Genomic DNA, 57,671 nt, shown 5'->3' on the forward strand with positions numbered 1-57,671 from the left:
GAAAAGACAGACTGCATCATACTCATCATAAACAGCTATGCAGTCCGTTCTGGCATTCAAGGTCTAACAGGCCCTAGTCTATGGTCTGGCTGGTGCATTCTGGCATGCCAATTATGGACTTTGTTCTGTTCCCTCCCCAGATGCTTTTATGGCCATAAAACAGGGAAATATCTGCAAACTCGTTCTTGGTTTTGCTGTTATACCCGTTAGTAAAATTCAATGTCGCCTTATAACCGAAACACGCGTCCTGTGCCTTAGCAAAGCGGCCAGACAGCACTTCACGCCATACTGGTTTCTTATCCGCCCTGTCAGCGGGCTGCTGCGTCGTCGTATGCTTTGGAGTATCCGTAAAAAAGTAGAGGGAAAAACATAAAGTTATGCATGTGATTTTCTAAAATTAATTTCACACCTCCCAGAAAATTCTCTTTTAAAGCCATATCTCCATCTCACACATCAGATACGGGCTGTTAAAAATCAACACCAGATCGCACCAGTGAACGATACTGTCTTGCGTGAGCCAACAGAGTCAGGATCTAAAAGCAAACATCAAAAAACTTCTCTTATATAAGTTTTCATCAAACAGATGATAATTACGATAGAGAACAGAACATTCTCATGAAACTGCTTTCGATCCTTCGGGCATGAGACGGAAAAAAGTGTTTGATCTCTTAATCATGTAACATGCCTTCACTGAGCATTTCACCGTCAGCTTTAATCTGAAAATCGGCCGCTCCTTCTGTTACAAGTAGTCGGCTATACTCACATATACCCTGCCCTTTGCAGGCCGTAACACGTTTGATCTTCAGCAGTACAGATCCTCTTGCAATATTCAGCCACTCACTCACATCATCAGCAGCCTGTGTCAGACCGATAGATATATCGGCATGGCTTATCTGAAATTTGAAGATATCCTTTAAAATAGTAGATGACGTTTTGCTGCCCGCAAGTTCGGGTGTCACCATTTTGGCAAGATGGCCCGGATAAAAAACCTCCGTTACGCCGAGGGGGCCTTCTGCAGAACGATATCCGCGCCGAATAAACAGTACGTCTCCTTGTTCACCGAACCCTCTTGCCACGTCCTCTGGTGCGGGCTGCAGCCGATAATCCAGAAGCGTCATCCGGGGGCGCAGCCCTTTATCTGCCAGAATTTCAAAAAAGGAATGAATGGTCTTCTGGCGCCCCGGCCGATGCACCGCCCCGACAAATGTTCCTCGCCCGTGCTGCCTTACAATCACGTCTCTTTTTGCCAGATATGACAGCGCCTGACGCACTGTAATACGACTGACGCCATAAAGCCGACATAGCTCGGCCTCGGACGGCAGTCTGTCCATGAACCGCTCATCTTTACCGATCAAGCCAGAAATATGGTGGCCAACCTGCAGATAGAGCGGGGTTGGGTCATTCGGTTCCAGATAGGCGGAGAAGAGAGCGTCCGGCATAAAAAATCCCATAAATATTTCGATTTTGTATTGAAAAGGATCGGAAAACGATTTAGCTAAGACGTCTTATAACAACACAATACGTCTTTGTTGATCCTTCTCTCGCTTTTTTGTCTCAATCTGCAAGGTTGCCCGGCTTTCCGGGTTCTTCCGTATCGTTCGAGAGTTTCTTTCATGCGCGCTTTAACCTTTCTGAGTACAGCCCTTGTTGGCAACCTCTTCTGGGTGGCAGCGTATGCTGCGCCGGATACACCCACAAACCACAGCAGAGAGAAACGCCATTCTCACTCCGCTAGCAAGAGCGCAAAACCGCAAATCTCTAAGGCCGAAGATATTCTTGTATCTGCAAGAACAGTGGCAGGCGGCCGCATGGTGCCTCAAAATGGCACGAAATCGCGCAGTGAGATTACACAAGCGTACATTGCCAAGCAGGCTCCAACGCCAAACGTATTCAAGCTTTTAGGCAATCTCCCTGGCGCCAATGTCGCCAGCGCCGACCCGTTTGGGATGGTCAGTGGTAATATGACAATCCGCGGTATGAACAGTGATCAGATAGGCTTTACCGTGGAAGGGGCTCCGCTGAATGATATCGGTTCCTATATGGCGTTTCCCACCGAATGGGTTGATTCAGAGAACCTGAACGAAGTCACCATGCAGCAGGGGTCCGCCAATCTGGACTCTCCGGTTATCGGAGCATCTGGCGGCATTGTGACAATGAAGCTGATTGAACCATCCCACAAAATGGGCGCCACGATTGCCGGTTCCTTTGGTTCTTACAATACCCATCGGGAATATGTCCGGCTGCAAAGCGGCGATATCGGAAATACCGGAATGCGGGCGTTTGTCGCATGGTCTCACCTGGAAGAACCGCATTTTCGCGGCGCTGGTGATGACCATAAGCAGCATGTGGACGCCAAGCTGGTTAAAGACTGGGACAATGGCAGTCGCAGCACTGTGGCTGTCACGTTCGATGATTCCATGAAAGTGGCCTATCTCAACCCGAGCCTGTCAGCATGGCAGGAATACGGAAGGCACGCCAACTACACCGAAAAATTTTCTCCCACCGATACAAAATACTGGAAGCTGCATCAGAGCCCTTATCGGGTTCTGATCCTGAGCGCACCTCAGAATATTGTCATTAATGATAAGCTGGGCTTTGACTTCACACCGTATTTCTATTGGAATTCCGGAACAATTGCCTCCGCCTCTCTCATGTCGGAAAATGCGATTTATTCCGGTACCCAGAAATACAGCATGGATCTGAACGGAAACGGGACCACGACCGATAAGGTCATGATGTATACACCGTTCGGCACACCATATGTCTATCGCCCCGGCCTGGTATCCAAAGTGCATTATAATCTGGGCAGGCATACTCTTGTGTTTGGATACTGGTTTGACTGGTCACGTGAGCGAATGGTCAATCCTTACAGTGAAGTTGGTGCGAATGGTGGCCCGGCGAATGTCTGGGGTTATCTGGGGAACGTGAAGCTTTCTGACGGCACCCGTCTGGCGAGTTATGACAATCTGACCATTACCCGCGTCAATACATTGTTTTTTGGAGATACCTTTAACGCCCTCAATAATCGCCTCCGCGTTGAGGCCGGTATCAAGGAATCCATGGTCAGCCGTATTGGCTACAACTATTTGCCGGGAGCACAATATCGCACCGGCATGAATGTCGCAGTTGCAACGCCTAACCTCGGCGCACGCTACCGTATAGACGATCACAGTCAGATTTTTGCCGATGTCGCCACCAACTTCCGCACCCCCACACTTAATGCGCTTTATAATACATACAGCGCAACCACGGGGAAAATCGCCACACAGGCTAACCCAGGCCAGAAAACGGAGTACTCGATTTCGGAAGAAATCGGCTATCGCTATCAGGGTGGCCTTGTGAATGGATCTATCACGTTCTTCAACTATAATTTCACAAACCGTCAGGTGGCCACACAGGTTACTGTGAACAATGCCCAGATCACGCAGAACATTAACGCAGGCGGGCAGACATCCCGCGGCGTGGATATTGAAATCGGCCTGCGCCCCTGGCACCATCTCCACCCCTATATCTCTGCCGAATATCTGCATGCCACAATCGATAATAATTACCGGGTGGGCTCCGACTATCTGCCCACTGCTGGGAAAATGGCTGTGCGCAGTCCGCAGGCACAGGCTTCTGTCGGGCTGGATTATGATGATGGCACGTATTTTGCCGGATTTTCTGTCAAATATGTTGGTCGCCAGTTTTCAACCTTCATGAATGATCAGGCGATGCCCGGCTATGTGAGTGCTGATATGAATATTGGCTACCGCGCCCCGAAAATCCTGAACACACGGCCGGAAATCCGCCTGAACTTCATGAATGTGGGGGATAACAAATATCTCTCCGGGGTTGCAGGTATTGCTGCGTCCTCCAGAGCTACCCGCGGCATTTACGGCAGCACTATCGCCTCGCAAGGGTCGCCCACCTATTATGTTGCTGGCAGCTTTGCTGCTCTTGCCACCGCCAAGATAGACCTCTGACTCTTATGCGATATCCCAGATTAGATCGTTTTTTTGGACTCACGACCAGCGGAACAACCGTTGGTCGTGAAATTGTGGCTGGTCTGACCACATTTGCAGCCATGGTTTATTGCGTCGCCGTTAACCCGATGATTATGGCAGAAGCTGGCATGGACCGCGCAAGCGTTCTAAGCGCGACATGCCTCATTGCCATTTTCAGTACCACCCTGATGGGCCTGCTGGCCAACCTCCCGCTTGGCGTTGCGCCTGCAATGGGGTCAAACGTCGTCTTTGCCATCATTCTGGTCAAGCAAATGGGTGTGCCGTGGCAGGCGGCGCTGGCACTCGTCTGCCTGACGGGTGTGATCTTCATGATCATGAGTCTGACGCGCATCCGCGAGCGCATTGCTCATGATATTCCAGACACCTTACGTATTGGCATTCAGGTCGCCGTGGGGTTGGTCATCATGTTTATCGGCATGCGTAATTCCGGCTTTGTGGTTGCCAGTCCGTCCACATTTGTCACCATGGGGTCGATCAGCAGTCCGAAAGTCCTCATGACGCTGGCGGGTTTTATTCTTACACCTATTCTGGTGGTCAGGCGTATTCCCGGCGCGTTAATCCTTTCAATTATAGCACTCACCGTTGCCGGACTTTTTTTGCCTGATGGAAAAGGCGGCACTCTCACACACTGGCCTGCGCATATTGTTGCCCTGCCGCAGTGGCCCTATGCCACGGCCTTCCACCTGGAACCGCTCTATCTTATCCATAACTTCCTCTATGTGCTGCCCATGCTGTTCTTTTTCCTGTGTACAGAACTGTTTGGGACACTCGCTAATCTTCTCGGCGTCGTCACTGCAACGGGCATGGTTTCAAAAAACGGACAGATCCCTCGTGCACGCGAGGCATTTGTAACGGATGCTGCCGGCAGTATTCTGGCCCCTCTTCTCGGCACATCCATTGTCACCGTTTATTCTGAATCTATCACAGGTGTACATGCAGGCGGGCGTACCGGTTTGACGGCTCTGGTAATTGCGGGGGGCTTTTTTGCAGCCCTGTTTTTATGGCCCCTTTTCATGATTATCCCACCACAGGCAACGGCTCCGTCTCTGTTGATGGTTGGTATGATGATGTTTCAGGGCGTGCGCCATCTTGATCTGTCAGATATGAAGGAAAGTGCTCCAGCCGCCCTCACCTTTCTAACGGCTCTTCTGACAGGCAACCTCATCAACGGCATGGCAATTGGTACTTTGTCCTATACAACAATGGCTCTTGCCACGGGCCGCGTCCGCACTATCTCTCCCGTTGTGTGGGGCCTTTGCGTCATTTTCATCATGTTCTTTATTGTTTCTGCCCACATGCACGGCCACCACGCCTGAAGGGAATTCAGCCATGTTTTCAAAATTACGGTTTTCAACTTTTTTGGCTGGTCTGTTCGTTCTGTTTCCCCTTCACGGCCACGCGCAGACACCCGGGGACCCTAATTACATTATTATTGATAATGATTTTGCCGGTCCCGGTGGGACCAACATCCAGTCCGTTATTCCGCTTCTTGGGCAACCAGATAAGGCAACCGTGCTGGGCTTTACTGTTGTGGTCGGAGATGGGTGGGAAAATGAGGCCGCAGCACATCTGTCCCGTTTTCTGGAAATTGCCGGAAGTCCAGAGACACTCCCAGTCGTTCCCGGTGCCACTCAGCCTCTGGTCAACTCCCGCGCCCGGCTTCTGGCATGGGAAAAATCCAACGGCAAAATGCCATGGAAAGGGGCATGGCGCGGTGATGCCCCGGATTTTCAGCCGCCGGTCAAACCTCTGAAAGAAGGCATGCCAGACCGAAAGCTTTCTTCCGAAACAGCCGCCCTGTTTCTGATACGGCAGGTCCATGCGCACCCACACCAGATCACGCTTCTGGCAGCCGGTCCACTGACAAATATTGCTCTTGCTATCAAGCTGGATCCGGAATTTGCTTCTTTGTGTCGCCGCCTTGTTTTTATGGGGGCCATTGTAGACGGTAACCTTTCACAGGTTACGCAAAGTGCAGACTACTACACAGACTTCAACTTCATGTTTGACCCGGAGGCCGCCAGCATTACTCTGGAAGCGCCCTTCCCTGAGGTTGTTTCCGTGGGGGGCGTTGCTAACGCCATTCGCATGACAGCGGAAATCCGTGATCAGGCAACACGCACAGCTGGTCCTGTTGCCGACTATCTGCGTCAGTATTTCCATCCACAACCCATGTGGGATGAACTGGCTGCAGCTATTTCTGTTGATCCAGCTCTGGTGACCGACAAGGTTGTGGCTTACATGGATGTTGATCTGACCCATGGACCAAACTACGGCTACGCTCATGTCTGGCCGGAAAGCACGCGCCCCCATATCGGGGAACGTCCAGTTACAATCGTCACCGCAGTTGACAAGGCCCGCTTTCTCAAAACCTTTGTTAAAGCAGCCAACCGGATGAACACGCATGGTTGATGTCACCTGCTCACTCGCAGAACCAGAACTCCGCCGGCGCGCAGTGGATGCTGCCTGCGGGCGCGCACCGTTTGACATTCTCCTCTGCAATGGGCGTGTGGCAGATGTTGCAACCGGAGAGCTTCGCTACGCAGATGTCGGACTGGTTGGTCCTCTTATAGCCAGTATGCACCCGACAGGTGAGCGTCAGGATGCAACAAAGCAGTTTGACCTGAAAGGCGCCATTCTTGCTCCGGGGCTTATTGACTCTCACGTACACATTGAAAGCTCCATGGTGACGCCGCGTATCTATGCGCAGACCGTGGTGCCACAAGGCACGACGACCATATGCTGGGATCCGCACGAAATTGGGAATGTTAGCGGTTTGCCGGGAGTCAGATGGGCAATTGAGGCCTCAAAAGGTCTCCCGTTGCGTATTCTGGTGGAAGCACCTTCCTGCGTACCGTCCGCGCCTGGTCTCGAACGATCCGGTGCGGATTTTGACGCAACCGCAATGGCTGAGATGTTGTCCTGGCCAGAAATTATTGGCGTTGCAGAAGTTATGGACATGCGGGGCGTCGTAAATAACGCTCCGCGCATGACGACCATTGTCAATGCGGGCCTTAAAAGCGGCAAACTCGTTTGTGGCCATGCCCGCAATCTTGCAGGAAAAAACCTTCAGGCCTTCATGGCGGCTGGCATTGAATCTGACCACGAACTGACCAGCAAAACCGATATTCTGGAAAAACTCCGGTCTGGTATGACATTGGAGCTCAGAGTCTCACACGAGAACATTCTCCCTGAAGCTGTAGCCGCGTTTAAAGAGCTCGGTATTGTTCCTCAGACTGTGACACTCTGTACAGATGATGTCTTTCCCGATGATCTGCTGCGACGTGGTGGAATGGTGCATCATCTCAGATGCCTGGTCGCTTTGGGTATGAACCCGCTGGACGTCCTGAGATGCGCGACGTTGAATACAGCTCAGCGTCTGGAACGCCGTGACCTCGGCCTTGTTGCTGCCGGTCGTCGTGCTGATCTGGTCGTCTTTGATAATCTGACTGATTTTACACCGCTGGAGGTCTTTGCTTCTGGTGTTCATGTCGCGTCGCGTGGAACGCTGATCACCACGCTGCCACCGGAATTGCCCGGTATGCCAGTGAATACCGTCAAGCGCACACCTGTCACGAGTTCTGACTTTAAAATTCCTCATACAGAGAAATCGAAGGTTAAAATCAGAACCGTGAGCACACCCCGTACAACTCACTGGGGCGAACGGGAGATAGATTTAAAAGACGGGTATCTCATTCTCCCCCCTGATACCGCCCTCATGGCTGTTTTCAATCGCTATGGTGATAATTCGCCTCCGGGGCTTGGTGTTCTCGAAGGATGGGGAGACTGGTCAGCCACGATTGGCACAACCATTCTCCATGACAGTCATAACCTGGCCGTATTCGGGCGGGACCCGGAAGAGATGGCGCGTGTCGCCAACACTCTTATTGCCAGCGGCGGGGGTATGGCCGTGGCAAAAGCCGACAAGCACCTCGTGCACGTCGCGCTCCCCGTATGTGGACTTCTGTCCCCTGAAAATCTCGAAATAGTCAGTAAACATTTTGCTGACGTGCGGGATGCCGCAGCGACCGCTACCACATGGAATGGGCCAACCAGCATGATAAAGCTTGTCACGGGAGCTTCTCTGGCCTGCAATCCGGGCCCGCATGTTACAGATCTGGGCATTGCTGATGGCATGACAGGAGACGTTTTTTCCACGATGGTTCTGGGCGACGCCTGATGGATTTTCCTCGTGACGTTACTGCAATGCGCCGTGAATTCCATCGCTTTCCAGAAACAGCATTTCTTGAATACCGAACGGCGGCAATTGTCGCAAAACGCCTGTCTGAACTGGGTTACACCGTAAAAGCCGGACCACAAATCATGCACATGGATGGTGTGCGTGGTTTGCCCTCAGATCAGGCGTTCACTGCAGCAAAAGAGGCTGCGCTACAGGCCGGAGCGGATGAAAGATGGCTGAACAGAATGCCGGGCGGACAAACCGCTATCTGTGGTGAACTCCAGAGGGGGCCGGGCCCTGTTCTGGCTTTACGCTTTGATATGGATGCGCTGCCAGTTCATGAATCACAATCTGAGCAGCATCCTCCAAACACCCAGGGTTTTTCTTCCATTCATCTGGGGCGTATGCATGCCTGCGGCCATGATGGGCACACAGCTATCGGGCTTGCTGTTGCAGAAAAACTAGCGCAACCCGATGCCAGATGGAACGGCACAGTACGCCTTATCTTCCAACCAGCCGAGGAAGGGGGACGCGGCGCACAGCCGATTGTCGCGAGTGGCTTGCTAGATGATGTCGATATTTTTCTGGCCAGCCATCTGGGGTGCCAACTCCCCAGCGGGCAGATTGCATTAACGGCCGATGGATTTCTTTGGGCCGAAAAGTGGAATGTCACTTTCACTGGTCGGGCAGCGCATGCTGCCATGTGCCCTGAAGAGGGACGAAACGCCCTTCTCGCAGCAGCTCTAGCAGTTGCTGGGCTGTATGCTTTGCCTCGTGACGGTCAATCCGATACACGGATTAATGTAGGACTGCTACAGGCGGGTCGAACCCGCAATGTTATTGCAGACCGGGCTTATCTGGAGCTTGAAGTACGTGCAGCCAGCCGTGAAGGGCTCAAGCGCCTGACAGAAGGAGCAAGACGCACACTTGAAGGCGCCGCTCTGACACAGGATGTTAATGTGGAGATTGATCTCTACGGCAACGCCATCAGTGCACAATCAGATCCCGCGATTATGACACGGCTGGAAAAAGCGGTTCTTACTACGAAGACAGGCACTATTGTCTCTAACTGGCCGATTGGTGGTGGAGATGATGCAACCTTTATGATGCAGCGTGTGCAGCAATGCGGCGGCCACGCTGGCTACTGCCTTATCGGAGCCGATATTGCAGCTCCGCACCACTCCAGTCTTTTTGATATTGACGAAAATGCTCTTGAACGCGCAGTCAGATTATTAGCTGCGTTTGTTGAAGACGCCGCATGAGCACCCTGTCCTTCTGGCAGACTTTTGCGCCTGACATTGATCTTAAGACTCCCTATACGGACCGTTACAGAGTTTCTCTGGGGCAGCATAGGCTGGACCTGCCACTTCGCCCTCTTCCTTCCGGTGAACTGGCAGTTGCATCGCTTCTAGTCAACCAGACATCCTTTCAGGTGGCAGATGCGATATGTGCTGGTCTGGGGCGTCTGGCGGCAGAAATCAAGCCTGATCTGGTTGTCGGCATGCCTACTCTTGGTTTGGGGCTGGCTGCCTATGTTGCGAGACACAGCGGACTGGAACGCTATGTGCCACTCAGCACCTCCCGCAAATTCTGGTACGAAGAGAAACTTTCTGCTCCCATTTCTTCCATAACCAGCCCAGGCACAGCAAAAAGACTGTATCTGGACCCCAATCTTCTTCCTCTGGTTCAGGCTGCAAAACGGATCATCATCGTTGATGATGTTATCAGCACAGGAACTTCTCTCTCCGCTGGGACGGATGTTCTCACAGCGGCTGGCGTCACGCCGCATGCGGCTCTATGTGTTATGACGCAAAGCAACCGCTGGAAAAATCGTTTTCCGTTTCCAATCCTGAGTTGCTTTTCATCACCAATTTTCAGACGTGTTAAGAATGGATGGATTATTGATTCTTATGAGAATTAATTTCTATATTTTAAGAAAATAATTTTTTTATTATAAATATTACCGAAAACACCCTGAATATATTATTTTGAGATTTCAACTGACGGCGCGCCTTAGTCCATTGGATGTTGGAGCAATTGAAATTTTTCAATTGCTCGATTATTCACCAAAGGACGTTTTCTCTCATCGCTCTCTGTTCGTTCCCATTCAAGCGCCACGAAGAGCCAGTACAGCAAATGTAGCGAGCCAGTGCTCACCCATGTAATCACCAACGATATGCGGCAAACTCGCATCAAGATGTGCCTTACAGGCCCGTTCAATCAGTGCCTTGAAAGCCTCATCAGGACGAAGAACAGCCAGAATCTCACGCCAACACCAGACACGGCTCAGATTAAGTCCATCAAGATGCGCGATCTTGCCGTCAGTACGCGTGCTGACCATCGCGGGTGTGAAAAGTGTTGCGGGCTTTCCCTCCATAATTCGCGGAAGAAAACGACCAAACCAGTCCTGAAATGCAGTGCTATCCAGCACTCGTGCCATTAAAGCGGCTTCCATCAACGCGGACGACAGGAATTCATCTCCGCATGGTTCCCATGCCTGACATGCTTCATCGTTCCCAAACCAGTCATTGGCACGATCACGTGCCAGTCGCGCCAGCTCTTCATCTTGAAAAGTCTCAGCATAATCAAGTGTAAGCCGCAGACTGAAAGCACTATTAAAATGCGTACCCACGCGGATGGGATAGGCCGCCAATGGCAGAAAATCCCGATAAAGAGCTGCTATTTTTTCTGCTAATGGGGCTAGAACATCCGCGAATTCGGAAAGATAAGGATGCGCATGGAGTTCCGTGACGAGCTTAAGCAGCCAGCCCCACCCGTAGGGACGTTCGAAGCTACGGCGCAAAGGATTTTCAAAATAAGACTGTTCAATCTCAACATTTTTGATGGTAACATGTTTTCGAAACAAAGCGATAATATCGTCTTTCGTCTCAAGATCTGGAAAACTTTTTATAAGGGTTGCAAGCATCCAATAACCATGAACACAGGAATGCCAGTCAAAACTGCCATAAAATATAGGATGGCTCTCCTGCGGTAATGGCCGATCTTCCTCATTCAGTATGCAATGGCCAGGAAAATAAGGAAATTGACGGCTAACATGGCCCAGTGCGATCCGTGCAAAACGGTCAGCTGTCGTTTGGTCGAACGTCATAGCGATGAATGTCCTTCAAAGAATGTGAGCACATAAAGCAGCAAAGTATTCCCTGAGAACACGAAAAGTGCTGCCGGAATTTGAGCGCGGATCACGGCAAAACGATCCTGAAGCCCAAGCAGAGAAACTGGAACGATATTGAAATTGACCGCCATGGGGGTCAGAAGCGTACCACTAAAACCGCATAACATGCCAATGGCAGCAACAGGCGCCGGAGACAGACCAAAACTCTGGACAAGAACCGGTAGGCCCAGCGCACCAAAAAGAATAGGGAACGCTGCGAAAGCGTTTCCAACCAGCGCTGACACCAGCATCATGCCTGTTGTATATCCCAGCACCGCCGCCAGCTCGTTGCCGGCTGGCAGAATGATTGTTAGTAAAGCCCCAAGCTGTTGATTAACGCCAGCAGCCATATAAACGCCTCCAAGCGTCGCTAGAATCTGTGGCAGAACCAGTGGCCAGCCCACCCGACAGACCAGCGCACTTCCCGATGCAAAAGGAAGTCCGGCAGGAGGGCGCAATCGCCACCATGCAACCACGAGGCCTGCCAACGTTGCCAGCACATAACCGATCTGGTTAGCCCGCTTGGGGTCAATTAACGGACGTCCGTGCCAGTGCATCCATGGAGCGGCAAGAACAAAGAGCACCGCCACAAGTGGAACAACCAGCAAAGGCAGCAGAAGGCGCACCATACTATTATTTTTTGCCCCATCTTCTCCTGCAAGCACGGAACCGCTCAATGGTAGCGCCTCAACACCCGCAGGCATCAAGGAGCGGCTGCGCATGCACAGCGCCAGAAAAGTCATGCCAATAATGATCAGGCCGTTGGAAAAATCATTAAAGGCCGAACCCGCAATAAAGTGCAGGCCGTACAGTCCCCAAAAACCAGCCAGTGCAGCACCCTGCCCTGCTCCACGCCGGAGCGCGCTGTATGCCGTGTAAAAAAAGAACAGCCCCAGCGCCGCATAGATTATTTCCATCCCTATCATGCTGTCAGCGCCTCAGACTACGATCAATCTTTCGGAAACATAGCCATGAAACAGCCAGAGCCATGACGGCGGAAGGGATAGCCCAAACAGAAAGCTGCCAGGGCAAGACCTGAACATTATTTGCCTCAAGCACGGCCTGCATTAGCAGAATTGAGGCGACAGCCAGAAAAATATCCTCGCCGAAAAAGCCCGCAACATTGTCCGTAGCGGCCGCCGCAGCGCGCAGTCGCTCTCTCTCTTCTTCCGTCAGGGTCTCGTTTGTTATATGCCGTCCGGCCTCCTCTGCCATTGGAGCGATCAGTGGTCGCACCATCTGAACCTGCCCTCCGAGAGACGTCAGTCCTAACGCCGCGGAAATCTGACGTAGTATAAAATATCCCCGTAAAACATGCCCCGGCGTCTTAAGGTTCAGGCGGGAAACCAGCCCCCGGGCAGCATCCGCAAGACCCGCCCATTCCAACAACCCGATAAGCGGAAGAATTGTCCACATAACGCTGATATAGCGGGCTGAGGTTGCATAATGCCCTAGCATCGCAACTGCCTCATAGGGTGTTTTACCAGCTAGAAGCGGCGTTATCAGTGAACTCGCCACCACGACAAACAGGATATTCATGCGTAAGATCACGCCGCCGATGATCACTCCAAGACCCAGCAGTGTCATCCAGGAACCGTGATCAACCATAATGCCCGTTTCCCTTTTGTCTAATGTCCGAAAAGAACGTCCAGAAGCTCAGAAGACTGAGCCGACCTGAACAAAAACATATCGCCCCATCATTTCTTCACCATAAAGAGCCGCTGCCGTATTAAAATAGGAATCCAGAACAAAAGGCGGTTTTTTATCAAGCAGGTTGTTGACGCCGACCTCGATCGTCCAGTGTGGCAGTGTGTATGTCAGGGTCAGGTCATGAGCAAATATGCCCGGCGTGCGATATTGTCCGGCAGTTTTCGCTGTCAGATCCGTCGTGCCGTTGTTCCACACCATGCCGCTCGTGTAACTCATCATATAGGTAAGAGCGACATTACCATGGCTCCAGGTTGCGGTCGCATAGTCACGAATACGCGGGATACCGGAACCAGTCTGGTTGAACATACGGCCTGTATAATTATAAAACTTTCCATTCGGCTCGTTCTGCTGATTGTAACCAAAAACCTGCTGATAATTATTTGACAGAGAAAGGTAGTTTTTCCCGAAGAGATGAATATTATAACTCAGATCAAAATCCAGACCGTCTTCTCGGAGTGTTCCGAGGTTTTGATAAAGCGTTTGCACGGTCGAGATCTGATTCCCTGTCGTACGCTGGGAGACGTCGCTGCAATAGGATGGATCAGCACCTGTATAACACTCGTCAAGCACGTATTGCGGCAACAGAGCACTGATTGTGTGGTTGATTGTATAATGCCAGTATTCTACGGAAACGTTGAGATGAGGGGCAAAACGGGGAGTAATGACGGTTCCTACCGTCCATGTGCGCCCTGTTTCCGGCTGCAAATTTGGGTTGCCACCTGAAATCGTAGGAATTTTACCCGCATTAGCATCCACAAAGCTAGCCGTATTGATCCCCTGCAGAGCACAATTCGCTGCGACACTCCCGCTCAGAGCACCATAGGACGATACCTGCGCACAGGGATCATGCGCTGACTGGTAGGATAACGTTCGGCCACCATAAAGTTCATAAACATTAGGCTGCCGGAATGATGTCCCTAGCGTAGCCCGAAAGCGGATGTCATCAACAGGAGCCCAGTTGATACCTGTTTTCCATATCTGCGTACTTCCAAATGTATTGTAGCGCGACCACCGCCCTTGGGCATCAACAGAGAGATCTTTCGCCATAAACGCATTACGCAGGAACGGAACGTTCAGTTCACCATAGACTTCTGTTGTATTAAAGCCGCCACCCGTCGCTGAGGCACTTCCGTTTGCCGCAGCAATATCACCAGCGTTGCTCAAGGGATCAGGTGTGAAGCTGAGTTGCTCACTCCGGTGCTCGACACCAAATGCCAGCCCCACATCCCCACCATGCGCGTATGGCATATGCACCAGATGGTTATTATGCACGCGAAAATTAAAATCACGCAACTGATAGGATGTGTGATTGGAAATGGTCGCAGATGCGTAATCAACAGCCTTTTGTGACCATGGCGCAAACGGGTTTTGCAACACGCAGCCGCTGGATGCTGCACAGACTGACGGATCATAAACCACTGCACTATGTGCATCGCCGGGCGTAAGCTGGCGCACACCCATTTCCTGCATCATGTGACTATAATTCACAACATTCTGCGCCCGCAGGGTCATATCGCTGGCTCCGTAAGCCATGGAGGCATCATAATTCCAGCCTCCAAAAATATGCCCCTTTGCACCAGCATTCACCTGCCATGTGTCACTGGCCTGCCCGAACTGACGGTCCCCAAAAGCATCCATGCGCTTATACATATTCACATCTTGCCCCCACATATTGTAAGGGTTTCCGGACGGCAGAATAAAGCTACTCGGCAATGTGGATGGATAAATACTCCCGGTCACAGGTGAAGGTGCCTGAGTCTGCTGCGTTGTCTTATGAGAATAGAAAATCGACGCATAAGGCTTGAACCAGTCCGTCACATCATAATGCGCCTGACCATGAAGCGTGGCTGTCTGAAGATAATTCGTCAAATTACCATCACGCCCATAATTATAGTTGTCGGCAGATGAAAACGGAGTGAAATCACCATTCGGAGACTGCACGAGATTAAAACGCCCAGCCGGGTCCATAACGCGCGTTGCTGTGGAAATTGATGAACCATAAGCAGGTTTGCCACTAACAGGATTAGTCACCTGAGGGTCCCGTGCCCATGCCCGATTACGCTGCATGATCGGACTAACCGTTTCATAGGACCCAAACAGCGTGATATTGCCGCGGCCCTGATCAAAATTAAAGCCCTTGTGACCGGAGATTTTACCAGTCTGGCCGTCTCCCTGATCCGTGATTCCACCCCGAACGGTGAAACCTCCTGTCGTCAGATTATGCTTCAGTTTGATATTGATAACGCCGGAAACCGCATCTGCTCCATACAGTTCCGAGCCGCCATCTTTAAGAATTTCAATACTATCAACCAGATCAACGGGGATTGTATTCAAGTCAACACAGCTCTGGGAGGAACTGGCAGACTGAACCTGTCGTTTGCCATCAATCAGCACAAGTACGCGGCTGGCACCGAGATTACGGATATCAGTGCAGGACATACCTAATCCGCCACTTGTCTGGGTATTGGTTGTACCAGAGGAGCCAATGCTTGGTAAACGTTGAAGATATTCGCCAATAGTTGTGGAAGCCGTCCTCTGTATTTGCCGGGATGTAATGGTCTGAACAGGGTTCGCGCTGGCATTATTGCGCTGAGACAGCGCAGAGCCGACTACCGTCAACGTTTCCGCGGTTGTAGTCGTTTTGTCTGCCGCATGTGCTTCGACGGAAGTCGCCAATCCAGCCAGCGCTGCAGAAAAAGTTCCCCAGGAACGAATGGAAATACGTTTGCGGCGTTTGGGCCGACTATATGCGTCAGACACGTTCCGTTTCCCCCAGATTGTTGCCGCCTGCGTGGTTCAGGCATTGCGACGCTGCCACGATAGTGTTCGATTCGAATAGAAATTACACATGATTCGAAAACGTAATCAATGAAAACATGAGAAACTCGCTTAATTTCGAATTTTGCGCGTTTCTCCCTTGCAAATAGACGTGTATAATTTCAACATGAAGACAGTTGGCGAGACACTGAACAGAGTTTCGATAAGCTGTTTCCGTACTAACGTCTTGAAAGTGAAACGTGCCAAATATGCGAATCAGCTACGCAGGAGAGAATGCCCTCCTGCTGGACGCTTCTTCTACTGTATTCGAGGCCGGTATTCAGGCACGCGTCATTAATGCCGCACATGCTCTCGCTCGCCATACAGGCGTAAGGCAGGCTATTCCGGGCGTGAACAACCTTTTGATGGTGTTTGACTCCGTGATGCATGATCATCATGAAGCCCGGATATGGCTGGAAGATGCATGGTATCAGGCCTCTTCAGATGAACCTGATGGACGCATGATCAGTATTCCTGTCACGTACGATTCGGAGTCAAGTGAAGATCTGAAAGCCATTGCTCACTACTGCAATCTTACGATAACTGATGTTATTTCTCTTCATAGTAACACATCCTATCGGGTCGCTGCCGTAGGAGCTATGCCGGGTTTTGTCTATCTCTCGGGCCTTGACCCAAGGCTTGCCATTCCGCGCCGTCAGGTGCCGCGCATGGCGGTTGAGAAAGGTTCCGTCATTATCGGTGGCGGCAATGCAGGGGTTATGCCATGCACCGCACCGTCAGGTTGGTACCAACTCGGACACACCGATATTGCGTTATTCGATCATAACAGAAACCCACCCTGTTATCTCGAGATCGGGGACCGTGTACGCTTTGTGAATGCCCGATGATAGAAATTCTTACGAGCACCGCTCTTAATACCGTGCAGGATTTTGGGCGTCCTCAGGCAATGTCCTTAGGCGTTTCTTGGGGCGGCGCAATGGATCGCTCTGCACTGGCCTGGGGAAACATCCTACTTGGCAATCCTGCTGATGCAGCAGGAATCGAAGTCGCTTTCTTTCCTTTCCGAATACGCTTTCTGGAAGAGCGAAGCTTCTCGATCACCGGGGCGCAGTGCAATGCGTCTCTGGACAACCTTTCCCTACCAGCCAATTGGGCAATCACAGCGAAAGCAGGGCAAATCCTGACGTGCGGTGCTCTGGAAAAGGGTTGCCGTGTTTATATTTGCGTTGAAGGAGGGCTTGATGTGCCAATCGTATTCGGCGCACGGGCTACCGACCTCAAGGCCGCACTTGGCGGGTACCATGGTCGTGGGCTTCAACGGAATGACCATATACCCTGCGGCCCACGCACACTCTCCCTGCCGGCTGGTGGTTATGGGCTAACCTGCCCTCCACCTCTTCCCGAGCGAGGATCTGTGACTGTGCATGCTCTCGCTGCGGCAGAATATCATGACTTCACGTCCGAAAGCAGGGCACGTTTTTTTTCCCAGCCATGGCGCATTACTTCCCAGGCCAACCGCGCAGGGTATCGTCTGGAAGGCGACCCGCTCAGACGTGCTTCTGACAGGGAGTTGTTTTCACACGGCATTATGCCCGGCACTGTGCAGATCCCCCCTTCAGGTCAACCAATAATTCAGCTTGCTGATGCCAACACTATGGGCGGTTATCCTAAGATTGCGACCGTGATCGAAAGTGATCTCCGCCTTCTCGCACAGGCACCCATCGGCGCATCCGTATTTTTTCACGAGATTGATATAGACGCTGCGGTGCAACGGCAGCGGGACACAGTCCGGCAATTTCAGGATAATACGATGAAGCTTTCTGAACTGCGCAGCTCTCTTATCCCCTGGAAACAGAAAAAATGACAAAAACGATCGATCTTAATGCCGATCTTGGCGAGAGCTTTGGCCATTACAGCATTGGTGATGATGCCGCCTTGCTTGGCATCGTGACATCAGCAAATGTGGCCTGTGGTTTCCACGGGGGGGACCCGCAGGTCATGGCAAAAACCTTTGCGCTTGCCCATGAAAATAACGTAGCGGTCGGGGCACATCCGGGGTTTCCGGATTTGTGGGGGTTTGGCCGTCGTCCCCTGCCGATGACACCTCTGGAAATCGAGCGCATCGTTGCCTACCAGTTAGGCGCGGCATGTGCGATGGCAACCTATAGTGGTCATGCTATTACATATCTTAAAGCCCACGGAGCACTCGCTAATCTGACAGAGCATGATCCTGTGATTGCACAGGCTGTGCTTAACGGAGTGTATGCCGTCGAGCCCGCGCTCCCAGTCGTGGCCATCGCCCATAGTGCGTTGGAACGGCTGGGAAGAGACCGTGGCATGACCATCCGTTCTGAAATTTTTGCCGATCGTGGCTATGATGAAGATGGACATCTGCTCCCACGCGCTCAACCCGGCGCGGTCCTTCATGATCCCCAAGCTGTGGCAGAGCGGGCATTGCGTATGATTCATGCTGGCGCGATTGAAACACTGAGCGGACGGCTTCTGGCTACGACAATCGATACAATCTGCGTTCACGGTGACAGTGCTGAGGCGGTTACGCTCGCCCGTCACCTTCGGAACACACTTGAAGCTGAAGGCATACTTGTCCGCGCGCTAGCTAAGCAGGGCCATCCTTCATGACAACAGATTTCTCAAAACTCGAATCTCTCATGGAGCAGATGCGTACATTAGGTCTTGCAGAGCTTCATTTTGAAGAGGGCGATACCATCATCCATCTGACCAATGATACTCACTCTCCTCACGCGCAGAAAGCTGAGACCGCTACGCCTGCGTCTGAATCTGGCAATACTCAACATACGATCACAGCAACAATGCATGGTCAGTTTTATACTGCTCCCTTCCCAGATGAACCACCCTTTGTACAGCCGGGCGATACTGTGAAGGCTGGAGAAACACTCTACATTCTGGAGGTAATGAAAACACTCTCACGAATTGATGCAGACTTTCCCTGCCGTATCCTCTCTATACTTCAGGCAGACGGTCAGAGCGTGGAGCCGGGCACACCTCTTTTTATGATTGAGACGCTTGATGCCTGAATTCCGACGCGTCCTGATCGCTAATCGCGGAGAAATTGCCTTACGCATTGCCCGAGCATGTCGTCTGCTCGGACTTGAAGCTATGGGCATTTATTCAGAAGCAGATGCCAATCTCGCACACTTGAGGCTTATGGCGCGCTCTGTCTGTATCGGACCAGCTCCAGCGTCAGCAAGCTATCTTGATAGTTCACGTATTCTGCGTGCTGCAAAACTCCTGGGGGCAGACGCGATCCATCCGGGTTACGGCTTTCTATCTGAAAATGCGAACTTCGCTGAAGTTGTTACTGACGCCGACCTTGTCTTCATCGGTCCGGCCCCCTCGGTCATGAGAGAAATGGGGGACAAGATCGCAGCAAGGCGCCACATGACACGCTCGGGCGTACCCTGCCTGCCCGGAACAGAAGGTGCACTTCCAGAAAATCGGAGTGAGGTTGAGACAATCGCGGCTCAGATAGGATACCCCGTCATTATCAAAGCAGCCGCAGGAGGTGGGGGACGTGGGATGCGCGTCGTTTCCGAACCCGCAGCCCTTGATGTGGCTGTCGAGGGGGCTCGGGAAGAAGCACGACGCGCGTTCGGCAATCCAGCCGTCTATATGGAACATTTTTTGTGCCATCCACGCCATATTGAAATACAAATTATAGCAGATACACACGGAAATGCTGTCTGGCTCGGTGCACGTGACTGCTCAGTACAGCGCCGTCACCAGAAACTCCTTGAAGAAGCTCCTGCTTCTGACATCTCCCCCAATGTCATTGCTCAACTCGGGGAGCGTTGTGCCGCGGCCTGTCGGGATATGGGATATGTTGGCGCTGGTACATTCGAGTTTCTTTATGAAAATGGAAGCTTCTTTTTCATCGAAATGAACACACGACTTCAGGTCGAACATCCGGTAACAGAAATGACAACCGGGATAGATATTGTTGAAACCCAGCTTCGTGTTTCCATGGGACAGCCCCTTCCCTTCACTCAGACGGATATCCGGACTGACGGACATGCGATCGAATGCCGTATTACGGCGGAAAATCCGGATAGTTTTGCTCCCTCTCCAGGAGTTGTAAGTCAATGGACCCCTCCCGGTGGTCCGGGCGTAAGAGTGGACACACATCTTTACGATAATTATCGCGTGCCAGCGCATTATGATTCCCTCCTCGCCAAGATTATCGTGCATGGGCACAATAGAGAGGATGCTCTTGCCCGCATGCGGGCGGCTCTGTCAGAAACCCGAATTGATGGCATCAGCACAACCATTCCCTTGCATGCTCGCCTGATGAATCACCCGGCTCTTATTAAGGGAGGGGTAGACGTGCATTATCTTGAACGCCTTTTGGAGCTGAAAAACCCATGATGCGCTCACCAGACGATCTGGGGACGCTTGTCGCACTTATGCGAAAATATTGTGTGCAAACGTTTGAAGAAAAATCAGGATCAAAAAGGGTTTTTCTTCGCCTCCTGCCAGAGAATGCGGCAGATAGCACACCTGCCCGTCCCGTCCCCGCACAACCAGCTCCTATTCCGCTTCTTTCACCGGAAATGGGTATATTTCATCTACGCGCCGGCATCACGGATGGCGATCTCGTAAACCGCGGGGACATTGTCGCTTTTGTTGCTGTGGACCTTCTGATGCTCCCGGTTATCGCTCCCGAAACGGGCAGGCTTTGTCTGGTCACACACCCATCAAATATGATCGTAGGGTATCATGACTTTTTAGGACACATTTTAAGCTCCGCCCACGAAACTCAAAGAGACGACGCAGACCGTGCAGCTTGTTCATAGAACCCGGTTAAGACACGCATGGCGCGCGCCACTTCACCCAAGGCAACCCCTCCTGGTTCCAGATCGGCAGGCAACAAATCTAGCAGACATGCTGACCGCACACGTGCATATTCAGCGCAATAATCACTCCCTTTTGGGGTTACTTTAAGATATGCTTCCTTGCCCCTGCGGTGACGGGTGATCAGCCCCAGATCATCCAGCTTCTTCATGGCGTAATTTAAGTAATGCCTCTCAGAGAGATTAAGGGTAAACATGAGATCTGCGATACTCTTCTCACGATCCCGATGGTTGATACTATGCAGCACCAGAACATCGAGCGCAGATAATTCCGGCAGGCCGGCCACGGCGCTCGCCCGCGTCATCCAGCGTTGGAACGCGTTATTGATAACAGTCAGCGCAAATTCAAAAGCACTGACGTCTTCATAACCGGGCGAAGCCAGATGCGAAGAAGAAACAATATAAAGTTTGTCGCTTCCAACAGTATTGTTCTGGACAGGCGCTTTACGTGATGATGCCGGTAATTTTCTAGTCATGACAACGCTGGTTCCCGTGCTTATTTTCACTTAATATAACGCATTTCCGCTCCTGAAAACAGCACAAAATCTGATAGAAATAATATCTTTCACGGCTGGTTTTATACTGAATATGTGGTGGTTACTTGTTTTTATGGATCGTTTTCACAGTGTTTTACGGCGCAGAAAATTTGTTATCTTCTGAGGCTCTGTGGTGGGGCGTAGATCCGCGTCATGCAGCAAAGTCGACGCATATTTATAGACGATGCTGGTGAGCCCGATCTTCATGGTTGCTGATCAATGCTTGCAGTGCATATGAACAGTCCCACTCATGATTTCTGACTAACAAAAACGTGTTCAAGGAGGAACCGGTCTGTCCAGCCAGTCTTTGAGGGACCATCCTTCTCAAAAGAATCCGCGTTCTCCCCATTGATAATGCATAGATTGAGAGCGCCACCATCGTAGCGGCCATGATGTAAGCCTGATATCGGCAGATAACTAGCGCTTCGCTAGGGCGCGTCGGACCGATCAAACAGTCTTCCAACAGCACCAGAACATGCCAGACGCTCGCCAAATAAACGAACTCTTTTGCCGTCAGACACGCTGTTCTTAAGTATCAAAAAAACCAGACTGTTCCATGATTCATACATCCCCATTACTACCCAAGGAACAGACTCATCAGGTCGAACTTCAAAGATAAAAGATTTTTAAAACCATCCATCTATCATATCAAAATCTTCATACTATATTTCATTATCCGTAGTGAGGAACCCTATCTCCCTTCCTGCGTTGATAACGGCAATAGGGTAACTGCCTTCATCGTGAAATTTTGAGGGTAGCGAATACTTTCTCTTGGGCTCTGTTCACAAGAAAAACAATAAATTCGATCGTAAAAATACAGAGCGCCTCCCTCTTTAAAGAAGATCGAAAAATTACGCCTCTTATTCTCACAAAGTTAAGGCGGAGCAGTAATATGGACAAATCTAAAGATTTTTCTCCGCATGAAGGGATCGAAGTAAGAGGAACGCCTTTTGGGCTCCGTCTATTCAAGCCGAAGACATTTTTTTTCTGGCAGGATGATGATGTGCCAGTAAAAAGTGAAATTTTCGGAATGGAACGCCTTGAAGAACATGCCCGTAGTCTGGCTGTTGCGCAGGCCGTTACACATACTGCCATTACACACAGACATGCATTAAAGCATCGCCTTGCTGAAAACAGTATTTTTATCCGCAAAACTGTTCTTACTATTACGGAAGCACTCCAGACAGGAAAGCATCTGACACCTGCTGCCCAATGGCTTACCGACAATTACGCTCTTATTGATATGCAAATCAGAGAAACGAGCCTCGACCTGTCTGCTGGTTATTATGGCCGTCTCCCAAAACTGGCAAATGGACCGTTTCAGGGATTACCGCGGGTCTTTGGTGTCACCTGGGCTCTTATTGCTCATACGGACAGTCATCTCCTTCAGGATACTCTTTGCCGCTATCTGCTCGCCTATCAAAGCGTTACGCCACTGATAATTGGAGAACTATGGGCCGTTCCTATCACCCTGCGCATTGTCCTAATCGAAAATCTACGTCGCACTGCTCACGCCATTATAAAGAACAATGCCAGCTACCATGCGGCTGAGATTCTGGCTGATACGCTTGAAAATGCCCGTAAAGACAAAGAAACTTCTATCCAGAGAATTCTGGCTCAGGTTGAACCAGAGAGCCTGACCCCCGCTTTTGTCGCGCGCCTCGTTCATCGTTCCCGAGGGCTTGATTTAGAAAAAGACCCGGCACTTGTCTGGCTGGAGCAACGGCTTACGGACAAAAAAAGCAGTATTGAGTGTGCTGTTCGAGACGATTTACAGACACAGGCCGCTTATAATGCAACCATTGGTAATATCATTACCAGTCTCAGGTTTATTGCAGAACTCGACTGGACCGAAATTTTTGAGCACATCTGTCTGATAGATAAGGCTTTTGCATCCTATCCAAGTTTTACGGAAGCAGATTTCGCAAGTCGAAATCTTTATCGTCAAGCAGTGGAAGATCTCGCTCGTGACGGCGAGATTTCTGAGTTAGATATTGCCAATTATGCACTGACGCTGGCACGGAAAGCTCAGAATGCAGCGCAGTCAGACCTACGCAAAACTGACCCCGGTTATTATCTTCTGCAAGAAGGGCGCAGTCAGCTTGAAGCAGAATTGGGCCTCCGGCCGCCCCTTTCCAGAAAACTCATACGGGATTTCTGCCATCACGGTATTACTGGGTATAGCCTTGCTATCCTCACTCTTGTGGTTTTGTTTCTAAGTATCCCCGTATGGATTTCGGAAAAAAACTATTCTCCCAGTTTATGGTTGGTGCTTATTGCCGTTTTTGCCTGCATTCCCACATCCGAGGCTGCTATAGCCTGCATAAACCGACTTGCTCTTCGCACGATCAAGGTCACAATGTTACCGGGGCTTGAACTGTCACAGGGCATTCCTGCACACATGCGAACGATTGTGGTCATACCGGCTCTTCTGACAAACGAAAAAACGGTTAAAGAACTCCTGGCCCGACTGGAAATTCATTATCTGGCCACACATGATCAAGGCGTTCACTTCGCTCTTCTCACTGACTGGAAAGATTCTGATGATGAACACGCCTCTGATGATACTGCGCTTTTAGAACAAGCTTTTAACGGTATCACGCTTCTTAACCAGCATTTTGGCCCTTCTGATAATGGGGACAGATTTCTGCTTCTGCACCGACACCGCATCTGGAGCGAAAGCGAGGGCGTGTGGATGGGATGGGAACGCAAGCGCGGAAAACTGCATGAACTGAACCGCCTGCTCCGTGGCGCTAAAGATACGACATTCCTGGAAGATTTCTGCCACCACCTCCCACAAGGCGTGCGCTATGTCGTCACTCTAGATGCAGATACCCGTCTCCCTCTGGAAACTGTCCGAAGACTGGTCGGTAAGCTGGCACATCCTCTTAATGCTCCGCAGTTCAATTTGGAAACCGGACGCATCGAGAGTGGATATGCCATTTTGCAGCCTCGCGTCACCCCTTCTCTACCCGTTGGGCATCAAAGCACGCTTTTCCAGAAAATCTATTCAACTTCCAGCGGGATTGATGCCTATTCGGCTGCTATATCAGATCTTTATCAGGACCTTTTTGGGGAAGGATCATACGCGGGAAAAGGTATTTATGATATTGATGCTTTTGAAGCCGCCCTTGCGGGGCGTGTGCCGGAAGCGTCTCTTTTAAGTCATGATCTGTTTGAAGGTATTTTTGCACGGGCGGGACTGGCGTCTGACATAGAAGTCGTAGAAGAATTTCCGACAGATTACATGGTTTCAGCTCAACGACAACATCGTTGGGCGCGTGGGGACTGGCAGTTGCTCCCCTGGATTATGTCCGGCACAGCAAAAACACCCCTGCCACATAACCGCCTGTCTGGCATCGCACGCTGGAAGATGGTGGATAATCTGCGGCGGACACTCTGCGCCCCCTTCACGCTGCTTACCTTACTGACCTGCTGGCTCTTCACGCCAGAAAATGCTGCCATCTGGACGCTTTTTATTCTGGCGATCATCGCGGTTCCAGCATTCCTCCCTGTGGTGCCAGATGTTTTCCCACGCCGGGAATGGATTACGTTCCGAAACTATTGCAGCGTCATCAGGTCTCACACTGTTAGCGCAGCTATTATGACAGCTCTCAACCTCACCTTCATGGCCCATCAGGCCTTTCTGATGCTCGATGCCATCAGCCGCACCCTTTTACGTGTACTCGTTACACGCCGTTTGCTGCTGCAATGGGTTCCTGCGGCACAAACAGCAAACTTTCTTCAGTCTGGCATGAGAGACTATTACCTCAAAATGCTCCCTGCTCCGGTTTTTGCCAGTTTGCTGACAGGGTACGTTGCCTGGTCGGACCCAGAAACTTTGCTTTTATCCGGCCCCCTTTCCGTGCTCTGGATGCTGTCGCCAGCTCTTGCCCTGTGGACCAGCCGCTCCCCTGTCCTCCCCTCTCAGTCACGTCCATCCAGAACCGATATCAGAACATTACGCACCGCAGCGCGGCGCACATGGCGTTTCTTTGAGACGTTTGTGACTGACGCTGACAATATGTTGCCGCCAGACAACTTTCAGGAAGATCCCAGCCCTGTTCTTGCCAGACGCACATCACCCACAAATATTGGCCTCTATCTTCTCTGCGCCATCAACGCGAGAGACTTTGGGTGGTGCGGCCTGCAGGAGACTGTAGAACGACTGGAAGCTACCTTAAAAACCGTTGAAAAAATGGAGAAATATCGGGGGCATTTATATAACTGGTATAGTACGGAAACTCTTGCCGCCCTTAATCCCCTCTATGTCTCCACAGTTGATAGCGGTAATCTGGCCGGGCATCTTGTCACCGTTGCCAGCACCTGCCGGGAGTGGCGAATGCAGGACGCTGAGGATCATGCCTGGCGGAGTGGCCTTTCGGACGTCCTCACACTTGCCATCGTGGATCTAACTTTCCTCAATGGCACTCGTCTTCAGCTTACCAAACAACAGCGCGCGCTTGTCCGATCTCTGGCTAAACTAAAAAATGCTGTTTTGTCTGCGCCAGAAGATCACACAAACAGCACCCTGACAGAATTTCACAAACAGGCAGAAATCATTGCCGGACACGCGAAGCATCTGTTCCCTCATACTGAAAATCAGCCTGACACTCTTTCAACTGACCCGCTCTTCTGGGCCACAGCTCCGCTGCGCACTCTGGAAAGCCATCTTCGTGATTTCGAGCAGTCACAAAAAACTGGCTTGTCTGACCGATTGCGAGTGCTGGAATACCAGGCCCGCCGACTGGCTGATGCCATGGATTTCAGTTTTCTGCGTGATGTGTCCCGTAAACTGCTGTCTATCGGCTTTCTGGTCCCGGACGATACTGCGGACAAGAACTGTTACGACCTCCTTGCATCAGAGGCGCGGCTTGCTGTCTATTTTGCGATTGCCAAAGGCGACATTCCGGCACGCGACTGGTTCCGTCTGGGCCGGGCCATCACACCTTCCGGTAACGGGGCTGCTCTTGTCTCATGGTCCGGGTCGATGTTCGAATATCTCATGCCCTCACTGGTCATGCGCGCACCTGTAGGCAGCCTGCTTCAGGAAACAAATGCCCTTATTGTCCAGCGCCAGATTTCTTACGGACAAAACCTAAATGTTCCATGGGGTATTTCTGAAGCCGCCTATAATGTGCGCGATCTTGACTATACTTATCAATATTCCAATTTTGGCGTGCCGGGACTGGGCCTGAAACGCGGGCTTGCCGAGGATATTGTCATCGCGCCTTATGCAACATTCCTCGCAGCCATGGTCGATCCGCAGAAAGCCGTCACCAATCTGTCTGCGCTGGAAAAAACTGGTGCACTGGGGCGTTACGGGTTTTACGAATCTCTGGATTATACGCCCGGCCGCATCCCGGAAGACGAGACCGTCGCTATTATCCGTGCTTACATGGCGCACCATCAGGGCATGTCCATTCTGGCGGTGGCTGACACAGTTCTGAATGGCATCATGAGAATGCGCTTTCATGATGATCCTGTCATGGCATCTGCCGAACTTCTTTTGCAGGAACGCGCTCCCGATAAAGGTGCAATTGCCCATCCCTTGCCCACAGAACAGGCTCTGCCCACCCTCTCTCCAGAAACGGCAACACGCGCTGGCCGATTTTATGATACGGCTTACACATCTGAGCCTGTCACACATCTTCTTTCCAACGGCCGATACACTGTCATGCTAACCTCTGCAGGCTCTGGCTACAGTAGATGGCAGGGGAACATGCTAACGCGGTGGCGAGAAGACCCGACGCTCGACCAGTATGGCTCCTATTTTTATCTGAAAAATGTCAGGACAGGGCGTTTCTGGTCCGCAGGCCTCCAGCCCGCCGTTACTATTCCAGATAGCTATCGTGTCGCATTTCATGAAGATCGTGCAGAAATTTCTCGTTGTGATGGTGCTGTCACAACCACACTGGAGATCATGGTTTCAGCCGAGGAGGATGCTGAGGTCAGGCATCTCACTCTGTCCAATACGGGTCACGAAACATTAGAGCTTGATCTGACGTCTTACGCCGAACTCGCTCTGCTGCCGCAGGATGCTGATCTTGCGCATCCTGCATTCACCAAGCTTTTTGTCCAGACTGAGTATGTAGTTGAAACAAAAACTCTTATTGCAACACGCAGACGCAGAACCCCTGATGAACCGGAAATCTGGGTTGCGCATCTTATCGTCTGTCCGGGTGCTGTCAGCATGGGGACAGATCGAGCAACCTTTATTGGCCGTAATCGCACGGTGCGTTCCCCTGCCGCGCTTGAAGACAAAGTCACTTTATCTGGGCAGACAGGAGCCGTTCTTGACGCATCTTTTTCTCTCCGCACCCGAGCAACACTCAAACCCGGCGCTACCACCCGAATGTCTTTCTGGACAATGGCCGCGGCATCCAGAAAAGAACTACTGGACTTGATTGACAGGCATAAAGATGCAGCAGCTCTTGATCGTGTGCGCACACTGGCGTGGACTCAGGCTCAAATTCAGCTGCGACACCTCGACATTCACCCGGCCGAAGCGGACCTCTTTCAGCGTCTTGCAGGACATATTCTTTTTACAAGCGCTTCTCTGCGTCCTCCTTCTGATACTATCCAGCGTGGAGCCGGACCTCAAACAGCTCTGTGGGAGCATGGGATTTCGGGGGACCTTCCTCTTATTATTCTGACTGTTACAAAAAATTCCGATACGAACATCGTGAAGCAGATTTTGCTGGCCCATGAGTATTTTCGCCTGAAACAGCTTGCGATTGATCTCGTCATTCTCAATGACCATCCGTCTTCTTACCTGCAAGACCTTCAGGTCTCTCTGGAAAATCTGGTACGTTCCGTCCCTAAAGCCGCAACGGGAGGGGGATCCGTGCGCATTTTACGGACAGATCTTCTGTCCCTTGGCACGCGTGCTCTCCTGCTTGCAGTTGCCCGTGTTGTTCTGGCTGCAAATGATAGTCTTGAGACTCAACTTGATCATGCTGAAATGCAGCCCGCTACGATATCACCCCCTGCCCCGCTGTTACGTTCCGTAAAACCTGAAAACTTTGAAGTTCCTGTCATTCCTGAACTCGAGTTTTTCAATGGGTATGGCGGCTTTGCAGATCAGGGGGAAACCTATGTCGTGGTGCTTGCCCCGGAAACAACAACACCTGCTCCATGGATCAATATTATTGCCAACGAGACGTTTGGCTTTCAGGCCTCTGCGGAAGGAAGCGGCCATACATGGTCTCTTAACAGCCGGGAACATCAGATTACCCCTTGGTCTAATGATCCGGTAAGCAATCCACCCAGTGAAATTTTCTATCTTCGGGATGAAGACACGCATGCCCTCTGGAGCCTGACAGCAGCCACCCGGAGAGACGCAGCAGCGACATATGTCACTTACCATGGACGAGGATATACACGCTACGAACGCATCACGCAGGGTATTGCCAGCACTTTACTGCAATATGTTCCCACAGAACACCCTGTGAAGCTTTCACGCATTCAACTTCATAATCTTTCTGGACAGTCCCGCACCCTGTCCCTCACAGCCTATGTTGAATGGGTTCTGGGGAGTGCACGCACCAAAACCGCCCCTTTCATCACCACAGAAAGAGACCCGCAAACCGGTGCTCTTTTCGCAAAAAACCGCTGGGATAGCACCTATGGTTCCCGCGTTGCATTTGCCGACCTTGGCCCCTACGTCACGACAATTTCGGGAGATCGCAAGAGTTTCATCGGGCGCAATGGCTCTCTGGATAATCCTGAAGCCTTTACACAGCCGGACGGTGTGCAAAGCGTAACCGGAGCAGGGCTGGACCCGTGTGGTATCCTGCAAACTCTTATTACGCTACCTGCCAATGGACGCGTGGAAATTGTCTTCCTGCTAGGAGATGCGGGGAATGAAACGGAAGCCCGGCACCTCATTACCCACTATCGCACGACTAACCTTGATGCCGTCCTGCAGGCCGTAACCACACACTGGAATGCCGTCTGCCATACCGTTCAGGTCAAAACCCCGGACAGAAGTATGGACATCATGCTCAACGGCTGGCTTTTGTATCAGACGCTTTCCAGCCGCGTTCTTGCCCGGGCCGGATTTTATCAGGCAAGCGGAGCCTTTGGCTTCCGGGACCAGCTTCAGGATGGCATGGCGCTCGCCGCGTCATCGCCAGCACTTGTCAGGGAGCATATTTTACGGGCGGCTGGCCGTCAGTTTCTGGAAGGGGATGTACAGCACTGGTGGTTACCTCAAACCGGAGCCGGTGTCCGGACTCACATCTCAGATGATTGCACCTGGCTAGGCTACACTGTTGCGCATTACGTCACGGCAACCGGAGATACGGATGTTCTGGATGAAGCCATCGGGTTCCTTGTAGCGCCTCTGCTCCCTGTGGAAGAGCATGACCTGTTTACAGTCCCCACACTCTCTTCTGAAACTGCGTCTCTTTTTGAACATTGTGCACGAGCACTGGATCACAGTCTGTCAGTGGGGACACACGGGCTACCCCTGATGGGCACGGGAGACTGGAATGACGGCATGAACCGCGTGGGAGAGAAAGGGCGTGGAGAAAGCGTCTGGCTCGGCTGGTTCCTCTACACAACGCTCAAAATGTTTGTTCCACTCGCCCTGAACCGTCATGACACACTGCGCGCCAGCCGGTGGCAGGCGCATACGGAGAAGCTAGCCAAAGCACTGGAGCATGCATGGGATGGAGACTGGTATCTCCGTGCTTACTTCGATGATGGCACGCCACTTGGTTCACACAGGAACACTGATTGTCAGATTGATGCTATCTCACAGTCATGGGCCGTTTTGTCCGGGGCGGCTTCTCCAGAGCGGGCTCATCATGCGCTCCATTCTGCTCTTCAGCATCTCGTGCGGCCAGAGAGCGGGCTGATCCTTGTTCTCACGCCCCCCTTTGATAAGGCCGAGCCGGATCCGGGCTATATTCGCGGTTATCCGCCGGGCGTGCGGGAAAATGGAGGGCAGTATACGCATGCTGCCCTCTGGACGGTCATGGCTGTTGCTGCACTCGGAGACGGTAATCAGGCCCATGCCTTGTTCAACATGCTCAACCCTATTCAGCACTGCCAGACGAAAGAACAGGCAGACCGCTACAAACTGGAACCTTACGTTGTTGCTGCAGACATTTACTCGGTAGCCCCCCATGTCGGTCGTGGCGGGTGGTCGTGGTACACCGGATCAGCTGGCTGGATGCAACGCACAGGGATTGAATCGCTTCTTGGTATTCATATTCAAGGAGAAACACTTTTGATCACACCCTGTATTCCACAGGACTGGTCTGAATTTGAAGTTCTTCTTCACTGGCGTAGCACACGCTATCAATGCATCGTCAAAAACCCAAACGGCGTGAGTCACAGCACATCCCCTTCCCTGATATTAGACAATATCCCCCTTGGACAAACAGACAGAGTTCAACTCAAAGATGATGGGCAGATTCATATAGTTATATGCTTACTTTAACCGAAAACTCTTTGAAAACAATTTCCAAAAGCAGCAAAATATTGACTAAATTTCTTGATTCTTGATGTGTTGCATCGAAAGATATTGGTTTCTATGTGAAGGCTTTCCCTATGCATTGAAAACAGAGTGAAGAGTTCTACTGTCTGAACTACTACGTGAGGCGGAAAACCGTTTAAGCAAAAGAAAACGCTTCATATCATAGACCATATTGGCCAGACCAGTTTTTATGAAAGCCCGTGTAATACCGAGAATACGCATGAAAAATTTCGTTTGTTTGTGGAAGCCGTTCTGTATCGTTATCGCACTGACGCAACCTGCCTTTCCGCTTTGGGAATTGGAAAAAAGTGTATCAGCGGTTGCATCTCTGGTGAGAAAAGAGCTTCATTGAACGTGATTTTCGTGAATCTATCTTTTTGCCATAACAACTAATCACTCTGATCAAGCGGATCCGCCTCATTCCAGAAAATGGCGATCTTGAGATTTTCCTTGAAAGGAATTTAGCTGCGATGCTGATCTTTGCGACAAACAGGAAGACCGCCATGCATCATTCGGACGCTGGCCTTCTTAGTGAAGGATTCATTGGCTACGGAGGCAGGATTTGAACCTGTGGCCTTCAGGTTATAAGTTTGTAGGTAAAAGCTAAGCCCCACCACCAAATTCCCCGATACACCCCGAAGAATTACTACTATCTTATTATTTCCATTAAATAAAAACCATTTTCGGCCTCTTCGAAGTGATCAAAATCCTCGCCCGTGTGAATGACGGTAACGATCCAAGCACCGAACGCGGCGAAGAGGGGACCTCCCCCACCGTCAGCCAGTTCTGCAAGTTTTTCATTGAACGGCCTGTGAAAACGCATCTGCAACCGACCACACAAGCTAAATATCAACGCGCAATTGACTTATTCATTACGAAAAAATTGGCAGCCGAAAGATGATCGTTACGGATCGTACCGATATCGTTACATTCCACTACGCCTATCACCATATCCCGTGTCAGGCGAACAGGACTCTGGGTGTGCTATCGAAAATGTTCTCCCTGGCAATCCTCTGGAGTATACCAACAGACAACGTCAATCCATGCAGAGGCGTGAAACCCTTCAAGGAGCAAAAGCGCGAGCCCTACACCACAGCGGAAGAACATCAGCGCCTCGGCCAAACATTTGCCGATGCCCGTTCCGCGATGCTGGAAGCCATCAACGCGTTCCAACTCCTGCTTTTAACGGTTGCCGCAGCCGAGAGATCCAACGCCTGAAATGGGAATATATCTTTCTGTACGAAGGAATGATCAGGTTACCCTCCAGCAAAAATGGTGCTCGCATCGTTTAGTTGGGCGAGAGTGCGATCGGCCTGCGGAAGAGCATTCCCATGATCGCGGGCAATTCGTATGTCATCACGGAACGGAAGGACGGTGGTCATCTGACCGATATGGAGAAGCCGTGGCGACGATCTGATCATGATCGGTAAACTGCGGCCCATCGCGATCTCAAGTCGCCAGCACGTCATGCCCACGTCAAGAAAGAGCCGATCCAGCGTGCGGTCAAAGGGATCGAGATAAAAATTTAATCGGCTCTTACTGCAACGCAGTTCGCACCATATGGTGCAATTGATAAAAATGCTTTCACTGGAAGATTGAATTTCACATATATGCTTCGACTGCCCGCAACGTACAACAAGAAACACCGCGCCTTTATTCACAATACCATAAAGTACCCCTGAATTGCATTTATTCAGGAAAATAGAGCAAATCTTCTCTGCATTTGGGGAACTTATCAGTATTGTTCAAATTACGGAACAACGCACTCCATTCTGATATTAACAAAAAAATTAGAAATCACCAACTGTAGCTCAAATTTCCATAAACACGTCGACCTTGTCCAATATAACAAGAATAGGTTCCACCACAGGAAGCAATATAATATTTATTCGTTAGATTTGAAATTGAAAGTTGTGCTCGCAGTCCTTTGAGAGAAGTAAATGCTTGCCCAAAATCATAATGAGCGCCAATGTCGAACAGCACGTAGGCGGGAACTTTATAACTGTTGACAGCATCTGAGTACGTAAACCCCTTATATCTTACACCGCCGTTAATTCCGAATCCTTTCAGGAAACGTGCAGGCGGTGTGTAGTCTACAAATGCTGACACCATGTTGCGTGGAATACTTTCCACATATTTTCCTTTCTCAGCTACGACACTTCCTGTGCTGCCGTCGGCATAAGCCTGAGTATCGGAAAGATTACTGTCCAGATAAGTAGCCTCATCATAAGTATAAGAAGCATTAAATCTCAGGTCGTGAGTAATGTTAGCATTGGCAGAAATCTCAAACCCTTGTGAACGTGCTTTTCCGGCATCGCTGGAAAAGGAATCATGATCGGGGTCGTTAACCAGGAAATGGTTTTCATCAATCCTGAATGCTGCAGCCGAGATGAAAATATTATGGTCGGGTGACTCATATTTCATTCCGGCTTCCAATTGCCTTCCTGTCAGTGGAGGAAACAGTTTTCCTTCCCAGTCTCTTTGACCAAAGCTCTGCGGCACGAAGGAAGTCGAGTAACTGAAATAGGGAGCGAGGCCGAAATCGAACTTGTAGACAAGTCCCGCCCGCCACGTGAATGCACTCTGGGGCCTGGGAAGGTTGTGACGTCTCGTCAGGACATAATCGCCGGCCGCGTTTTCGTTCGATCCGGACTCAGTGTATCCATGATAATTAATCCAGTCCTGACGGCCGCCGAGAATCAGGGAGAGCCGTTTATATTTGATCTGGTCCTGGAAATAGATACCTTCCTGAAAATAGGAAGCGTTACTTCCATAGACGTAATTTTGACAGGTCCTAGAGTGAATGTTGATACACGGGACATAGTTACTGTGCGGATCATAAACATTCACGAATGAGTAGCCATCCGTTCCCGGGTATCCGTTATAGCCGGGCGTGTCGTCGGACGTAGTGCCGTTCTTGTCGTCATATTCCCGGAAATCGGTCCCGACGATCCAGTTATTATGTAGTACTTTGCCAATAGAAAATTTTCCACCGACTCTCGTGTCTAACCCAATGGTCGAAGCCCGCCCTCCGCCTTCATAGGCTCCTCGCCCGTAAAGGTCTGGAAGAACGATAACGCCACGTGTAAGTCTCTTTTCGAAATCTTCCGACCTTTCCCATCTCAAATTCTGACTGAAATCGATCCATTTATTAAATTTGTGCTGAAACTGATATTCAATAAATGCGTCTTTCTGACCAGAAACATTCCATCTCGGGTCTCCTAGAAAACGGCTTCTGGGAATGCGACCGTTATGATTGGTGTTTAAAAGTATCTCAGGTGGCAACTGGGTCCAGTTTGTTCCGTCACCGGGTGTATACATGTAGGATCCCACGAATGCGACATTGGTTTTTTCATCAATATTCCATGAAATAGAAGGCAAAACGCCCACACGATGATAATTTACATGATTGGTCTGGTTACCCTGCGTTACACCAATAGCTGCAATACGGTATTTTACAGTTCCTGATTTATTAATCTTATCGCTGACATCAACAGTGGCTTCGTACCGCCCCCAGTTTCCAAAACCAACCGTTGCATTATGTAATGGTGTTTCTGTCGGTTTTTTCAAACTCATGTTGATCATACCACCTGGCGTGCTCTGCCCATACATTACGGAAGATGGTCCGTTCATGACTTCTATTCGCTCCAGAAAAGCAGTTTCTCCGGCGCTGTTAGAATAGGATCGCAAGCCGTCCACAAACTGCGAGGTATCAAATCCGCGCTGCTGGATCGCACCGGGATTTTGTCCACTGGCTGGACCGTTACCAAAAGCTCCAAAAGCCTCGACACTGACGCCCGGCATGTATCGCAGAGCCTCCATGACGTTCTGAGGCTGCTGATCAATCATCTGCCGTTTCGTAATCACATGGATCGAATTCGGAATTTCAATGATTGGCGTATCTGTTTTTGAGCCTGTCATGGTGCGTGTCGCAACATAGCCCACACCCGGCCCGGAAGGATCCTGCTGATGGCTTATATTTCCACCAACACGCACCGGACCAAGCATGATGGCGGACGATGTTTTTTGTATAAGAATGTTTTTTGAGCTGGTATGATGAGCGACAAGACCGGTTCCCGCCAACAGATGTGTGAGTGCTGCATCGGGCGTCATTTTTCCCGATACTCCTCCCGATTTGATACTCCGAGCAAGGTCGCCGTTGACCGATATCTGTATGCCTGCCTGACGTCCAAGACGAGTTAGCGCATCAGCCAGCGATCCTGCCGGAATGGCAAATTCCATTTCCGTTGATGCCGACGCTTGCGCGCTATAAGCAGGATTGATTATCAGCCATGATAACCCGGCCGTAGAAACTCCCAGCGCCAGTCGTTTGGCTAATCTAATTTTTTTCCAAGTTCTGTTATCGACACCCACGAACACCACACCACTACTCCAACTTCGCTCGACATCCAGAAGCAAGAATGCGGTTGCGTTGCATTCTTAATTAACTTCTCAGAGAAAGAACGATGCAAAGGGATCTTTTTTCGGTCGCGATATTCAGATTTTTTGATTTTTCTGAAAATCAATAGGAAACAACGATAATCCAAGGGGTTATGTGGTAAAGCTTCGCACCCTGCGTGTCAGCCATGGCTTTAAGAGCGCTTTCAGGAGCCGACAGGTTATAAACTCCTGTCACCTTCCCAACGCTCAGATGCCGGTTGGCGACAAAAATTCTGCCATTGTAATATGGGTTAATTCGAGTAACTGCATCACCAAAGGAACTATCTTCCAAAACAAGCTGGCCGCTGGTCGCCCATGCTCCGATATTCTCAGCATCTTCGTGACTGGTCGACACGATGCCTCGGCCTCGTCTCTCAATCCGCTGACCGGAATGGAGGTCTGTCGAAAGATGATTGTCTCCATCGACGTGCACCTCGCCCGATTTCACAGCGACAGCGGATGATTTATGAGACACTTGCACGTCAAACTCAGTGCCAATGTCGGTCACGCTGATTTTTCCTGCCGTCACCCTGAACGGGCGCTCAGGATTATGGGAGACCTTAAAAAATCCCTCTCCACGGAGAAGATGGATTTCCCGCCCACCCTCACGCCGAAAAACGACATTCATTGCACTTTTTGGGGCCAGACTAACCTCGCTCCCATCAGCCAGCTTGACTGTCATTTGCTGCGCCTTACCAGTCGAGTAGTCGGCTGTCAGTCCGTAATAATAGTCCGGAACAAGCATAAAACTCGCCAATGCAGCAGCTAATGCGATCGTAGCTCCATATGAAATCCGTTTAGAAACGCTCGTGTGACGCCAACCAGACTTGCAAGACTGCGTGCTGGATGAATATCTTTCTTTCGCGAACAGCGGCCCCATGAGATCGTAGATACCCGAGGTGGCAGCCCACGCTTCACGATGAGTTGGGTCTTCAGAAAGCCAGCGTTCAAAGTCATCTTTCAGCTTTTGATCGTCAGGATTTTCCTCAAGGGAAACCAGCCAGCGCGCGGCTTCAAGAGAGATATCTTCATATGTTTCATCGCTGCTCATACTCCACTCTCCATTAGGCGTTGCGCAGCACCCGAAATAACTTCTCTTCGCCAAAACAGACGATACAAGATTCTCTTTTTTCGGTCGAAACAGAAATTCGATGTCATTCGGGGGGAAGAACCCGGCTACGACAGTGCGCGATACCACGCGCTATGATTTCATGCGTCACAGCAATAGAGATGCCAAAATGGGCTGCAATATCCTTAAGTTTGTATTTGCCTGAACGACGCATTTCAAGAGCGATACGCGTTCGTTCAGGTAATTCATCCATAGCTTCGCTTAACAGGCGCATTTGCTCACTGACCAGCATGTCCGCTTCGGGCGAGTTCGACGCGACCGCATTTCCCATCTCTTGTGGTGAGGCATCACAGGTGCTTTGTGCCTCCCTTCCGATTTTGCGTTTTACGTCAATCGCCAGATTGCGAACGACACGGAAAAGATAGGAGTCAGGCGAAACAATTTCGACCGTCGCGGTCATCGTCCGATTGATACGGAACCATGCTTCCTGCACGATATCATCACCATGATTTGGTACGATCGTTTCCGCATATTTTATAAGATCATTCCGCCGCGAGATGAAAACTTGCAGGACCAGAGAAGGCGATCGCACCATTTGTTCGTTCCGTAGCGCGCCTGTCAGATAAGGATAAGAATGATTCTTAGTTACTCCAGACGCAAAGCAGATACAAGAGCGCTCTGTGTGAATGATGGTGATATCTGTCAGTCACCTCCTCCGAAAAGCTGAAGGCGCCTATCGTTTTCGTGAAGGAAACCGAAACCAGGCGCCTCTAACATTCGCCACGAGCAAATACAGGGCGGGCGTGGTGAACATGGTCTGGACCTGACTGATCAGCAGGCCACCAATTAGCGCAATCCCCAATGGCTGACGCAATTCCATGCCGTACCCGCCCATCAGCACGAGCGGCAGCGCGCCGAGGGCTGCGGCAAAGGTTGTCATAACGATAGGCCGCAGCCGCAGCAGGCACGCTTCACGGATAGCGTCCCGCGGTGTCATACTGCGTTCGCGCTCGGCATGGATGGCGAAATCCACCAGCATGATAGCATTCTTGAGCGAGATACCGGTCAGAAGCAACATGGCGATCACCGCCATGCCCGAGAACGGCAGTCCGAACAGGTCCAACGCCATGACCGCCCCTATCCCGGCCGAGGGAATGGTGGAGAGGATGGTCAGCGGGTGCCACACGCTCTCATACAGCATGCCCAGCGTGATCCAGACGGCCAAGACAGCCGCGATGATCAGGATCTCGCTGCCATGGGTGCTTTTGCCTTGATCCCCTTCGTCACTTTGCAACTCCCCACTGATGGTCTTCGGCAGGTGCAGGTTGCGCCATTCCTGATCGATAACGAATTGCGCCTGAGATAGGCTGATACCCAGCGCCAGTTCCAGCGCCAGTGAGGCGGAACTGGCGTAACCAATGTGGGTGACCGCCACCGGGTCGAGACTGGGGGTGATGCGGGCCACGACGGACAGCGGCACCAGTGTCTCTGCCCCCGTGGCCACGGCTGAACCCGTTGAGACATTGGCTCCGCCAGCCAGAGAATTGGCGATCTGGTTTCTGAATTCCGTCGCACCGGTTGAGGATGTCGTGCTGGTCGCAGATGCGGTTACCACCCGGATGGTGTTGGACGCCGAACTGCCCGAGGCGGACCCGCCCGAGGGACTGATCCAGAACTGCTTCAGGATTTCCGGATCGCGCTGGAAACGGTTTTCCACCGTCAGCACCACGTTATACTGCCCATGTGGAGTGTAGACGACCGAGGCCGTGGTCTGGCCAAGCGCATCGGACAAGGTATTGCCGATCACCTGCGGCGTGACGCCGACACGGGCGGCAATATCACGGTCGATCGCCAGCGTGATGCCCTGCCCCGGTGGATCGATGTCCGGGTCAACATCCGTGAACTCCGGATGGGGGCGCAGGGCTTTTGCCAGCCTGCGTGTGGCCGGTCCCAGCAACCGGTCGTCCTCGCTGCGCAGAATGTAGCTGACCCCACTGCTGTTCGAGCCGACCCGCATCATGATGTTGCCGGGTGCCTGTGCGTGATATTCGGCGTGAATGTCTTTCCCCATCCGGGACACTACACGCGCGGCCACTTCTGCTCCCGAGGCCCGCCCGGTGGACAGGTCACGCAGCGTGGCGAACACCATGCCGTGGCTGGAGCCTTCGCCGGTATCGAGATAGGCGATGACATGGCTGACGGCCGGGTCTTCCAGCAGCACCCTGCTGAACCGCTCCAGCCGGGTTTTCGTCTGCGCCAGTGAACTACCGCTGCCGCGTGACCCGCCCGAAACAATGCCGATATCCTGACGCGGGAACACGATCTTTGGCATACGCAGAAACAGAAAGCCCGTCGCCAGCAGGGTCAGCGGCAATAGCAATACGGTCTTGCCGGGATGAGTCAGACAGACTTCCAGAGTTCGACGATACAGGCTGCCATTGTGTTTTTCATGATCCAGACAGTATGCGGCATCCGCATGATGTGACGGGACAGCAATATCTCCCACCCCTCTGACATCGCCTGTTACACACTTTAGTTTTCTTCCCTCGGCAAACCGCATGCAGAGCGCCGTTAGACAGGGCGTCACCATGCAGGACAGAACCAGCGAGACTGTTACGGCGATCCCTACCGTCCCGGCAAACTCCCGGAACAGCCGCCCTGTCAGACCAGACGCCAGCCCGATCGGCAGGAACACCGCTAGCACCGAAATGGTGATGGACAGCAGCGTGAACGCGACCTCGCTGGCCCCGGTAATGGCGGCCTCGTCAATGGAAAGCCCGCGCTCACGCACGCGGATAATGTTCTCGATCACCACAATGGCGTCATCCACCACCAGCCCCGTCACCACCGTCAGCGCCATGAGCGAGAGATTATCCAGCCCGAACCCCACCAGATGCATCGGCCCGAGACTGGCGATCAGGCAGCACGGCACGATGATCGCCGCTGCAATGGAAGCGGTCCATGACCGCAGGAACACCCAGACCACGACCAGCGCCAGAATGCAGGCGGCCAGCAGCGTCACCAGCGTGTGGTGCAGGGAGGACCGGATCACCGCCGAACCATCCCGCGCCACGGCAATATCTGCACCCGGCAGCATCAGTGTCCGCAGTTGCGGGAGACGCGCCTTCACGGCCTCGACAATGCCGACCAGATTAGCTCCCGGCTGGGCGCGGACCATCAGCGTCAGCGCCGGTTTACCGTCAAAGAAGGCCGCCGCGTTCACGTCCTGCATGCTGTCGGTGACGGTCGCGACATCACGCAGCCTGATAGGACGTCCGTTTTTATAGGCAATCACCAGATCCCGATACGCTGCGGCATGGTCGGCCTGATCGTTCACGGCCAACTGGTAACGCTGGCCCGCCATGTCGATCACGCCTTTCGGCGTATGGGCATTGGCCGAAGCGAGTGCTGCGCGCAGGTTCTCGAACCCCATGCCGTATTTGAAAAACAGCAGAGGGTTCATCTCCACCCGCACGGCGGGGGCGGAACTGCCCATGAGCATCACATCCCCTACCCCCGGCACCTGGAGCAGCATGGGCCGCAGGGTAGTGTTCACCAGATCATACAGGCGCGGCATGGGCTGCGTGCCCGGTGTTACGGCAAGGATCAGCACCGGTGTCGCATTGGGGTTGGCGCGATGATAGCTCGGGTCTGACCCCGGCGTGGTTGGCAGGTCGCGCCGCGCGGCCCTTATGGCGGCTTCCACGTCCCGCGCGGCGCCATTGAGGTCACGCCCCAGCTCAAACCCCAGCGAGATGGAGGTCTCGCCCCGCGTGGAGGTGGACTGCATCTGTGTCACACCGGCGATATTGCCCAGATGGCGCTCCAGCGGGGCGGCCACCGTGCGGGCCATGACCTCGGGCGAGCCGCCGGCGTTGGAGGCGGAGACAGAGATCACCGGCAGGTCGACATCAGGCAGGTCGGAAACCGGCAGATGGGGCAATGCCATCAGCCCTGACAGCACGGCAGAGAGCAGCAGCAGGAGCGTCGCCACCGGGCGATGGACAGACCAGACGATGAATTTCAAGGAAGATGTCCCGTCCCTGCGGGAGGGCTCACTCTATTAGACGATTGATGCGGACGTTTTTTCAGTGGAAAGGCGAAAAAAATATTCGCCTTCTTTCACCGGGCTTTCAAAGCTTACCCGGCTGACGATGTGACCGTGATAGCAGCACCCTGCACGGCCAGTCCGTGCTCAGCCGCGACCCGGTGCAGCAAGGTTGCGATTTCTGGCGCATTGCAGGCAATCTTCCGTCCGGTTCCGGCCTCCACGAAAGTAATCGCAAGAATTGCTCTGGGCTCCGGAGCCACGCTGTAGCGCCAGAGACGGTCCGGAGTCACATCCCGACGCAGGATACCCCGCTCCACAAAGAGATTCAGGTTACGCTGGATCGACCCCTGTGAGGGGGCATGCCCCTCTTCCATAATCCGACCAAGTGTTTTCCAGATTTCAACCGCCGTCGCGCGTGGTCCGGCTTCCAGAATGCCGTGAAACAGGATGCGCCTCAGATCGGTCATTTTGATGCCGACCTCCTCACTGCGCTCTTCCAGCCTGCGCACGGCGCTGCGGCTGGCGCCCATGCCGGGGCGGATCTGGTTCACGACTGGCGGCGAACGGCGGTGTTCGGAAAAGGTAGGCATGGTTTTGATCCTGTCACGATCAGAGATAGAGATAAGGAAACAGCGGAAACCTCAGTTCCCACCGCCATGAATGTAGAACTCGACGGGGACCGTCAGGGTAATGGGGTCACCCGCGACACTGTCCGGCGGGATGGGCAGCGGCTGGGCACGTTTGGGTAAAGCCACCGCCTCCTGATCCAGCAGAGGATGGCCGGAAGAGCTGGCGAGTGTCACCGAAAGCACATGGCCTTTGCGGTCCATGGAGAAGGTCACCGTTGGCGCGCCTTCCTGATGATCGGCCATCGCGTCAGACGGATAGCGCTTGAATTTTTCAAGCTGCGCCAGCAAAGCCCCCTGCCAGGTCACCGGATCGTGCGAAGCTTTTGAAGACGACGCACCGAGAGCCGGAGCAGCCTGTGCGGGAGCCGGAGGCGCTTCTGAAGAAGGCGGTGCTGTTGTCGCCTCGGCCGGTGGCGTCTTGTCCGGGATCGGCTTTTTGAGCATCGGCACCGGCTTGTGTTTCTTGACCAGCTTCTTTGGCTTCTCCGGCTTGGGCACCGGGATTGGCGGATTGGGCGCGGGTGAAGGTGGCGCCGTGATCTTTGGCGGTTCGACCGGGGCAGGATCCGGGATGGACTGGGTCTGCTGCGGCCCCGGTGGCAGATCGGTGGGCGGGGTCGGTGTGGAGACCGGTTCCGGAGCCATATCGATGGCAATCGCAGCCGGTGGCGGTTCCGGCACGGCCATGACCGGCGGCGGCAGCCGCATGATCCACCAGACCGCCCCGCCACTGACGGCGAGCACGGCGAGGAAAGACACGCCCCAGCGGAGTGCGTCATCCCGCCGGGCCAGACGGAGCTGCCCCCTCTGCCAGTCGGAGAAGGACGACGAAGCCGTATCCTGCATTACGCCAGCAGTCTGTGTCGTACTCGCCATGTCCGCCGTGTGGCTCACGGTGTCGCTCCGGACGCAGGCGCGGCAGGAGCAGTCGGTGTCGCGGAAGACGCGCCGCCACCTGCGGGAACCGGCGTCGTTCCGGCCTCACTCCCTTCTTCCTGCCCTTGCAGATTCACCAGAGCGACCTTGAGGTAACCAGCAGACCGCAGCTTATCCATCACGCCCATCAGCGTGCCGTAATCAACCGTCTTATCGGCGCGCAGGAATATCCGCTCGTCCTTGTTGCCTTTGGTCGCACTCTCCAGCGCGCCGGGAAGCGCATCGGTGGTGATGTTATCCTCGCCCAGCGCCAGACCGTGATCGGCTTTCACCGTCAGGAACACCGGATCATCCGGGCGCGGCGTCGGCTTTTCGGACGAGGACGGCAGGTCCACCGGCACGTTCACCGTGGTCAATGGGGCGGTGACCATGAAGATCACCAGCAGGACCAGCATCACGTCGATGAACGGTGTGACGTTGATCTCGCTCGCCTCATGCGGGCTTTCATCGGTATGACGGATGCGGATCATGGCGGATTACTCCCCCGCCACCGAACGGCTGTCACGGGAGGCATCAAACCGCACCACCTGTCCGCTGGCCGTCAGCGCCTGCATGCGCCCCAGATCACGCGAGACAAGACGCATGACCAGTGACGTCAGATCAGCCACCTGCGCCCGGCAGGAAGCCGTCTGGCGGGCAAGATGGTTGTAGATCACTACGGCCGGAATGGCCGCCACCAGCCCAAGGGCTGTTGCCAGCAAGGCTTCGGCAATGCCGGGCGCGACTACGGCGAGGCTGGTCGCCTTGCTGGCCGCGATCCCGGTAAAGGACGTCATGATGCCCCAGACGGTGCCGAACAGGCCAATGAAGGGCGAGGTCGCGCCAATAGTCGCCAGCACGCCCGTACCGCGCATGAGCCTGCGGCCTTCGGCGGCTTCCAGCCGTTCGAGATGCAGGACAACACGCTCCTTCAGGCCCTCGCTATCATCAGGGATATCCTGAGAGCGTTTGCGTTCCGTCTCGGCGGCCATCACCAGTGTGTGCGCAATGGAGGACGTGCCGCGCGTCCACTCTTCCCCCAGATCCAGTGTGTTGGCCTCTTCCAGTGCTTTCTCTGCTTTTGTCAGCTTTACCCGCACACGCAACAGCTCGACCGACTTCGCGATGAAGATTGTCCAGGTCAGCAGCGAAGCCACGGCCAGCAGGATCATCACACAGCGGACGACCGGGCCGGCATTGAGGAACATCTCCCACGGAGAAAAGGAAATAGGAGCAAGATCGGTCATGAGAGACCTCCTTTGGAAGACGGTCGGCTCCATGCCCGGATCAGGCAAATGACCGTAACGATGAGGGGAATGGAAAGGGCCGCCCACGACAGGACCAGCCAGACGCCATGCTGGCCCAGCAGGGCGGACAGTAGACCGAAAAGGGTGAGGAGCCCCAGCGCAATTGGCCAAGTCCAGACCGAGACAGGCTGACGCGGTGCGGAAGCGGGCACGACAGAGTCTGGCTTCTCGGGAGAAACGGCGCTCATCGGACCATCTCCCCTGTCAAAACAGGCGGCGGCGCATCCTCGGCGTCATCCAGATCATATCCCAGCGCGCGCAAACGGGCATCGGTCGCCATCTTGCGTTTGCCAGCCCACAGCACCAGACCGCTCACCAGAACCACGATCACCACGACATCAAGTAGCGCCCAGAGGATTTTCAAAGGCATGCCACCATAGTCGCCGAAATGCAGAGGGCGGGAAATTTCAAGGAAACGCAGGTACCACGGCATCGGATACGCGCCCGTCAGTTCCCCCGTGCGGGCATCGACCAGAACCGGGGTGAACAGCCGGGCGCGCAACGGTGTCGCGCCATGGGTCCACAGCATGTAATGCACGGGGCTACCAAATGGTGCGCCGGGGAAAGAAAGGCCTGTCACCTCATTGCCAGGGGCCGCCTTGGCCGCCGTGTCGAACGCCGCCTGCACGGAGGATAGATAATCCTGCGATATAACCGGAAGCTGCGCATAAGGTTTGAGGATCTGCCGGACATCGGTTATCCGCCACAGGCCGAACAATGGTGTCTGCAATTCGTTGACAAAGCCCGTGAAGCCGACAACCAGCGCCCAGGCGAGCGTGGCCACCCCCACCAGGTTGTGCAGGTCCAGCCATGTCAGGCGTGCAGCCCGGTCCCGGCGCACAGCCCCAAACGGCAGCCGCTTCATAAAGCGGCCATAGAGGACCGTTCCCGAGACCAGAGATGCGACAAACAGAACCCCCATAACACCCATGAACAGCGCACCGGGCAGCCCCGCGAACAGGTTCATGTGCAACCGCGTCGCTGTGCCGAGAATAATCCCGGTCCATGTCCGGGGCTTTTGGGGAGCGTCAGGAGGCGGAGACTGCTTCAGCACCTCTGCATTACGGGCATCGAACTTGATCCAGTGGCTGGAATTGCGGTCCGGATATTTCTCATCATCCTTTAACGCCTGCCAGCTTGGAGCCATGGAAATGAGCACCGCTGGTTCATCATCATCCGGATTGACACCGGTGACAATCTGACCGGGAAACATCGCCCGCGCCTTCGCCACCATGACATCAAAGCTAGCATTCGGCGTACCGGATAGCAGCGCTGCGTAAGGCGGGTCATCGTCACCAACGAATGTGTCCCAGATCTGCTCGGAGAACAGCATCGGCAGCCCGGTCACGCACACCACCAACAGGAACAGCGTGCAGACCAGGCTTGTCCATTTATGGATCACGAACCAGCGGCGAAGGGTACGGGTCGTCATGAACGCCGCATCCTCACAAATGCGTGTAAGAGTGAGTCGCAGTTGATGAAACGATAAACGCCCACGTGACCTCCTTTCCGGAAAACCCGCTTTCTGTCGGCAACGGCAGGACACAGCGTCCTGCTCTTCCGCCAGAAGGCGTGCCCTTATTTACTAAGACGATCTGGGAAGGAATTTTCAGTAACAAAAACTCAAAAAAATCGACATGCCATTTATGTGCATCTGAACTGGTAGGAGAACAGCTTTCCCGTGACAGCTCACGTAACTTGCACAAGACCATCCCACGACTTTGGCATAGGTCGCCCCTTGGATCTTGCTGGGGACAACCCACGTTTCTTGCAGGAAGTTGCCCCACGGAAAGTGCAGTGAGGTTGCCCCTCGACTTTGGCATGGAAACGAGGGGCAAAATGCTGAATTTAATGGGGAAAAAGAACTGTAGTTCGGAAGGGGCAATTTCACCAATTATAAGTCAAATTTCCATATATGCGCCGCCCCTGCCCGATATAACACTGATAGGTAGAGCAGCTAGCGAGATAGTACTTATTGGTCAAATTCGAAATGGCCAGCTGAGCTTTAAGACCTTTCAGAACGGGGGTAGCCCGGCCCAGATCGTAATGGGCTCCGATATCAAACAGCACATACGCCGGTGTCTTGAATGATTCGACATTGTCGATGTAGGTAAAACCCACATACCGTACGCCGCCGTTTACGCCAAATCCATCTAGAACGGCTTTCGGAAAGGAGTAATCCAGAAAAGCCGAAACCATGTTGCGCGGTACATATGGCACGGCCATGCCAGACTGCGAAATGGCGGTGCCGTAGCTTGCATTCGTATAAGGATCAAATCGCTTCGAAGTTTTGTTCGTCTTTGCATAGCGGATATCTGTATAAGTGTAGGAAGCAATCATCCTTAAGTCTCTGGTAATGTTGGCATTCGCCGAAACTTCAAACCCTTGTGAGCGCACGCGACCCGCATCTGCACTATATCCAGTATGGATCGCATCGCTGATAAGATAATGATTTTCCTCAATATGATAGGCTGATGCTGTCAGGAGAATATCTTTGTTTGGAATTTTGTATTTCAAACCCGCTTCAAACTGTTTCCCTGTAAGGGGAGAAAATGGCTGCCCTTGCCAATTTGTAGACTGCTGCGGAATAAAAGATGTCGAATAACTAAAATAGGGCGTCAATCCCATATCAAAATTATAGAGGATGCCCGCACGCCATGTGAACGCATTTTGCGGCTGCGGCGAAGTGCGAGATGAAGAGTACCTATTCACACTGGTTCCGCCTGTATTATTATATTGATGTGTGTATGAATGGGCACTAAAATTTACCCAGTCTTGACGGCCTCCAAGCAAAATAGATAATTTTTTCCATTTTATCTGATCCTGAAAATATATACCTTCTTGAAAATAATCATCGTAAGCAATGCTATGCTGCCCAATGCACTTTGCAGAAGACAGTGAACTGAAACATGGTACATAGTTGGTCTTAGGATTATATATATTAATTGCAACATCCCCCTTTGCGTCAAGAATCCACGGATATACATAATTATAATCACGGAAATCCGATCCAATCACCCATGTGTGTCGGAGCGGACCAGTCGAGAGTTTTCCGAAAAGCCTCGTATCAAGACCGGCTGTTCGCGTTGATTCAGCGCTTAACTGGGGAGCTTCGTAAACGGTGCCATCCGAATATCCATCATAATAGGCGTCTTTGCCCAATTCCTTGCTCTTTTCCCACCGGAATGTCTGGCTGAAGTTGATGTATTTGTTAAATCTGTGGTGGAACTGATACTCGAACATCGCGTCCGTTTGCGAATTGGTGTTCCAGTTCGTCATGGACAGGAAATTTTTCCGCGGGATGCGCGCATATCCGTCTGTAATCAACGTCCCTTGCAAGGGGTAAGTATTTCCTGCGCTCACGCCAGAACCGGGGGTATACATATAACTTCCGAGCACAGTCAGAGACGTATCAGGATCAATATCCCAAGTCAGCGATGGTAAGATGCCGACGCGGTGGTATCCTACGTGCTCTGTCTGTGTGCCCTGTGTGACACCTATGGCAGCGATACGATAGCGCACATTACCCGATTTTGTGACCTTATCACTAACATCGGCGGTCGCTTCATAACGGCCCCAGTTGCCGAATCCAAGAGTTACTTGGTGCAATGGTGTTTCAGTTGGTTTTTTTAGAGTGCTTGCGATCATGCCGCCTGGCGTGACTTGGCCATACATCACAGAGGCGGGTCCATTAACGGCTTCAATCCGTTCCAGAAAGGCAGTCTCACCGGAACTCAATGATTCACTCATCAGTCCATCGACAAACTGGCTGGTCCTGAAGCCACGTTGACTATACCCCCCAGTATTTCCACCAGCCGCTCCCTTGTTCCATGTGCCTTCAGCACCCGCATACACGCCGGGCGTATATTTCAATGCGTCTTGAACGCTTTGAACTTGCTGATCTTGCATTACTTGTTTCGTAATTACGTAAATGGAATTTGGAATTTCTGTTATCGGCGTGTCAGTCTTGGTCGCAGACATTGTATTTTCAGCCACATATCCAACACCTGGGCCTGTAGGATCTTGATGCGCGACCATCCCGCCTACCCGCACAGGGCCGAGGGTAATATTGGCCGCTGCTGGAACAAGCGAGATTTTATTGCCAACTCTCGAAAAACTGTAGCCACTGCCAGATAACATACGAGACAGAGCCTGATCCGCCGTCATCGTTCCCGAGACAGCGTTGGCATGAAGCCCCTTCACTTTATCCATATCATAGAAAATCTGGAGATGAGCAGTCTGACTGAGTGTCAGAAGGGCGTGGTTAAGTTCGCCGGTCGGGATATTAACCGAGAGGGTCTGCGCCGCCACCGGAGCGACAGCCCCCTGCGCCATCGCAAAAGATGGACAAAGCTCAACGGCGCACCAGGTCAAGGCGCTCCCGGCCATTAGCTGACGAATCAATATTCCACATCGGTTCCGATTTTTTATCCTGCGCGGTGCATCCCCACGTTCCATCATCGCCTCATTTCATCCATCGTCACGGCACCCTCAAAACGAGAATGCTTTGCATTTGCGTCAATGAGTAAGACGCCTGAGGCTTCAGAATTCAGTAAGGAATTCTGCGTGACCGATGCAGTTTTTTTATTTTTGTTTCTGTATCAATGTATTAGAGGGCGCGTTTCCGCACGGGTGAGCAGTAAGGATAACCGCCCCTCAATAAATGATCGTCGCAAGACCGGCGAGCGATACCGATCGCAGGGCGAGCTGCCGGGTGATCGAGGAGACCGCACCGTCAATATCGGAACAGGAGAAAACGCCACTCACCCGGCGATCTCTGAGACGTGCGCCCATCAGCATGATGCGCCCGCGCCGATATCGGTTCAGACGCGCGATCACCTCCGAGAGCGGCTCATTGTCGAATACAAGCTGTCCGCTGCGCCAGGCTGTCATGGCGTCCACCGGAGCGGCCTGCGGCATGTCCAGTGCGCCATCAGGGCCATATCGTACACTCTGCCCCTCCGCGACGACGACCGAATGTGTCAGGCCATCAGGGGGCCGCGTTACGACCCTGACACTATGCTCGGTCACAGTCGTGCGCACCCCGGCAGGATCACGTTCGACCATAAACTGGGTGCCAAGAGCGGTCGACGTGCCATGGCTCGCTTCGACGACAAAAGGCCGATGCTCCGTAGCACCCAATGGCGCCACTTCGAACCAGGCATCGCCATCGATCAGCACGATCCGTCGTTCGGCTGTCCCATAGTGGATCGCAAGCGCGGTATGACTGTCGAGTTGCGCGGTGCTCCCGTCCGGCAGGGAAACTGTGCGTATTTCGCCGGTCGCGGTCGTATAGTCGGCACGCCAGCGACCAAGATTCAGCCAACCGTCATCGCCCTGCATGGCCAGAACAGCAATGCAGGCCACGCCCAACGCCACACCTGTTCCGATCTGACGACGACGTGTCACCTGTTTCTGTCTGGTACCGACATCAAGATCAGACCATAGGGACGACGCGCGGCGAAAAGCCTCCTCATGGTCTGAGGAGGCGGCGCGCCATGTGGCGAAGGCGCGCTGTTCCTCGATCGTCAGAGGCGTTCCGCCCTGCCGGATCACCCAGGCAGCGGCCTCTCCGTCAATCCGGTCCTGCCGGTCGTCGACGGATTCATTCATGGGTACTGCCCTGAAGACAAAACGGGGTCATACCAAATAAGACGTCCTGACATACTCAGAACCGTAAAAGAAATCTGCATGACGTCAGCGCGGCAGACGACGCAGGAGATGCTGGAGCGCTGCGGCCAGATGCTTCTGGACGGAACTTTCCGAAATATCGAGTTTGGTTGCTGTCTGCTGATAACTCAGACCGGTCACGCGGTTAAGAACGAAAATCCGCCGGGTCATTGGCGGCAGTTCCTCCAGCTGCGCGGCAAGCTGCCGTATCCGTTGCCGGGCCGCCGCCACCTGATCAGGCCAGGCCTGATCGTCAGCAATCTCGGCGATTTCTTCGTGCGTGACGGCCCTCGTACAACGGCGCTGCGTCGCCCGGATATGGTCTACGGTCAGATTATGGGCGGTGCTGAAGAGAAAGGCACGACAGGCGCCTGCGGGGAGAGCATCGCCGTGCTCGACAAACCGCAGAAATGTCTCCTGCACGAAATCAGCTGCGAGGTCACGGTCGCGTAACCGCTTACCGACATAGTCGGTAAGTTCGCGCCGATGACGCGAAAACAGCCCACTGATCCGCCCCTTGCTCACGACCAAAATTACCTGAGAAACATTACACGTCGGCTTTGCTTAACACAGATGATAATCGTTCTCAATATTGCATATTCTTTTTTTGCTGAATCCACTTCATGCAAACGTCTTCTTTCTTAGCAGGACATTCATATCCGCTACAGGAGATTGGCATGCATCGCCCCCTCTCGATCTACAGGAACGGCTGGTTGTCCGTGTGATTGCGTCAGAAGGCATCTTTCGTGGGGCAGGGCGCATGCTGGGCGAAAAACAGTCTGCTCTCAGCAGATCACTGCGGTTACTGGATAAGCGGTTATTCTTCGCCTGCTCGAACCGGGTCTAAGACAACGACGCCTCGTCGTGAGCAATCGCGCCGATTGCGGTCGTGCAGGTGCCTACCAGGTTTATCTGAGCAACCCATCAAACAGATAATACAGTTTGAGATGCTCTGCTCTGGGAGAATGTGATCGATTTTATGGATTTGCTGGGAATGGCTTCAATATCCTGGCTTATGAGTGATTGAGCGCAACGCAAAAACCCCGCCTGAAGGAGGCAGGCTGATGGTAGTAATTTATAGATAGTAGGATTTTGGTTACTGAACACACAACCAAAGAAAACTGCTGCCAGAACAGTTAAATTAATGAAATAATAAAAATATTTTCTCTATTTTCGTTTGACTCTTTATCATCCTTACTCTGAAACAACCGAATGCCCCTGCCCTACGGATAGTCTATTACTATATAGAGACAATGGATCGCTTTTCCCGTAATCCAGAGATTACCAAAAAGCATTGAGTGCAAATCCTTGGTTCGAGCTTCAGGGAAAAACTGAATGTAGCTGGTTCCTCTTCCTCCCGCAGGCTGCCTAACCAGAATATCGCATGCCACGAGATCATTGATACCTAGCATGACGGTACCCGCCTCGCATTATTCCGACAGTTATGGGGGGAAGCGGACAGACGGGTTTTGGGCGAAACAAAATAGTAGACGATGAGTGCCTCATATTTATGCTCGCCGCCACTAGGCTCAGGACTCATTCTTTGAGGTAGAAGATGAAGCTTGCTGCGATGTGGATTGCGGACATGAATGTATGAGCGCAGCGGTCATATCGTGTTGCCACTCGCCGCCGGTCTTTGAGCTTTGCGAACATGTTTTCGATGAGGTGGCGCTTTTTATACAGATGCTGCCGGACAGGCCGGCCCTGCCATCGCACACGGCAATGAAGTTTTGAGTTCAGAACGCCTTTTGTCCGTCCGATATGGCGGGGAAAAGCCCCTTTTGAGCAGAGAGGCCTCTGTCCGGTGTGCTTTGAGGTGTATGGGGTCAATCATCAGACGCTTCGACCTTCCTAATTGCTCAGCCAGGGTAGTGAAAATCCGGTCAAAGACACCCAGGCGGCTCCAGTGGATAAAGCGATTGTATAAAGTCTTGTTCGGACCATATTCTTTAGGAGCGTCTTTCCACTGAAGCCCGTTGCGGATCATGTAAACGATCCCGCTCAGGACACGACGGTCATCCACGCGGGGCACTCCGTGTGCCAGAGGGAAAAATGCCTCATCTGGCTCTCAGACAGCAAAAACACGTCACTCACAGCCTCACCTACATCGGTAAGCCTGTGAATCACAACACACAGCTCAATTTAATAAATTAATGGGTCCTGAGCCTAGGTGACCGGCTCAACATCAATATCGGTCGCATCGCATTAACGGATACTTACGGCACGTTGGCCTTGCTTTGTACCTTATAAATTTGGCTACGGGCACGATACTTCCCCTTATGCGGACTTGATCGGCACCATACCCACTGCATGGCAGTCGACGATCCACGCCCATGCCGAAAAACCCCGTGATACATTCTACTTCGAAGCAGACCAGATGATCTACCGCACACACGGCACCAGTCAGATGGCGGGCGGCTATGTGATGGCTGGCTATAGTCACAACACTCCGAGCATTTCCACCTTCGCGGATGACGTCTATGTCGGCACATCATTGGCTGGTCTCATCCCCGGTCGCCCGTATGACCGACTGGGCATGATGTATTCCTATTACCAGACGAGCCCGCGTATGACCTATGGCCGGCGCCTGCGGCAGAAGGCACGCCTGACTCTGGGGCCTTATGTTACCGGTCCACAGACCCATTCCGCAGTGTTGGAGGCTTATTACAGCATGCCGGTTCTTCCCGGCCTGATCCTCTACCCCGAATTCGAATACATGATGCGACCGGGTGAAACATCCGTCATTCCTAACGCCGCGCTGGTCGGTATCAAACTTATCGCCAACCTGTAACCACGATGCGGCTGGATACTCTCCAGAAAATGGATGCTCTCCTGAATATGATCACTGCGCGCGATAAAATAAAAATTAGGCGCATCTTCGATCAACAGATGCGCATGATAGCAATACGAACAGAACACTCTGAAACAGAAAAACGTGTGCAAGAGATGGAACCGGCATGAACGACATGGCCACCACACCAACGACAATATCCGGGCAGGTTGAGACCTATGACGTGGCAACCTCACGCCACGTAGTCGCTGCCTCATTGCTGGCATGGCTTCTGGATGCCTGCGATTTTTTTATTGTTCTTTTCACACTTGATGATGTCGCGCGCAGTTTTCATGCCTCACTCGAAACTGTTCTGCTGGCGCCCACCCTTACCCTGCTCACTCGCCCGATCGGTGCTTTTCTGTGTGGGCACGCAGCCGACCGCTACGGGCGCAAACCGGTCATGATCACCACAATCGTCGTCTATTCCACGATCGAGATCCTGTCGGCTTTTGCCCCCAACCTCATGATCTTTCTGCTTCTGCGCACTGTGTTCGGCATAGCACTGGGCGGCGAATGGGGCGTCGGCACGTCGCTCATCATGGAGAGCATTCCGCCCTCCTGGCGGGGCACTGCCTCGGGCCTCCTGCAGGCGGGCTATCCCGGCGGCTATCTGCTGGCCTCTCTGGTTTTTCTGCTATTGCCATTCATCGGCTGGCGCGGTCTGTTCATCCTTGGCGGCAGCGCCGTGCTGGCAGCCGTTTATATCTGGTTGCGGGTGCCTGAAAGCCCCGAATGGCTGCGCCGCAAGCATACACAGAACACCGGAACAGCCAGTGCTCCCGGCATGTGGTTTATTGTCCGCAACAATGCAGCCTTATGCGCTTTTGCGATTACACTGATGGCGGCATTCAACTTCATGAGTCACGGCTCGCAGGATCTTTATCCCAAGGTCTTCCTTGGTCTGGAACGCCACCTGTCTCATCCGTCCATTACGCTGATTGTAGTAATTTACAACATCGCCGCCATTGCCGGCGGTCTGTTTTTTGGCATGCTGTCACAAAAGATTACCCGCCAGTACAGCATCGCATTGGCAGCACTTCTTGCCCTGCCCTTCCTGCCCTTATGGGCATTGTCCCACTCGGCCTTCTGGCTTGCCTTTGGTGCAGTCTGCGTGCAATTTTGCATACAAGGTGCCTGGGGAGTGGTCCCCGCCTATCTCAGTGAGCTCTCACCAGCCTCTGTCCGTGCAACCTTTCCCGGTCTTGCCTACCAGTGCGGCAATCTGATCGCCGCAAGCAATGCGCTGCTGCAAACCGGTCTTGCCTCATGGTTTGGCACCGGCCTCGCTCCCGCCATGATGCTGACAGTCGGTGCAGCATCCCTCGTAGTCCTGACTCTGATCCTGCTCAACGCCCGCCTGTATGGCCGTTATCATGCGGTTCAATAAAAAATTACTTTCCCTCCGCACGTGTCATGATTTGATTCCAGATCATGTGTTATCCGTTAAGCGACGTTGCGCTCATCATGGCAACCGCAGACTGGATCAGGTTCTGACAAGTCCTGGTCGGGGGTGTTTCGCTCTTCCTCTGGGCTGTGCGGACATTTTCCGACTGTATTGAACTGTGGAACAGCCTGGCATAGCTTCCTATGAAACGGAGGAGGACGTATGCCGGTCAATCAGAAGTCGCCACGCCCACTGGACGTGCTGGAATATTGGCGTCGGTCCCTCGTCGACGAAGCTCAGGCAACACTTTCCTTCGAAGGTAAGGACGTCGTGACGCTTCGTGTCGAGGATTTACGCCGCGGCATTCTCCCGCTGGGCGACGTCAAGGCTCTGAACGACCTCCGTTTAAAGCAAAAGGATGATGCAGAGGACAAGGACAGCGACGTTATCATAGCTAGCGTCGCGCTACGTGCGCTTAACCTGACTGTAACCCACGGTGCCGGCGACCTTCGTCACGCACGGGCCTATGTTCAGGGTGTCGTTGTGGCTGTCAGCATGACGGGCCAGCTCTCGGTTCATGACGGCCTGCCTCCATGGATAAACCGGCACTATCTGGAACCAACTGACAGCATCGTAACCATTGGACACGTGGAACGGATGGATGCCTGGTTACAGGCGAACCCGCCGGACTGCACCGAGTGGTCACGCTGGCTCGATTGGGCAGACAGATGCTGGGATGCGGTCACTGGCGGAGTGGTGCCTCAGGGGTGGGTGCTGACCGAGACCGTACCCGCGTTGCCGGTCGCATCTTCCGCCAACATGGCGATGATCCGCAACCTTAAGAAGTTTTACGATGCAGCCTGCGCTGAGCCAGCCAGTATCATGTCGCCTTTGCTTGCGCGCTACATCACCCCGCTCAACGATGCAGAATTGGTCGATCGGGCGTTCCGCGATGAAATGTCCAAGGCACCTCGTGGGTCGATGAACGGCAAATATGGCCTCTCACCTAACCAGTCCGATACTGTGGGCGCCTATCTGGCCCTCGAAGAGGGTGAGATGTTAGCGGTGAACGGACCACCGGGTACGGGCAAGACAACTCTCTTACAAGGTATCATCGCGACCGAACTCGTCTACCGCGCCCTGCGTAATGAGGAACCCGCCGTTTTTGTCTGCACATCGACCAACAATCAGGCCGTACAAAACATTATTGTCGCGATGGGCGCCGCGCTGATTGACCCTTCTGACCGCAAATGGGCGCGGCGCTGGGTGGATGGTGCAGACAGTCTTGGATTGCTTCTCATTTCAAAGGAGCGCGCTCCCAGAGCAGAGAAGGAAGGATTTCTGGTCGCAATCCCCGGCCGCCGACCAGCGCCGGAGGACTGGTCCGGCTTTCCTGCCCGAGAGCGCGACTGTGCGATCCTTGATCAGGCCATAGTGACGTGGATGGCGCACTTTCATGATTATCGGGATGACCAGCAAGATGTGGAGGATATTCACAAAGCGGTCGAAATCCTGCGTATGGAGATGGCGCGTCTTCATAATCGCGTGCATCCTCTCATTGCCGCCTATCAGCGGTGTGACCAGCTTACGAGCGAAGGTCCTGACGCTACCACTCTCGCTGAAAAGGAGGCTGAACTCATCCGCCTGAAGCGGCAGCTCGATGAAAAAGCTGGAAACATCACTGCGCGTCTTGAAGAGGAAACCAGCGCTCTTGACGCGGCGCGCAGGCATTACAGCACTGAAAGCCAGAATGAGAGCCGCCTTCAGACCCGTGCGGAAGGTAACGTCGAAAAACAACAGCAACAGGTCGAAGACACCGATGTATTCGCCGCACGCCTCATTGCATCCCTTCCCGGCGAAGGCGGAATTTTTGGAGGTCTCTTCTCGACGCGCAAATGGGAAGCGACCGAAGTCATGGTCGCTCAATCGCCTCACGCTGCGGGGTTTGTGTCCGCCATGCAGGCCCGTACACGCGCGGCTTATCTTGGCGTGATCGCAGGCTTGCAGGAAACAGCCCGTAAAGCTCTTGATGACGCGGAGGCAGAACTGGCTGCCGTCGAGCGAACCCGAAAAGCGCGGCTTGCTCGGCTTGGTGCGGAGATTGAGGAACGCGCCAACAAAAAGATCGTATCCGAAAGTGAACTACGTCGAATCAACGAGATGAAGGCGCACAGCTGTGATGCTCCTCTGCGCGAACTCACCAGCAAGCGCGCGGAACTCGCTGCGCTGCCCCGAATGCTGGCTAAAGCCGGACACGACGTGGGTGAACCGGATTGGTGGCACCAGAATTTTGGAGTATCCGAAGGTGAACTGCCCTGGCTCTGGGAAACATCTGATCTCCGCGCGCTTGATGCCCTGCTTGACCGCACAGTGCGCTTCAAACTTTTTCACCTGGCTCTACGCTACTGGGAAGGCCGCTGGATCCTTGAGACGCAGAAATTCCAGGCAGCACTCAGTGGCGGCGATACACGCGCCTACCCCTTCAAGGGCGCTGGTGAGAAAGCGCTTGTGGCCATGTATCGCCGCTGGGCGATGCTGACGCCATGCTTCGTCTCGACAACAGCGACGCTGCCCAGGCATTTCATCAGAACCGCGCGCGTCGACCAGAAATGGCAAAGCCTCTACATGACAGGGTTCATCGACACGCTCATCATCGACGAGGCAGGCCAGATACCGCCCTTTCAGGCAGCACCCGCGATGGCACTAGCCAAGCGTGCGGTCGTCGTTGGCGATATCTACCAGATCGCGCCAGTTGTAACGATGCCGCATTCCACCGATTGCGGCAACGCGCAGGCCGCAGGTGTCTACCAGAGCTGGTGGGACGAGGATCATGCTGTGACCGACGGCCGGGTCGTGACGGCCAGCGCACGTAATGAGCTGCCGGGGTCTGTGATGCGTGTTGTTCAGTCTTCAACACGCTATTCCTCGCCCGACGCCCCCCTGCCAGGCATGTTTCTCTCCGAGCATCGCCGGTGTCACCATGACATCATTCAAATCTGCAACGAACTGGTTTATGCTGGCCGCCTTGAACCTATGACGCCGCTGCCAAGGATACCGCCTCCGGTACCTGCTCTGGCATGGGCAAACGTCTCCGGACGATACGAGCGCCTTGGCGGCAGCGGGGCTAACAAAAAAGAAGCCGCTGCCATCACGCGCTGGATCGGTACCCATGCACAGGAATGGGTTAACCATTATGGCTGCGAGCTATCAAAAATCGTGGCTGTCGTCACTCCTTTCTCTGCGCAAAAGCGCGTGCTTCAGACGATCATCAGCCGTATGCGTGACAACGAAAAACTGGATTACTCGAATGTCACCGTAGGCACCGTCCACGCGCTGCAGGGCGCGGAACGGCCAATCGTCATCTTTTCACCGACCTACGACCGTGACACGCCTCCCTCCTTCATCGAAGGCAGCCGCAGCCTCCTGAATGTCGCTATCTCACGCGCCAAAGACAGCTTCGTTATCATCGGCGCAATGGAACATTTCGAAGGTATTCCATCCTCCAGTTTGGGCATCGTGGGTCGATCAATGTTCGCGCGCGGTTCAGAGCTGCGCGAGGTCACCGGTAACTATGCTGCACCTGACGACATTGTCCTGCGCGGTGAGCGCCTGTCGACCCATGCTGCTCACGTCAACGCCTTCAACGCGGCTCTGAGTGAATTGCCGCCAGGATCTAACGCTGTGGTTGTCTCGCCTTTCCTTGGCGTAGACCCCGTGGAGACTGAAGCCCTTCAGGACGTCATCAGCGGTGCTATCGCACGGCGCTGTTCCGTGCACATTGTTACCCGACCGGCGATCAGGCCTGCCGATGCCCGCCTGCAGGTACTGTTGCGCGAGATGGGCGCGACGCTTCATCACATTGCGCTCCTACACTCCAAGTCGCTCATTACGCCTACAGTGCTCATCGAAGGTTCGTTCAACTGGCTCAGCGTCAAACGGGCTAATCCGGAGAGAGCCAATCTTGATACGTCCTGGCGCCTGACTGGCCTGCCTGCGCGCACGGCTGCGGCTGAGGCCATCAAGGAACTCAGAGCCCGCGGTGCCGCAGTAAACGTCGTGGTAACCAGTGAGGCGTCACCTGCCCTGGGTAATGGACCAGATACGAGTAACACCGGCAAGCCGCACGACCGTGGACGTGTCACGGTTTAGGTCCGTACCATTCGTTAGCTTCGTCTGCACTGTGACTGAATGGTGCCGGTATGGACCATCAGGATGTCATCTTGTCCTCTGCACGCACAGATGGAGTGATCGAAGAACCATTAATTGATGTGCCTTGGTTCTGATTTTGGGCTTTTGGCGATTTGATTGACGGTTCCTGGAACTGATTTTCACTCTGCGTTTTGAGCAGATCCGGGAAGATCACCCGCTGGATAGCTATGCGCTCGCGCTGATCCGCTCCATGAACAGGCCGCGGCGCATATTATAGACGATATTGGCCAGCCCGATCCTCATGGTGGCTCGCGCGATACCGACAGTTCGGACGAACAGCCCGGTCTGTGATTTCTGGTCGGCAAAGACATGCTCGACGCGGGATCGGATCACGGACTTTCCAGCATTCGATTTCTGGATATGCCGTGGCACAGGCTTGAGATGCGGCTTCTTCCTGTGAACCTT

General features: G+C 53.0%; 36 protein-coding genes and 4 pseudogenes (1 of these 40 running past the window's edge). 17 read left to right on the forward strand and 23 right to left on the reverse strand.

The features are described 5' to 3' along the window. Nucleotides 1-668 precede the first annotated feature (668 nt). Complete coding sequence (locus JK199_RS12955; protein ID WP_086656387.1) at nucleotides 669-1,439, reverse strand: GntR family transcriptional regulator; 771 nt, start codon at nucleotides 1,437-1,439, stop codon at nucleotides 669-671. A gap of 174 nt (nucleotides 1,440-1,613) precedes the next feature. Here JK199_RS12955 and JK199_RS12960 point away from each other — a divergent pair, with 174 nt between their 5' ends. From JK199_RS12960 to JK199_RS12985, 6 genes are read left to right on the forward strand one after another with little or no spacing between them, the layout of a single operon-like run. Beyond that, complete coding sequence (locus JK199_RS12960; RefSeq protein WP_086656366.1) at nucleotides 1,614-3,965, forward strand: TonB-dependent receptor; 2,352 nt, start codon at nucleotides 1,614-1,616, stop codon at nucleotides 3,963-3,965. 5 nt (nucleotides 3,966-3,970) lie between these two features. Further along, on the forward strand, nucleotides 3,971-5,323 hold the full coding sequence (locus JK199_RS12965) for an NCS2 family permease (protein WP_212376667.1): 1,353 nt from the start codon (nucleotides 3,971-3,973) through the stop codon (nucleotides 5,321-5,323). A 13-nt stretch (nucleotides 5,324-5,336) separates the two neighbouring features. Beyond that, nucleotides 5,337-6,419: a nucleoside hydrolase gene (locus JK199_RS12970; protein ID WP_086656364.1), complete on the forward strand. Its 1,083-nt coding sequence runs from the start codon at nucleotides 5,337-5,339 to the stop codon at nucleotides 6,417-6,419. Next, nucleotides 6,412-8,187: an adenine deaminase gene (locus JK199_RS12975; RefSeq protein ID WP_212376671.1), complete on the forward strand. Its 1,776-nt coding sequence runs from the start codon at nucleotides 6,412-6,414 to the stop codon at nucleotides 8,185-8,187. Before JK199_RS12970 ends, JK199_RS12975 begins: the two co-directional genes overlap by 8 nt. Then, on the forward strand, nucleotides 8,187-9,449 hold the full coding sequence (locus tag JK199_RS12980; RefSeq protein WP_212376673.1) for an amidohydrolase: 1,263 nt from the start codon (nucleotides 8,187-8,189) through the stop codon (nucleotides 9,447-9,449). Before JK199_RS12975 ends, JK199_RS12980 begins: the two co-directional genes overlap by 1 nt. Next, nucleotides 9,446-10,108 (forward strand): phosphoribosyltransferase, encoded by a 663-nt coding sequence (locus JK199_RS12985; RefSeq protein WP_212376676.1) that lies wholly within the window; start codon nucleotides 9,446-9,448, stop codon nucleotides 10,106-10,108. Before JK199_RS12980 ends, JK199_RS12985 begins: the two co-directional genes overlap by 4 nt. A 186-nt stretch (nucleotides 10,109-10,294) precedes the next feature. Here the strand turns inward: JK199_RS12985 and JK199_RS12990 are convergent, their stop codons facing one another. From JK199_RS12990 to JK199_RS13005, 4 genes are read right to left on the reverse strand one after another with little or no spacing between them, the layout of a single operon-like run. Then, complete coding sequence (locus tag JK199_RS12990; RefSeq protein ID WP_212376679.1) at nucleotides 10,295-11,296, reverse strand: DUF2891 domain-containing protein; 1,002 nt, start codon at nucleotides 11,294-11,296, stop codon at nucleotides 10,295-10,297. Further along, a complete protein-coding gene (locus tag JK199_RS12995) occupies nucleotides 11,293-12,276 on the reverse strand; it encodes a 5-oxoproline transporter, DUF979 family subunit (RefSeq protein ID WP_212376682.1) in 984 nt (327 codons plus the stop codon). Before JK199_RS12995 ends, JK199_RS12990 begins: the two co-directional genes overlap by 4 nt. Nucleotides 12,277-12,289: 13 nt before the next feature. After that, nucleotides 12,290-12,967 (reverse strand): 5-oxoproline transporter, DUF969 family subunit, encoded by a 678-nt coding sequence (locus JK199_RS13000; protein WP_212376685.1) that lies wholly within the window; start codon nucleotides 12,965-12,967, stop codon nucleotides 12,290-12,292. 48 nt (nucleotides 12,968-13,015) lie between these two features. Beyond that, on the reverse strand, nucleotides 13,016-15,745 hold the full coding sequence (locus tag JK199_RS13005) for a TonB-dependent receptor domain-containing protein (RefSeq protein ID WP_408742387.1): 2,730 nt from the start codon (nucleotides 15,743-15,745) through the stop codon (nucleotides 13,016-13,018). A 350-nt stretch (nucleotides 15,746-16,095) separates the two neighbouring features. On the opposite strand from JK199_RS13005, the gene pxpB reads away from it, so the two are divergent. The 5 genes from pxpB to accC are packed head-to-tail and all read left to right on the forward strand — an operon-like array spanning nucleotide 16,096 to nucleotide 20,251. Next, nucleotides 16,096-16,734, forward strand: a complete 639-nt coding sequence (pxpB, locus tag JK199_RS13010) for a 5-oxoprolinase subunit PxpB (protein ID WP_212376795.1) — start codon at nucleotides 16,096-16,098, stop codon at nucleotides 16,732-16,734. Next, a complete protein-coding gene (locus JK199_RS13015; RefSeq protein WP_212376692.1) occupies nucleotides 16,731-17,711 on the forward strand; it encodes a 5-oxoprolinase subunit C family protein in 981 nt (326 codons plus the stop codon). The genes pxpB and JK199_RS13015 overlap by 4 nt, the downstream gene beginning before the upstream one ends. Further along, nucleotides 17,708-18,487: a LamB/YcsF family protein gene (locus JK199_RS13020; protein ID WP_212376694.1), complete on the forward strand. Its 780-nt coding sequence runs from the start codon at nucleotides 17,708-17,710 to the stop codon at nucleotides 18,485-18,487. The genes JK199_RS13015 and JK199_RS13020 overlap by 4 nt, the downstream gene beginning before the upstream one ends. Beyond that, a complete protein-coding gene (locus JK199_RS13025) occupies nucleotides 18,484-18,903 on the forward strand; it encodes an acetyl-CoA carboxylase biotin carboxyl carrier protein (protein ID WP_212376697.1) in 420 nt (139 codons plus the stop codon). Before JK199_RS13020 ends, JK199_RS13025 begins: the two co-directional genes overlap by 4 nt. Further along, nucleotides 18,896-20,251: an acetyl-CoA carboxylase biotin carboxylase subunit gene (accC, locus tag JK199_RS13030; protein ID WP_212376798.1), complete on the forward strand. Its 1,356-nt coding sequence runs from the start codon at nucleotides 18,896-18,898 to the stop codon at nucleotides 20,249-20,251. Before JK199_RS13025 ends, accC begins: the two co-directional genes overlap by 8 nt. A gap of 391 nt (nucleotides 20,252-20,642) precedes the next feature. On the opposite strand, the gene JK199_RS13035 is transcribed toward accC, so the two are convergent. Further along, on the reverse strand, nucleotides 20,643-21,212 hold the full coding sequence (locus tag JK199_RS13035) for a winged helix DNA-binding protein (protein ID WP_212376700.1): 570 nt from the start codon (nucleotides 21,210-21,212) through the stop codon (nucleotides 20,643-20,645). 1,090 nt (nucleotides 21,213-22,302) lie between these two features. Between JK199_RS13035 and JK199_RS13040 the strand changes: the two genes are divergently transcribed. The 3 genes from JK199_RS13040 (at nucleotide 22,303) to JK199_RS15845 (ending at nucleotide 31,977) form a co-directional block, all read left to right on the forward strand. Continuing rightward, nucleotides 22,303-30,723, forward strand: a complete 8,421-nt coding sequence (locus tag JK199_RS13040) for a GH36-type glycosyl hydrolase domain-containing protein (protein WP_244985158.1) — start codon at nucleotides 22,303-22,305, stop codon at nucleotides 30,721-30,723. 733 nt (nucleotides 30,724-31,456) lie between these two features. Next, on the forward strand, nucleotides 31,457-31,660 hold the full coding sequence (locus JK199_RS15840) for a hypothetical protein (RefSeq protein ID WP_244985148.1): 204 nt from the start codon (nucleotides 31,457-31,459) through the stop codon (nucleotides 31,658-31,660). Next, nucleotides 31,657-31,977, forward strand: coding sequence for a hypothetical protein (locus tag JK199_RS15845; protein WP_244985149.1), 321 nt, complete (start codon nucleotides 31,657-31,659; stop codon nucleotides 31,975-31,977). Before JK199_RS15840 ends, JK199_RS15845 begins: the two co-directional genes overlap by 4 nt. A 38-nt stretch (nucleotides 31,978-32,015) precedes the next feature. Here JK199_RS15845 and JK199_RS15850 read toward each other — a convergent pair whose 3' ends face one another. The 16 genes and pseudogenes from JK199_RS15850 to JK199_RS16075 all read right to left on the reverse strand — a co-directional run. Further along, entirely contained in the window at nucleotides 32,016-32,420 is a 405-nt protein-coding gene (locus tag JK199_RS15850) for a hypothetical protein (RefSeq protein WP_244985150.1), read from the reverse strand. A 136-nt stretch (nucleotides 32,421-32,556) separates the two neighbouring features. Continuing rightward, nucleotides 32,557-35,178 carry a TonB-dependent siderophore receptor gene (locus JK199_RS13050; protein WP_212376706.1) on the reverse strand — a complete coding sequence of 874 codons (2,622 nt, stop codon included), beginning with the start codon at nucleotides 35,176-35,178 and terminating at the stop codon, nucleotides 32,557-32,559. Nucleotides 35,179-35,281: 103 nt separating this feature from the next. Next, nucleotides 35,282-36,250, reverse strand: coding sequence for a FecR family protein (locus JK199_RS13055; protein WP_212376709.1), 969 nt, complete (start codon nucleotides 36,248-36,250; stop codon nucleotides 35,282-35,284). A 103-nt stretch (nucleotides 36,251-36,353) separates the two neighbouring features. After that, nucleotides 36,354-36,863: a sigma-70 family RNA polymerase sigma factor gene (locus tag JK199_RS13060; RefSeq protein ID WP_212376713.1), complete on the reverse strand. Its 510-nt coding sequence runs from the start codon at nucleotides 36,861-36,863 to the stop codon at nucleotides 36,354-36,356. Between the two features lie 138 nt (nucleotides 36,864-37,001). Further along, complete coding sequence (locus JK199_RS13065) at nucleotides 37,002-40,295, reverse strand: efflux RND transporter permease subunit (RefSeq protein WP_212376716.1); 3,294 nt, start codon at nucleotides 40,293-40,295, stop codon at nucleotides 37,002-37,004. Nucleotides 40,296-40,408: 113 nt separating this feature from the next. Then, nucleotides 40,409-40,909 carry a Fur family transcriptional regulator gene (locus tag JK199_RS13070; RefSeq protein WP_212376719.1) on the reverse strand — a complete coding sequence of 167 codons (501 nt, stop codon included), beginning with the start codon at nucleotides 40,907-40,909 and terminating at the stop codon, nucleotides 40,409-40,411. A gap of 51 nt (nucleotides 40,910-40,960) precedes the next feature. Continuing rightward, entirely contained in the window at nucleotides 40,961-41,842 is an 882-nt protein-coding gene (locus JK199_RS13075) for an energy transducer TonB family protein (RefSeq protein WP_212376722.1), read from the reverse strand. After that, complete coding sequence (gene exbD / locus JK199_RS13080) at nucleotides 41,839-42,354, reverse strand: TonB system transport protein ExbD (protein ID WP_244985151.1); 516 nt, start codon at nucleotides 42,352-42,354, stop codon at nucleotides 41,839-41,841. Before exbD ends, JK199_RS13075 begins: the two co-directional genes overlap by 4 nt. A 6-nt stretch (nucleotides 42,355-42,360) precedes the next feature. Continuing rightward, on the reverse strand, nucleotides 42,361-43,110 hold the full coding sequence (exbB, locus tag JK199_RS13085) for a tonB-system energizer ExbB (RefSeq protein WP_212361551.1): 750 nt from the start codon (nucleotides 43,108-43,110) through the stop codon (nucleotides 42,361-42,363). Continuing rightward, the gene (locus JK199_RS13090; RefSeq protein ID WP_212376725.1) at nucleotides 43,107-43,358 is read right to left on the reverse strand and encodes a hypothetical protein; all 252 of its coding nucleotides are present in this window, start codon (nucleotides 43,356-43,358) and stop codon (nucleotides 43,107-43,109) included. Before JK199_RS13090 ends, exbB begins: the two co-directional genes overlap by 4 nt. After that, nucleotides 43,355-44,602: a PepSY-associated TM helix domain-containing protein gene (locus tag JK199_RS13095; protein WP_212376728.1), complete on the reverse strand. Its 1,248-nt coding sequence runs from the start codon at nucleotides 44,600-44,602 to the stop codon at nucleotides 43,355-43,357. The genes JK199_RS13090 and JK199_RS13095 overlap by 4 nt, the downstream gene beginning before the upstream one ends. A gap of 455 nt (nucleotides 44,603-45,057) precedes the next feature. Next, nucleotides 45,058-47,631, reverse strand: a complete 2,574-nt coding sequence (locus tag JK199_RS13100) for a TonB-dependent siderophore receptor (RefSeq protein WP_212376731.1) — start codon at nucleotides 47,629-47,631, stop codon at nucleotides 45,058-45,060. A 195-nt stretch (nucleotides 47,632-47,826) separates the two neighbouring features. Beyond that, complete coding sequence (locus JK199_RS13105; RefSeq protein ID WP_212376734.1) at nucleotides 47,827-48,783, reverse strand: FecR family protein; 957 nt, start codon at nucleotides 48,781-48,783, stop codon at nucleotides 47,827-47,829. Between the two features lie 84 nt (nucleotides 48,784-48,867). Then, nucleotides 48,868-49,365, reverse strand: a complete 498-nt coding sequence (locus JK199_RS16065; protein ID WP_212376737.1) for an RNA polymerase sigma factor — start codon at nucleotides 49,363-49,365, stop codon at nucleotides 48,868-48,870. 1,011 nt (nucleotides 49,366-50,376) lie between these two features. Next, a pseudogene (locus tag JK199_RS16070) lies at nucleotides 50,377-50,520 on the reverse strand (transposase); the annotation flags it as partial. 42 nt (nucleotides 50,521-50,562) lie between these two features. Beyond that, nucleotides 50,563-50,884 (reverse strand): annotated as a pseudogene (locus JK199_RS16075) (transposase); the annotation flags it as partial. Between the two features lie 201 nt (nucleotides 50,885-51,085). On the opposite strand from JK199_RS16075, the pseudogene JK199_RS13120 reads away from it, so the two are divergent. The 3 genes and pseudogenes from JK199_RS13120 to JK199_RS13130 form a co-directional block, all read left to right on the forward strand. Then, nucleotides 51,086-51,631: pseudogene (locus JK199_RS13120) on the forward strand (carbohydrate porin); the annotation flags it as partial. A gap of 175 nt (nucleotides 51,632-51,806) precedes the next feature. Beyond that, nucleotides 51,807-53,060 carry an MFS transporter gene (locus tag JK199_RS13125; protein WP_244985160.1) on the forward strand — a complete coding sequence of 418 codons (1,254 nt, stop codon included), beginning with the start codon at nucleotides 51,807-51,809 and terminating at the stop codon, nucleotides 53,058-53,060. A 219-nt stretch (nucleotides 53,061-53,279) separates the two neighbouring features. Next, nucleotides 53,280-57,206, forward strand: a complete 3,927-nt coding sequence (locus tag JK199_RS13130; RefSeq protein ID WP_212376743.1) for an AAA domain-containing protein — start codon at nucleotides 53,280-53,282, stop codon at nucleotides 57,204-57,206. A gap of 225 nt (nucleotides 57,207-57,431) precedes the next feature. Here JK199_RS13130 and JK199_RS13135 read toward each other — a convergent pair. Then, nucleotides 57,432-57,671, reverse strand: a pseudogene (locus tag JK199_RS13135) (IS5 family transposase) (it continues 843 nt past the right edge of the window).

Origin of the sequence: Acetobacter persici (assembly GCF_018256955.1) — a bacterium.
Classification (GTDB): domain Bacteria; phylum Pseudomonadota; class Alphaproteobacteria; order Acetobacterales; family Acetobacteraceae; genus Acetobacter; species Acetobacter persici.

Excerpts from the sequence above, each read along its gene's own strand:
- JK199_RS13060 (WP_212376713.1), bottom strand. The coding sequence starts at position 36,863 with ATGGTGCGATCGCCTTCTCTGGTCCTGCAAGTTTTCATCTCGCGGCGG.
- JK199_RS12970 (WP_086656364.1), top strand. The coding sequence starts at position 5,337 with ATGTTTTCAAAATTACGGTTTTCAACTTTTTTGGCTGGTCTGTTCGTT.
- JK199_RS12955 (WP_086656387.1), bottom strand. The coding sequence starts at position 1,439 with ATGCCGGACGCTCTCTTCTCCGCCTATCTGGAACCGAATGACCCAACC.
- exbB (WP_212361551.1), bottom strand. The coding sequence starts at position 43,110 with ATGACCGATCTTGCTCCTATTTCCTTTTCTCCGTGGGAGATGTTCCTC.
- pxpB (WP_212376795.1), top strand. The coding sequence starts at position 16,096 with ATGCGAATCAGCTACGCAGGAGAGAATGCCCTCCTGCTGGACGCTTCT.
- JK199_RS13100 (WP_212376731.1), bottom strand. The coding sequence starts at position 47,631 with ATGATGGAACGTGGGGATGCACCGCGCAGGATAAAAAATCGGAACCGA.
- JK199_RS12975 (WP_212376671.1), top strand. The coding sequence starts at position 6,412 with ATGGTTGATGTCACCTGCTCACTCGCAGAACCAGAACTCCGCCGGCGC.
- JK199_RS13040 (WP_244985158.1), top strand. The coding sequence starts at position 22,303 with ATGGAACGCCTTGAAGAACATGCCCGTAGTCTGGCTGTTGCGCAGGCC.
- JK199_RS12960 (WP_086656366.1), top strand. The coding sequence starts at position 1,614 with ATGCGCGCTTTAACCTTTCTGAGTACAGCCCTTGTTGGCAACCTCTTC.
- accC (WP_212376798.1), top strand. The coding sequence starts at position 18,896 with ATGCCTGAATTCCGACGCGTCCTGATCGCTAATCGCGGAGAAATTGCC.
- JK199_RS13130 (WP_212376743.1), top strand. The coding sequence starts at position 53,280 with ATGCCGGTCAATCAGAAGTCGCCACGCCCACTGGACGTGCTGGAATAT.
- JK199_RS13070 (WP_212376719.1), bottom strand. The coding sequence starts at position 40,909 with ATGCCTACCTTTTCCGAACACCGCCGTTCGCCGCCAGTCGTGAACCAG.
- JK199_RS13035 (WP_212376700.1), bottom strand. The coding sequence starts at position 21,212 with ATGACTAGAAAATTACCGGCATCATCACGTAAAGCGCCTGTCCAGAAC.
- exbD (WP_244985151.1), bottom strand. The coding sequence starts at position 42,354 with ATGATCCGCATCCGTCATACCGATGAAAGCCCGCATGAGGCGAGCGAG.
- JK199_RS13015 (WP_212376692.1), top strand. The coding sequence starts at position 16,731 with ATGATAGAAATTCTTACGAGCACCGCTCTTAATACCGTGCAGGATTTT.
- JK199_RS12980 (WP_212376673.1), top strand. The coding sequence starts at position 8,187 with ATGGATTTTCCTCGTGACGTTACTGCAATGCGCCGTGAATTCCATCGC.
- JK199_RS12965 (WP_212376667.1), top strand. The coding sequence starts at position 3,971 with ATGCGATATCCCAGATTAGATCGTTTTTTTGGACTCACGACCAGCGGA.
- JK199_RS13055 (WP_212376709.1), bottom strand. The coding sequence starts at position 36,250 with ATGAGCAGCGATGAAACATATGAAGATATCTCTCTTGAAGCCGCGCGC.
- JK199_RS12990 (WP_212376679.1), bottom strand. The coding sequence starts at position 11,296 with ATGACGTTCGACCAAACGACAGCTGACCGTTTTGCACGGATCGCACTG.
- JK199_RS13105 (WP_212376734.1), bottom strand. The coding sequence starts at position 48,783 with ATGAATGAATCCGTCGACGACCGGCAGGACCGGATTGACGGAGAGGCC.
- JK199_RS15845 (WP_244985149.1), top strand. The coding sequence starts at position 31,657 with ATGATCGTTACGGATCGTACCGATATCGTTACATTCCACTACGCCTAT.
- JK199_RS13000 (WP_212376685.1), bottom strand. The coding sequence starts at position 12,967 with ATGGTTGATCACGGTTCCTGGATGACACTGCTGGGTCTTGGAGTGATC.
- JK199_RS13095 (WP_212376728.1), bottom strand. The coding sequence starts at position 44,602 with ATGACGACCCGTACCCTTCGCCGCTGGTTCGTGATCCATAAATGGACA.
- JK199_RS13020 (WP_212376694.1), top strand. The coding sequence starts at position 17,708 with ATGACAAAAACGATCGATCTTAATGCCGATCTTGGCGAGAGCTTTGGC.
- JK199_RS12985 (WP_212376676.1), top strand. The coding sequence starts at position 9,446 with ATGAGCACCCTGTCCTTCTGGCAGACTTTTGCGCCTGACATTGATCTT.
- JK199_RS13090 (WP_212376725.1), bottom strand. The coding sequence starts at position 43,358 with ATGAGCGCCGTTTCTCCCGAGAAGCCAGACTCTGTCGTGCCCGCTTCC.
- JK199_RS12995 (WP_212376682.1), bottom strand. The coding sequence starts at position 12,276 with ATGGAAATAATCTATGCGGCGCTGGGGCTGTTCTTTTTTTACACGGCA.
- JK199_RS13125 (WP_244985160.1), top strand. The coding sequence starts at position 51,807 with ATGGCCACCACACCAACGACAATATCCGGGCAGGTTGAGACCTATGAC.
- JK199_RS13025 (WP_212376697.1), top strand. The coding sequence starts at position 18,484 with ATGACAACAGATTTCTCAAAACTCGAATCTCTCATGGAGCAGATGCGT.